Raw genomic sequence first — 45,615 nt, 5'->3', positions numbered from 1 at the left:
AATGCCTAACGGAATTAGTGATCAAGTCCTCCGGAATACGCAAATCGGTTACACGATGTCACCGGTTGAAAAAGATAAACCGGTGACAATTTGTTACCAATTAAAAATTACTTCATATACGTTCAACTGCAAAAAACCTTTGACAATAATACGGGGGCAGATCCTGAACGATCCCGTCATAATTTTACACAATCATAATTTCCCCAATCTAATACATGATTACTGATATAAGAAAAAGCTTGTATCAGTTATTTTGTACTCACTTTATAAAAAGTTAAATGCCTTAGAATATGAAGCCCAATGAACATGATACTTAATACAGGAATAGAACGAACGGTATTGGCCTGAATTTGATAGTGCCATTTATTGGATATTGCAACTTGACCAGCTAACCACGCAACTACTGTAGCAAGAAGAGCGATGAGGATTAAATCTTCTAAGCGCTCGATACTTTTTGTACCAGATTCAGGGAGACGAAATCCATAACGTTTATTTTTTATATCTTTAAAAGCGCCTTCGATTTGCATGCGTAATTTATATATTTTGATTATTTTTTTAGCGGTATTTAAGCCTTTTGAAAGAGACGTAATAATTATCCATGGCTCATGAGCTCCTTTAGCATATTTCTTACTATTGCCTGATTGACACTTTACTCCTTGAATCGTCTTTTTTATACGACCTTTACTATGTTCCTTATAGATATAAAGGTCTGCATTCAGTGGATTTGCTCTGGCAATGGTCGCTCGACTTAGGTATTTAGGTGTCGTTGTCGCTTTCGGATATAAGCGTTTCACATAGACCCAATCTTCATCACCTATTTTTATCAACGTCTGAAACCTTACTCTCCCAATAAAATCTCATCCTAATTTAGTAATAAGCCTAAACCATGTGTTTCTAAAACCTGCATCTGTAACAACAATAGGATGACAGTTCTCGGGTAGAATGGAGCGTAATTTTCTTAAAAAATGGGTATGAATAGTATTATTTGCCCATAATGCTTCTGAAGATGAACCTCCTCATAGATAGTCATTGAACGACCTACTCCGGTAACTGATGCTCGTAGAAAGTAATGCTTACAATCAGCTGATACTGGAGACCAATCAACAATTATTATTGGTTGTGTTTTAGTGCCTATCAAAGTAGTAGCCACATAGTTATAAAAACAGTCTCGTTCGTCATGCAATTTTCTATTGCCAACCAAGGTATCTACTTTCTTTATATTATGTTTTGCAGTCGTGTGATTCTTCAGGCCCCTGCCTAAAGCACTTATCCATAACTTTCCACAATCAATTAACGAACCGACCACTTCAAATAAACAACCAGTTCGCTTTTTATGAATATTTGGACATGACTTTTCTATATTCGTTTGCAATAATCTCACTGCATGCATGGTCTTTCCTATCTTAATTGTTTTTCGCAAAATGAATTAGATCACGAACTACCATGCATGTCTATTCTTCATATTTTACAACCTATTCTTTTATATATCTTTTTTTCGAAAATTTGACGGGATTCATCAGGGGCAGATCTTGCCTTTTGCTTGAAAAAAATTGGTAAATATTTGGGGCTCCACTATTCAAGAATTAACAGAATTATAAAACAATTCTACGTTCAAGAAGCAAAAGGCAAGATCTGACACCTTTATCTGATCATTTAAATCTTTAAAATAGGTAAATCTCAACTCCCGAGTTTCCAAAATATTCTTTAACGCACTAACATCTGTAAAATGATAAAGCACGTCTTTATAATCCATTTTATCTGGATAGACCATACAACTATTAACAAACTGATTTATTAGAGTATCTAACTGTTTCACTATTCATTCTCAAATGAAGGCTGATAAAATAAGATTAGTAGAAATATGAATTTAAATTAAATGGACTCCTCAAAGCATCAGGGTTTGAATTTTTTATAGAACCCAATACAAAACTCAAGCCTTTACCCCATATACATTCACCAAAATATCTTAATTTACTGATGATATCGGCTCTTGTTTTTCAATTGACAACTGTAAGCGAAAGAGTCACCCATTGGTCCAGGATGAGGGGATTGAAGAGCAAGGTAATTACTAAAAGAGAATATCCTAGGTCGGAATAGGCAATTTACCTTACTTAAGAGTTATATAGTTGGGATGCCAACTTGACTCAGATAGTCATAAACAGAATCATAAAATTCCGGCAATCTCGTTTCGTCACTCTGCTCACCCTTTGGCACAAAAATCACCATTCCCTGTCTGGCCCTGGTAAGCAAAACTCTGTAGGTATTTAGTAAATATCTTTTGCGTATTTTATCATTGATGTTTGACCATTTTGTCCCGCTAAATTTTTTATAACTCCAACCAGTAGGTGTTTTTCTTAAATTCGCATCCCAAGCAACACAGGTCCAATCGAGCTCTAGACCTTGAATATCGAATTCAGTAGCGACGTCCTCTAAAAAATTTGATGAACGTACATCATCATGAGGATTTAAAAACCATTGAATTGGATCTATCTCAGACTTAATATGAATTCCATAAGGTTTGAGTCTATATGCTCCTGACGAGGCAATAATGCCCATGCTTTCAGAGCCCCTTGCCTTACTTTTAAGCCAATGTTTTGCTCTATTGAGATCTCGTGTTAATACAATTGGATAGAGTGGATTTAAGTTATCCAAAATTCGTTTGGCATCTTCTAATTGGCAATCTAAAATTGCCTTCACGAACATTGAGAGTTTCTCTGACCGAAAAGACCTCATTGAAACTGCAAGATGAAGTTCATCCCTTATATTGATTTGACCTTCTCGAAAATCTGAGTAAATATTTTTTCCATTAGTATACTCACTATCTGTAAGTTTGTTGGAAACATACACATCCCAATGAGGATAATCTTTTTTTATCGCATGAAACCACTCAGAAAGTCCTGCTTCACCAGTGTTGATTTCTTGGCCACCACCAATTAAGCATATAATAATGGACCAATCTTGGTGGCGATCCATAACACTTATTAAGAACTCAGGCTCTGACATATCAAAATCTGATATACCTTTTTTTCTTTTCATGAAGAAAGTTGTTTGTTCCAAGGTCCAGGCCCGTTGAGCCTCATCAAATACAGCAACTCGCTCAACAGGAGGAAGGAAATGCTGAAGAGCATCATCTCTAAAATGATGAATATTCTGTATAAATGCCTTGGTTTTAGACAAGGCTTCCTTTTTAGATATTTTATTATTAGTTCTTTTCCCTTCTGCCACTTCATTGCGTGCAAGCGCCTCCTGAAGCACAGCGACCAACGGACCATTACCAGATAAAAACACCGCATGTTCACCTGCATCTATATTATGTCGTTCATTTGCAATGTTAAGGCCAGCAAGAGTCTTTCCAGCACCAGGAACCCCGGTAATAAAACAAATCGATTTACGATTATTTAACTTGGAACAATCAATTATCTCTGAAATTGCTTTAGAAGTGAGACTAAGATTAATTGCACCAGAATCAGAACGGGATATTTCCGCAACACTATGCCCTTTATAGAGCGCCTGTGCAGCTTCAATAATGGTTGGCGTTGGTTTATATATTGAATCCATCCATATTTCTGAAACGAGATTAGCAGCTGATATCGACCTCGTAACTTCATTTATGATTGCAAGAAGATTTTCTTTATTTGCCCTGAGCGGTGAATATACTTTGTCATCATAACTATCTATATTGTTGTAGAAATTCGGTGCTTCAGTAGCTACTAGAATTGGCACTATGTAGCGAGAATGGCTTTGTTCGTGAAAATTTTTCAAATCTAAAGCATAATCAAGTGCTTGGGTTAACGCACTGTTTGTGTAATGTTTATCACCTACTTTAAACTCTAAAACAAAGATAATTCCCTTGTGAAGTAGGATAACATCCACTCTTTTGCCCATCCTTGGAATAGAGAATTCAAATGCAATATAGGAACTCAATAAGGCTGATCCAATGGTTTTACAGATCTCGATCTGTTTTAACCAAGCGTTACGCTGTAATTCATCAAGAGAAAAGGAATGGAAGGTCGATAACTCGCCAAGAATGTAACTTGGGGAATCTTTGATAAATTGTTCGATGTCGGAAGCATAGTAAGCACGAGACATTGTATTAAGTTCGCAATCCCAATTATTTTTTATTTAAAAAGTCTATCACCTATGAATTATAGGTCATTTAACAATTAATATCTTATTTAATGATCAGCAAGCATAACCTTGATTTAGTGAATTGAAGTCAAGACTATGTTAATACCCCAACTGCCGGTCAATATGTATTTTCCGTTATTGCATGAATACCATAAATAATCCAAATTTGATTGAATATTTACAATAATCGTAAAATAAATTAATATATTGTTCTTATATTATTCACATATGAAGGTTATGAATTTATTATTAGTTTTACTTTTATGTATTATCAACTCTTCAGTTCTAGCTACGTCACAATCTGAACACGATAAAAAAATTATATATTGCCCAGAGCAAGTTGAATGTCAAAACGATAAATGCGTTGGAATCGGTAAGGACAAAGAGTATTTTAAACACCCTTACATCTCTAGCGAGTCTTTTCAGGAAGGAACTTATTATTTCACAGGGGCAAGTTATAATACTCAGATTGAACCCTATGGTCCATCTATATATACAAGATGTGGATATATTAAGAATTACGGACCATTCAAAAATGATATCTCTTTAGTATTGAAGAATGGCTCCAATTTTGAGCCATTAATTGAAAACTGGACTAAATGGCAATCCGGCCCAGGAAAAGTCAAAGCATGCGCTGCGGATTCATCAAATATTTGCCCATTGATTGAAAAAAGAGAAATTTTCTTAGACTCCAGGTTTCGCCAAAAAAACAATAAAGAAGAATATGAGCAATACCCTAGAAGAGTTCTTATTGAGCTAGCAACAGAGAGTGGCAACTCAATTAACTACTCCTATAGTGACGATAATCTAATCCCAATGAATTATGAAAAAACCATAGATGCCTGTGGTGTAAACAAGCAATGTAAGATTTATGCCAGAATTAGCGGGGTTGATCGTTTCGGACAAGTAGGAGCACTTATGTTTTTAGGAAGTATTACAATCACTACAGGCGAAATTATGAGGATAGTTTCAATAACTCCTTCAGATAATAATTCATCCTTGGTTATGGCGACTAACTCACCTATGAATAACACCATTATTTTTCAATCAAAAAATTAGTAGGCTTTTAGAGAGCGTTGTAAATTTCAAAATTTTGAATCGAACTTTGGAACATTTAGATTTAAACCCGATTTATTTCTCCATAAAAATTAACTCTTCATAAAAATAGCTTTGAATACCAAAGTACACCCAGAAGTACACCTAGCAGATTTTTTGATTTTAAAGGAGTTTAACTAGAAATATGCAACTTACTGATTTTAAAGGGGAATTCATGGTCGGGACGGAAGGATTTGAACCTTCGACCACTAGCACCCCATACTAGTGACAATCAATTTCATTTGATTTCAAATAAATTCAAATATAACCAAAGAACCCTTTCAAATAAAGGATTTGTTGCGTTTTCATATTTCAAATGATATAAATTGATTTCATACAAGCAAACAAAAAAGTGTAGCCAGAAGTGTAGCCAATTTCTGATGTCCTAATAAGAGCATAATTATGGAAAAGTTTACTCATAACAAAATTGCAAATTTAAGTGCTGAAAAAAATCGTTATCATATTACTGAGGGTAATGGCTTTTGTTTAAGAGTTTCTCCTAAAGGTACAAAAACATGGTTCTACCGTTATAAATTTGGCGGTAAAGAGAAATGGCTCACTATTGGTAATTTCCCAGTAATGGGTGTAGCCGAAGCCAGAAAAGCCTTTAATGATTTATGGGAGATAAGGCAATCTGACCAAGACCCAGAAGAAATTATCCAAAAAAAATTGCTCCAAAAAAATAATAATGTGAAAACTTTAGTTTCTGATTGGTACAACAATTATATTGTTAAACACCGTAAACAACCCCAACAGATTAAACAACAAATTGATGCTGATATTATTCCCCTATTAGGAACATTAGAAATTGAAAAAATAGAGCCTCGAGACATATCAAAGGCCTTGGATAATATAGTTCAAAGAGGCTCCCCTGTTCACGCCAATAAAGTGCTTAGTACCTTGAAACAAGCATTTAATTACGCGGTAAGCCGAGGAGAAATTACAATTAATCCTGCTATAAATATTCGAGCAAGAGATATAGGTGGATTAGAAAAACCTCGTGATCGCAATCTCGATCTTGATGAAATAAAAAAAATATGGCTATTTTTGGATGGCGATGAGCACTCTATGTCGATTCAGATTAAAAACGCCATTAAAATCATATTATTAACTGGCGCAAGGACTGGCGAGTTAAGACTAGCAAAATGGTCTGAATTTAATTTCGATAAATCTCTTTGGATTATTCCTCCCGAGAATAATAAAATCGGACTTAGTATGAAGATTCATCTGAGCGAGCTTACTAAAAAGCTTCTTTTGGAAATAAAAGAAATCACTTTATCGAATTTTGTTTTAGCTGGGATCGATGATGACGCCCCACTAGGCGATAAATCTATATCTAAAGCGATTCAACGCATTCAAAAACGAGTAGGAATCCCTCAATGGACTGCCCATGATCTTAGACGTACTTTTGCCACTCAGCTTGGAGAAACATTGCGAATCGACCCAGTAGTTATAGAAAAATGTCTTGGGCATAAAATGCCTAAAATCATGGCTACTTATAACAAAGATGAAATGCTGTATCAACGCAAAGAGGCTTTAGATAAATGGGGTAGCCTGATAGAAGAACTAACAATAACCAAACAATAACAAATTTGAATTTGTGCAACTATAGTGGTACAATTATAATGGATAGAGATATTGAATATATTGCCTATCAAGGTGAGAAGTTTACGATTGAATGGTACTTTGACGAAAAGAAGCATAGCCAATCTCAAGAATATTATTACTCTTTGAATAAAGATGAACGTATTCAACTGTTGAAGCTCTTAAAGAGAATGGGAGATGCCGGTATCATTCACGATAAAACTAAGTTTAGACATGAAGGAGACAAAATTTATGCCTTCAAACCTAAGCCAGACAGATTTTTATGCTTCTTTTTTGAAGACAAAAAAATAATTTTAACTAATGCCTTCAGGAAGAAACAGGATAAGTTGCCTTTAACTGAAAAGGAAAAAGCCTTAAAGGTTATGGAACAATATATTGGTAGAGTAAAAAAGGGTGATTATTATGACTAAGAAACATTTATCTACTTTTGAGCGGGAAATGCAAGACCCTCTTTTTCGTGAGCAATTTGAAAAAGAGTATGATGAGTTTTTATTATCTGAAATCATCAAAGCACTCATGAAGAATGGCAAAATGACCGTGAGAAAACTGGCCGAAAAGGTAGGACTATCTCCGACTGTAATTCAAAAAATTCGCTCAGGTGAGCAAGAGGATGTAAAGCTTAGTAACTTCCTTAACATTTCTCACACTTGCGGTTTTAAAGTAATTTTAGAGAAAGGAGATGATAAGTATTACTTGTAACTCTTTGGAAATTAATCATTGTCTAAAGCAGATCATTAACCACTTCAGACAATGACAATGGATTTATCTGACATGTTGATTAATCCAGTTATCAATCACGTCTTTATGCCAGGCTAAAGTTCTGCCATGTAATTTTACTGGCTTAGGAAACTTTCCTTCACTCCACCAACGGCGTAAAGTCAACCGGTCCTTTCCAATAATGACTTCTACGTCATTGATAAACAAAATCTGTTGTGTAAATAGATCATTAACTGGTTGCATCATTGATTCTCCAAATCCCACTGTTATTTAAGTTGTAAACGAGCTTTCCATTCACCCTTTTGTTCCATATCAATGACGGTGATAAATAACTTCAGCAAATTCAATTCAACCTTACTTTCTTTAGGTAAACGATTGTGCTGGTAGATTAACTGCAAATGAGCCATTTGCGAGTTTGATAAATTAGCGATTCGATGCAGAGAATAATTGGTTGAATCCAGCAGATACTGAATAATACCCTTATAGATGGTGATCTTTTGATCGTGAAACATGCAACATACTCCTGTAAAACATGTGTATTAAAGTCCAATTCGCACCAAATTAACATTTAACATCATTTGGCGAAACTTATATTAATACGATATTGATTTTATTATCAATACGTGTTTTAAAGAAATTTAAATTAAGATACGATATGATATTGAATGATATCGTTTTATATGATAATTTTTTTACGACGTTCGATTACAAGGAAAATTTTATGAGTAAGGGACCCTATCAATCGTTTGCCAATCGTTTGATTCATACCCTCAAAGACAAGGGACATACTGCGTCTCGCTCACCTAGTGGGATCTGTATCAAAACCTTAGCTGAATTTGCTGGGGCATCTGAACAAATTTGCCGTCGTTACATAAGAGGTGATGCTCTACCTGATTACGAGAAAATTAAACAACTAGCTCATCATCTTCACGTAAACCCAGGCTGGCTATTATTTGGTGAAGAAGGACACACACCTTCGAAGAAAGATGAAGTTGATGAAACATTACTTCATTACATCCTGAAGCAAAGCCATCATTTATACCCTGTCTCCCATGGGAATAATGACGATTATGCCGATTTTGTGTTAGGATTGATCAAAGAAGTGCGTGCAATTGACACTTCGGAAGTTAATTTACTAAAAATCATTGACTTGGCCATTGGCTCTATTTCTTCCTATGAAGAAAAAAGAAAAAAGCACAGCCATGCAGTTTAAGAAGTTTGTAGATATGGATGTAACAGATGTTGAAGTAAGGCTTCACCCTAAAGCCAAGGAATTTCTCTTTGAACATTTTGTCACTATGCGCAAAGTGTTCTCCGATGTACTTGGACAAGTAGAAACAGACTATGCTTCTATTGCCCTTATTAACCAAGCAGGACAGATCTTTTTCATGTCCTCGAATCCATCAATAGAGCAAAATTTAATTGAGAAAAGTCTCTGGCTATTTGATGGATGCTATCAACCAACTTTTTTCAATAAAGAGCAGCCAAAATTATGGAATGAACTCCCACATTTAGGCCATACAGAAGCAATTAAAAAATATAAGCAAATAGAACCTGGGCTTATCACAGGCATTTCCATTCCCACTGAATATGACTCTTATAGAGCAATCTTTTCATTTGGATTAAAAGAGTTAAATCCCTATATCCAGAATAAAAGCTCCATTCATTGCGAAAAACTGTTAGCCATGGGCAAGTTTGCGTTAAGGCGAATTCAAGAGTATTTAACTTTCCCTGACAAACAGCCCTGCATGCCGACTAAGCCCAAACTGACATTAATAATCAACAATCAGGTGACCTATGAACACACTCCTTGATAAAAACGACCCTATTTTAAGACAAACTGCTGAGCCAATTACTGAATCAGAATTTGGTAGCAATTGGCTAAAAGAGCTGATTAAGACTATGTTCGGCATTATGGCTGACAAAGGTGCCGTAGGCGTAGCTGCCCCCCAAATTGGCATCAGCAAACGAGTTATTGTATTTGGTACTGATTATACCAAACGGAGGAAACCAGAATACCCCATCCCCGATACTGCATTAATTAATCCTGCACTAAAAATCCTATCCCAAGAAATTCAAACTGGTTACGAGGGTTGCCTTAATTGCGGTGAATTAATGGGAGAGGTTCCAAGAGCCATGGAGATTGAATATTCAGGCTTTGACATAGATGGAAATAGAATTACCAAAAAAGCTTCCGGCTTAGAAGCTCGTATTCTTCAACATGAAATTGATCACCTGGATGGATTTTTATTTTTAGACCGAGTGGAAGATCAAGATTCTCTAACCACTCTATCGGCTATGCAAAATAAAGGATAATCGCATGAAGCACCAAACTCGAATCATTCTGGCTGGCACATTAGGCAATTTAATAGAATCTTTTGATATGGCCATTTGTGGTCTACTCTCAGTCTACATTGCCAAATACCTAATTGGTGATGCTTCAAAGGGTTTGTTTCTAGTATTTTTGACTTTCTTTGCTGGATACCTTGCCAGACCTATTGGGGCTATGGTGATGGGCTTACTGTCCGATATCTATGGCAGAAAAATTATTCTTGCAGGCTCGATCCTAACTATGGGCATATCAACAACCCTTATCGGTTTTATTCCTCCTCACAGTACCATAGGTACATTTTCTGTTATTACTTTATTAATGTTGAGAATTATTCAGAGCTTCTCCTCTGGCGCAGAATATCTAAATTCTTCTGCTTACCTAGTTGAAAATGCCGAAGCCTCAAAAAAGGGCTACTCGGGAAGCTGGGCATCCTTTGGCGCTATGTCAGGGATGCTGGTAGCGTCATTGGTGGCACTGATTGTTACCTACTTTACCAACCACTATCCTGAACACGATTGGCTGATTTGGCGAGTACCCTTCATCCTGGCTCTACTAGGTTCTTCCATTGGTTTATATATTCGATTGTGTATTCCTGAGAGTATGGAGTACATCATGTATTATGCTGATAGACCCAAGCCTAAATTTAAAAATTTACTTACTGAGTCTGTTAACTATATCAAGAATAATAAAATTCAATCACTATATGTATTCGTTCTAAGCTGTCTAGGCGTTACAACTACTTTTCAAATTTACATTTATGGACCCATGCAAGCTCATCTATATGGAAATTTTCAGGATTATCAAATTATTGTTTCTAACATAATCTCGTTAATAGTGTTACTAAGTGTATTTCCTTTAGTTGGAAAGCTGTCTGATAAAATTAATCGAGAAAAGATTGTAATTACTGCAAGTATAGGATTTTTAATCTTTTCTCAGCCTTTTCTCAATACATTATCACATGAGGACTTCTATCGATTAGTTTTCAACCAGGCCTTAATTGCTATCCCAGCTGGAACATATTATGCAACAGTACCAGTAATGCTAGCGGAAATGTTCCCTATCAAACTACGCTGTACAGTTTTATCGGTACTATATTCCACCGCAGCGAGCTTGTCAGCGGGTCTAGCTCCATTGCTCTCATTTGCACTGGTTAAAAAGACTAATAGTGCGTCTTCGCCATCAATTTTGGTTTTTGTGCTCATAGCAATTACATTTGTAATAATGATTTTTAAACTTCTTTCAATTAAAAAGAGTTATCAGCAAACCACATAAGAATACTGCCTTGGCTCATTATGAATGGACAGAATTAGATATAGAGACATCTTTAAAAAAAGTATCCTGCATAGAGCAATTTTTTTCATGGAAGAACTATTCTATAAACCATCTAGCATGCCTTTCTTTAATCAAGTCAAATGCATATAAAATGCAACACCATGTAAAAAAATTGCCAATAAAACAAAGAAAATAATTAATGCAATAAAAAAGGATAGCGTTTTCTTCTTTTTTCGAAAAAAAATCATTAAACTCAACAATAAACCAATCAACAAACAAAGAAGTACCAATCCCGTTAAATTCATTAACATTTCTTATCCTTAACGTGTTTGATTATTTATTCTGATGGCTGATGGTTATGGCCACCATCACCTCCAAAACCGCCATCATATCCTCTTTCTGGATGATTTTCTGTGGAAGTTGACTGAGTCGAAGCACAGGACATTAATCCCAGTCCTAAACAACAGATGCTCATTAAAAAAAATAATCTTAAATTGCTCATCGTTTTCTCCCTCTTAACTGCATTTTAATTTTTTTAATAATTCCATTAATTTCAAAGCATCATTTTGGGTAATCGGTTTCACGCCATACGTTTCAGAGCCTTGATTCATTTTATCCACGCAAAGATCCTTAGAAAGGATGACTATGGGCGTTGATTTATTAAGTTCTGAGTCACTTTGGATACGCAAAATAAGTTCACGATAATTAAACCCGTCAGCCAAATTTCTATCAATTAAAATAAAATCATAACGTTTCATTACTGCTAATTCCAATCCGGAATGAGCATCCCAGGCCATGTCGACACTGTGGTTTAATTGCTACAGTTGAGCACGAATACATATTCGCTCGCCAAGCGAATCATTCACAATCAATAATGATAAAGAATTATCCATGTTTAACCTTACCCTATGAGTCGATTCACTATCTCTTCTAATCACTAATCCTCCTGTATCTCAGAATGGCCTTTATGAGAATTCAACAATCGCAATCCATTCGCCACTACAATTAAACTAGCACCCATATCAGCAAAAACAGCCATCCAAAGGGTTGCCACTCCTGCAAGCGCTAAAATGAAAAATACGCCTTTAATGGCAATGGATAAGCTGATGTTTTGGCGAAGAATTCGGGCCGTATTGCGGCTTAACTCTATGTATAGAGGAAGCATGGCTAAATTATCATTCATTAATGCCACATCAGCTGTTTCTAAAGCCGTATCGGTTCCCTTACCCATGGCAAAACTAATACTTGCTTTCGCTAACGCAGGAGCATCATTAATACCGTCCCCGACCATCCCCACATTCGTATATTGTTCCAATAAATGATTAATAGCTTGTAATTTATCGGTGGGCAACACATTGGCTTTCACCTCATCAATACCCACTTGTTTGGCAATCGCTTGAGCGGTTACTGCATTATCACCAGTTAGCATTGCCGTTTTGATGCCTTGCTCATGGAGTTTTGAGATGGCCCATTGACTCGTCTTACGAAGCGTATCGGCTACTGCAAAAAGGGCAAGTACGGTCGTATTATTACTTAAAATAACCGTGGTTTTTCCCTCTTCTTCCAATTGTTTAAGAATTTGTTCTATCTCAGGCGAACAGACTCGATTGTCTTCAGCAAGTTGGTGGTTGCCCACAAAATACTGTTTTTGTTGCACTAAACCTTTTACACCCCGTCCAGGCAGTGCTGAGAATTGTTCAACCTCCAACAGTGTGGTATTGGGTTGTTCTTGTTGCCAATACGATATTAAAGCATGGGCCACAGGATGTTCTGAGTGACTATCAAGGCTTGCAGCCAATAAGAGTAACTCCTGCTTTGTTTTACTCTTGTCATAAATAATAAAATCAGTGACTACAGGTTTGCCTTCGGTTAAGGTGCCTGTTTTATCCAATGCAATTAATTTTAAGCGATACCCCGTTTCTAAATAGCTTCCTCCCTTAATCAAAAGCCCGTGTTTGGCAGCAGAAGCTAAGCCACTCACCACCGTTACAGGAGTTGAAATGACCAAAGCACAAGGGCATGCAATCACCAACAAAGTGAGCGCCTTATAGAGCCAATCATAAAAAGGATAACCAAATACCAAAGGAGGAATCAGCGCGATAAGAACCGCGATGAGGACCATAATCGGCGTATAATAGCGTGCAAATTGATCAACAAAACGTTGCGTTGGTGCGCGCTCTGCTTGCGCTTGTTCAATGGCCTTTCCGATTTTAGCAAGCAGTGTATCCCCAGATGCTTTAGTGACTTTCACCTCAAGCGCGCCATGCTCATTTAAAGTACCCGCAAACACAGCATCATCAATCTGTTTAGTCACTGGCATGGACTCACCCGTAATGGGGGCTTGATTCACGGTGCTCTGCCCTGAAACCACTACCCCATCCAGCGGAATACGCTCTCCAGGTTTGACTTTAAAAACAGCTCCTGGTTGCACTTTCTCTATAGGTAAAGAAAGCCATCGCCCATTGTCCTGTTTTACAAGCGCATCCTCTGGTGCAATTTGCATCAAACTGCGAATAGCAAGCCGTGCTTTGTCTAAAGAATAGCGCTCAATACGCTCCGCCAGCGCAAACAACACGGTCACCATGGCAGCCTCCGGCCAAGCACCAATGAACACCGCACCGACTATAGCAATCAACATCAAGCTGTTGATATTCATCGCCTTGGTACGTAGTGCCAACCACCCCTTTTTAAAAGTAGGAGGCCCACTTAATGCAATGGCCAGTAAGGCAGGAATAATAGCCCAGCTTGAGCGTTCCGAATCCAAATAATAGGAGGCCAATTCAGAAAAAAGTGCCAAAATGCCAGCTAATAAAATGATTTTCCAAGAAGCATCGACAACCGGCAGCTCTCCTTCTTTAGTTAAATGAGCACTACCTTTAGTACGTACACTCATCCCTAAGGATTCAATGTGCTGCTGCAACGAATCAATAGCAGAAAGCCGATGGTGTATAGTGACTTCTTCTGCTATAAAATTAAATTCCAAGTGTTCAATTTCAGGCATGTCTTTTAATTGCTTTCTGATAAGCTGCTCTTCTGCAGGACAATCAAGGCCTGCCACAAAAAAGGTGGTTGCTGTTAATGGCGTTGTCATAGTAATTTCCCACATTGTCCACAAAATTTAGCGCCCGCTGCAACTAGAGCACCACAGGCACATAGGGTATTTTGTATTCCTTGGCCGCACTGGCCGCAAAAACGAGCCCCTGGGGCATTATAGTTTTGGCATTGGGGACAACGAATTCTAGCCTCATTATTGGGCGAATTAGTAGTATCATGGTTCTTTTGGCCACGATGCGAGTTGCGGTAACCACCATGGTGACCATTGAGAACGCTTCCAAAAATTCGTTTTAAAAAGCTCATGTTAATTCTCCATCTCTTCCTCTTCAGTAAAATGTTTCATCATGTCTTCGAGAATACAACGCACGTGTGGGTCAAAAATACGGTGATAAATATGCTTGCCTTCTCGCTGAGCGACTAGAAGACGAGCAGAGCGCAAAAGGCTTAAATGATGACTGGTCAAGGGAACTGAAAGTTGTAATTGCTCAGCCAATTCAGACACTGATTTTGGCCCCTCAAGACAGGCTAAAAGAAGTTTTAGACGATTCGCCTCGCCCATTAGATGTAGGGTGTCACTTAAGGCAATGATTTGGTCTTCGGTTAGCATGATGAGTTCAATAGTTAAATAAGTGTTTAACTATAAATATAGATAAAGAATAGTATTTGTCAATGAACACACTTTTAAACATGAAACAAATTATGGTGTTGTTTCGCTTTTAAAAAAGAGAAAACTAAACATTTTGTTCTTTTATCTCTTTCCTCTGTTCACTCTTTTTTCGGCGTTCATGAAAGACATAATACAAACCTGGTAAAACCAACAACGTCAAAAAGGTGGAGGAAATAATTCCTCCAATAACCACTGTTGCAAGAGGTCTTTGAACTTCAGCTCCAGTGCCAGTCGCAAGTGCCATAGGCACAAAACCTAATGATGCAACTAAAGCAGTCATCAATACCGGTCTTAGTCGTGCCAATGATCCTTGCAACACGGCATCTTTTAAATAGAATTTCTTCTCGTCATGGAGCTTATTAATAAAAGTAATCATCACCAAGCCATTGAGTACGGCTACACCTGATAAGGCAATAAATCCAACCCCTGCAGAAATAGATAAGGGGATCCCACGCAACCACAAAGCAAAAACACCACCGGTTAAGGCAAGAGGAATTCCGCTAAACACCAATAGCGCATCCCTTACTCTGCCAAAACTCATAAAGAGTAATAAGAAGATGCCTAAAAGTGTGATTGGAACTACGAGTTGTAATCGCTGTGAGGCAGATTGAAGTTGCTCAAACTGACCACCCCAGGTGATCCAATACCCAGAGGGTATTTTAACGTTTTTATCAATACGAAGCTTAGCTTCATTAACAAAAGAACTTAAATCCCTATTTCTAACGTTTGAAGTGACCACCACACGACGCTTGCCAACCTCTCGACTGATTTGGTTTGGACTTTCACTGCGCACCATCGAGGCGACTTCACTCAGTGGGATAAAATGCTGCTCCCCATCTTTAGCAATAGGGAGCGGAATGAATATTTGGCGCAATACGTTCGGATCAGTTCGTAAAGATTCAGGCAAACGCACCACAATATCAAAACGCTTATCCCCCTCAAAGAGCTCTCCACCCTTCTTTCCTCCAGTAGCAATAACAATGGCATCTTGAACCGTACCAATTTGTAATCCATACCGTGCCAGGGAATCGCGATTAATGTCAACGGTTAAAAGCGGTAACCCACTCACCTGCTCTACTTTAACATCAGCTGATCCTGGTATTAGTTTTAACTGAGTACTAATCTCCTCTGCTGTTTTGAGCAAAGTATTCATGTCATCACCAAAAACTTTTACGGCGACATCACTACGAACTCCAGAAATGAGCTCATTAAAACGCATTTGAATGGGTTGGGTAAACTCATAATTATTGCCAGGAATTTGTTTTACAGCATCCTCTATTTCTTGAACTAGTTCTTGTTTGGTTTTTTTAGGATTTGGCCAGTCTTTGCGTGGTTTTAACATAATAAACGTATCAGCCACATTCGGCGGCATGGGATCAGTTGCCACTTCCGCAGTCCCTAATTTGGCAAAAACAATTTTTACTTCAGGAAACTCTCTGACGCGTTTTTCGACTAAATCCTGCATGGCAATTGCTTGTGTCAAGCTGGTTCCAGGAATTCGCATCGCATGCATGGCAATGTCGCCTTCATCAAGGCTTGGAATAAACTCCCCGCCTAAATGAAAGGCAAGCAATAAACTTAAGACAACTAAACCAATAGCCGCACTTATAACTATTTTTCGAGCATGAAAACAACGGCGTAATACTTTGCCATAGCCTAAGGAGAGGTAACGCACTAAAGCATTTTCTTTTTCTTGTAAGTGTCCACGTAAAAAAATAGCAATAGCAGCCGGCACAAAGGTTAATGCAAAAAGCATCGAGGCTAATAGCGCAAGAATCACTGTTTCTGCCATGGGTAAGAACATTTTCCCCTCAACACCAGTCAAGGTGAGAATCGGTAAATAAACCACCGTAATAATAAACACACCAAAAATACTGGGTCTAATCACTTCAGTGGTTGCATGAGAAATAACCTTTAACCGCTCCTCCAGATTTAAAACGCGCTTGAGCGCATGCTGTTTCTCGCCAAGATGCTTTATGCAATTTTCAACAATAATGACTGCCCCATCAACAATCAAACCAAAATCCAAGGCCCCTAAACTCATTAAATTGGCACTGATTTGATTCGTTACCATACCAGTAATGGTCAATAACATCGACAAGGGAATCACCATAGCAGTAATGAGCGCCGCTCGTATATTTCCCAAAAACAAGAATAAAATGATGCAGACTAAGAGTGCGCCTTCCAAGAGGTTCTTTGTCACCGTATGAATTGTGGCATTAACCAAAAGGGTTCGGTTGTACACGGTAACCGCCTCAACGCCTTCGGGAAGCGATTTGTTAATTTCTGTCATTTTGGCAGCAACGCGCTGAGAAACAGTTCGACTGTTTTCACCCATCAACATAAAAACAGTACCTAGAACTACTTCTTTACTGTTCTCGGTAGCAGCACCCGTGCGTAATTCTTTACCTAAAGCAACCTCGGCCACGTCACGAATACGAACCGGTGTTCCTTCAAAACTGGCAATGACAATGTTTTCAATATCAGGAATATTTTGCACCTGCCCAGGTACCCGGATTAAGTTTTGTTCCCCATTGGTCTCAATATAACCTGCACCAACATTGGCATTATTGCGTTTTAATGCCTCAACCACATTATCCAGGCTTAATCTGTAGCGTACTAACTTCATAGGGTCTGGTGTAATATGAAATTGTTTTTCATAACCCCCAATAGTATTGACCTCAGCAACGCCTTCTACATTACGTAATTGCGGTTTAATAATCCAATCTTGAATGGTACGAAGTTCGGTTGGATTATAACGTTGACTTTCAGGTACATTAGGTTTATTGGTGACCGTGTACATAAAAATTTCACCAAGGCCTGTTGAAATAGGCCCTAAGGTAGTTTCTGCTTCCGGAGGTAATTTATCTTTTACCTCTTGCAAACGCTCATTAATCAACTGACGGGCAAAATAAATATTGGTTCCATCTTTAAAAACTACAGTGACTTGCGATAACCCATAGCGCGATAAAGAGCGGGTATAATCCAAATTAGGCAAACCACTCATAGCCAACTCAATTGGAAAGGTAATCCGTTGCTCCACTTCATAAGGAGAGTACCCGGAAGCCTGCGTATTAATCTGTACCTGGACGTTGGTGATATCAGGTACTGCATCAATGGGAAGGCCTTGGAAATTATAAATACCTAAAATGGCAATGATGAGAGTAAATAAAAGCACAAACCAACGATGTTTTAAAGAAAAACGAATAATATGTTCCAGCATCTCTATTCCTTAGTGCTCATGGCTAGCACCTTCTTTGCCAAGCTCCGCTTTCATAAAAAAGCTGTTTTTACTCACATAACGCTGACCCGCATCAAGCCCCGAAACCACCTCGACCCATTGGTCATCCTTTTGTCCCAAAACAACAGGGGTTGCTTCAAAATAATCCCCTTGTTGGACAAAAACCACATCGGAATCATTCAGCCTCTGAATAGCAGAAATTAAGACTGCTACCGGGGCTGTTTTCTCTTTAATGACGATTGATCCATTTACATACATCCCCGGCAGCCAGATACGATTGGTATTGGATAGAACAGCACGTGCTAAAGTGGTTTGACTGTCTTCGATACCTAGAGGTGCAATATAAGAAATGGTGCTCATTGACGTTGGTTTTCCCTCATCACCAGTCACAATGACTTCCATGCCTTGTTTCACAAGCGGAGCGTCTTTGCGATATAAGGTAAAATCAGCCCAAACAGTAGCCAAATTAGCCACTTCATAAATCGGTTTGGTATTTTGTGCAAGCTCACCATTAGTTGCATACTTTTGCACAATGGTTCCAGTCATAGGGGATATAATGTTGTAATTTTGGAGGCTTTCATTACTTTCAATGGTGGCTAATATCTCCCCTTTAGTCACTTCTTCGCCAAGATTTTTAGTCATCGATTTTATGAGGCCTGAATAACGAGCATAAATGGGTGCTAAAGTATCGCGATTGGGTACAATTTTTCCAACCACTTTTAATTGGGTTTTTATCGTTTGGCTTTGGGCTGTTGCTACTTGAATATCAGCCGATTTAAGAATACCCGCCACAATTTTTACCCGCCCCTCATAAGTTGAGTAATGCCATTGATATTGTTTACCCTGAAACTCCAATTGAATGTTCACATCAAATGAATGAGGTTCTTGAATAACCTGATTGCTTTGCAAAAAATCTTCAATTCGGTTAAACGTAATCGTCTCTTTTTTCCCGTTAAATCGAGTCAATTGCACCGTTAATCGGGCTGTTTGTGGCGCAATAATCGCACCATTCTTATAAAGAAAAGCACGAAAATGAGGCGGCATTGCTCTTTCAAAAATTAAAAGCTCCAGGGCAATATCGCTGTCTTTTAATAATCGCCCGCCTTTAGGACCTTTGGCAATCATTTCTTGATGCCCCGCTTCTTCGGTAGCATGCGATTCCTCGCCTGCCCAAAGAGAAGAACAATTGAATCCCAATAAAAGAACAATCAATGGAATTATAGAAAAAGCTGATTTTAGTAATCTCATTTACTCTCCTTGGAAGGATGTAATCCCAATAGCCCTATGAGTTGAATTAACGATTTATGATAATCGGCATGGGCTTGTTGATAGTGCCGCTCTTCTTCATATAAAGCATTGAGTGCAGTGGATAGTTCAATATAGGTGTAGCGTCCCATTTGATAACCATCTTGGGCCAATTTGATGGATTTTCGTGCTAAAGGCAATAAGGAATCCGTGACTAAATTCGCCTCATAATTACTTTGTTGGGCTTGCAAAAAGGCATTATAGACATTTTGACGCACATCAAGACGAGCCCCTTGGAACTCATGAGCCGTCTGCGTGTATTGCGCCTCTGCGGTCATGATTTTCCCTTGATTGCGGTTATAAACAGGGGCTTCAGCAAAAGCAGACATCACCGCGGCATTACTGCCATCGTCCGAGAAATGGCGTCCACCCAATTGAATGTTTAAATCAGGCCAGACAGCCTTTTTAACTGCCGTGATGGTTGCACGCTTAGCCTGTAACTGCAGTTGCAGTTGCATCAATTGTGGGCTTTGCGGTAGTTTTTTTAATAAATCAGACCAATTCAATGAAAGACCAGGTAAACCTTTGTCGATTAAAGGTCGATCAACCCTTAGACCATCACCTAATAAACGCGCAAGTTTTGCGCGTTGAGATAAAGCATCTCGCTCTGCTTTTTTTTCCTGAATACGTGCTTCGCCTAATCGCACTTGTGCTAATCGCAAATCCAACTCCGCTCCAGCACCTGCTTTAACCCGACGCTCAATCGCCGATACTATATCTTGATTCAATCGAATAAGTTTTTTGGTCACTTGATGCCATTGTCCGGCATAAAGAGCATCAACGTAAGCAGCTCCAACCGTCATATAAAGTAGTGCTTTCTGAACATTAATCTGTGCTAGAGACGCCAAATAATCCGCATAGGTTGCTCTTTTGAGATACTTAAGGCGACCGCCTAAGGGGATAGGTTGGGTCACAGAAGCAGTGGTTTCTGCAGACTCATAACCTGAGTAACTGCCAGAACCACCAAAATTTTCACCCGTTAAAGTCAATTGCGGATTAGGATAAAGTCCACTTTGAATAAAAGCACCTCTCATGGCTTGTGCTTTATCTATTTCTGCTTGTAATTCAGGGTTATTACGAAAGGCTATATTGAGTGCTTGTTGAAATGTTAATGGAACAGCATGAGCTAATGCTTCATAAGCAATTAAGTTTAGTGTGATTATAAAAAAAATCCTTAAGAAAGAACACATTCCATACCCTTTATAATTCCTGTTTCAAACTAAAACCAATCTTTAAGTGTACTAGGACTTTAATCAAATATATAGATCGTGCTATTTTTGCCAAGTACCTCAGGGTTCCCCACCTATTTCGATAATGATTTTTCGCCGAAAAATACAATAATTTCTTGATGTTAATACCCACAAAAGCAAATAGCCAACAATACAATTTGAGGAAATATTACCGTTAGATATTAGTCCTTCATCGGTGTATTATGGCATGCAACAGGTTGCACAGCGTCTAGAAAAAGCGCTTGGCAATGAACAAATGAATGTTTGTTGAAGGCTGTCCATATGAATGGGAAAAATTACCACGGCCCGAAGCACACTAACGGTTGATTTTAATTAGGAATTAATTTAAGTATAGATTGGTATCGTAAAGAGGAAGAATGATCTGCCATTTGGCTAATCAATAGGATCACAAAAATGATTCTAAATCGACTGGAGTTCAGCTGAGAGATTTTTTGCACCTAGCAGTCATAATGGGAGACATTGCTGGTATTATTGAACATGTTTTTTTATGGAGTAATACGTGTGGAGTTCATCCAAAATTTTACGTAGTGTTTCAAAATGGGCTTGAGTCGATTTTTTGTCATTGGTAATGCTGCTTTTATCCATTTGAATTACCAGTTGTCTAATAGAAGCAATATTTTTTTGAAACATTTTTAATTATGTTGATGATAAATGATGACTTAAATTAGGTAAGGCATTCACCAATTTAAGGACAGCAAAAACATGATAACGCACTTCGTGCAACTGATTGTTCTCAAGCATTTTATAAAGGGCCAGGTTGTACTCATCAATTTCTTGAAAAATTTTAGGAACAGTCGCAGGAATAATCACTTGAGATACAGGATGCTCACTTGCTATTACCAGTGATATCGATGTTAAAAAAAGGAATAGGATTTGAGCACTTCTGGTGAATAACGAACTTAAGATAAAGCATTTCATGTCCATAGTTGTTTCCTTCCGCCTATCTCAATAAAAGTATAAAATACCATAACCTGAAAATTAACATCAACACGCGAATAGTAGCACAAGACTCAACGAGATATGATTGCCTCAATAATAGCAACGCGATTTGGTTTAGGTCCTCGCCAGGAATTATGTCATGAATTGGCAACATTCTCACCAAGGCCAGTTAATTTTTTAGAAATTACCCCTGAAAACTGGATGCGGATGAGAGGATGGCGCGCCAAACAATTGCACGAGCATTATCCCCTTATTGCTCATGGGTTAAATTTGTCCATTGGTGGGACTGGGGCCGCTCGATATGGAGTTTCTTGAGGCGTTGCGCCAGTTTTTTGTAACGCATCATATTGCTCATTACAGAGCACTTAAGCTACAGTCATGATGTACCGTATTAGCAATGAAACTATGTATCTCCTTCAATATATTCTTGCAATATATTTTTGAATCCAAATAAACAAGTGGATTGCTGCAAGAAAAAACATTAATCATTAAATAATGAATAAGTATGGTATATAAATCAGGAGAGTTTATTCAATTGATGTAGTATTTATTATCAATTCTCATATCAATAATTGTTATCAAGATCTAACTTAACCTTTTCTAGCCACTCTCCATGGGGATCTTCAGAAATACAAAGTAACCAAGATGCAGCTACACAAAGCTCTTTTGACAACAACTTAGCCTCTCTTGGACCAGGGCTCCTGGTACCCTGCTCCCAATTGCTAATCCGCGCAGCGCCTAATCCTGTCCTCTCGGCCAAAATCTTAATCGTCAATCCATTTGCCTTTCTAGCCTCTGTAATCCTACTGCCAATAATTTTTTTCATATTCATTTAGGTTCATTTGCTATCAAACGGAAATACCCCATTGACACTAAAAAGTGACTATTTACAATGGGTTATCAACAACACATTTCGTGTTATTGATTGATACTAATTGAAATCATTTGATAGTGCAAGCGCTGTTTTTGATGGTGCTTTTGAAGGATGAAATAGAAAAATGGGATTTTTGTTTGTTAATACTGATGAATTATCAGCACTGATGGGATTGCCTTATATTCAGCAATCAGCCTATTTGCTAGGAATTCGTCCGTATATGGATCGTAATACCTTTCTGGTAGGTGTTAAGCGTAAAATCAGCTATCAACAGCTTTCTGAAGCCCTCTATGTTGAACCACACCAAGGTTATGAACATTCAGGTAGTCCAAGCCGTCAACAATTGCGCCGTATTATTTATGCCCTCGAACGAGCTGGTCTTGTTGAGATTCAATCTATTGGTAAACAACTTATTTTAAAATGCCTGTTAGCCAATTCGGATTTATCTGTTCAAAATAAACCCGACACAAACCCGACATATCAACCCAACACAAACCCGAACAATAAAAATAATATTAAATCATCAGGTTACGATAAAAACCATCGAAAACCGAACACAGTGAAAAACACAAAACCCGACACACCTCATAACTCAGAAGATATGTATGTGTGTGTGCGCCAACAATTTCAAAAATTTTGGTCTCTTTATCCACAGAAGCAGGATGAAACCAGGGCGTTTCAGGAGTTTTTTAAATTACGTCCTGATGATCAATTGTTTTCTCAAATGCTTAACGCCCTTCAAGCCCAAACCCAAAACCGTCAAGAAATGGAACTCGCGGGTGAATGGGTTCCCAAATGGAAATTTCCCGCTAACTGGTTAGCCCAACACTGTTGGAACGATGAACTATTACCCCTAAGAACTCAGGAGCAACCGAATGCAAGCAATCAAACAAGTGTTCGTAGAAAATCAGCAGCAGATATCCTCGCTGAATCCTGCAAAGACGCAAGCTTCAGCTTCGACTTTGAAGACGACCCAGTCCCCGAAATCGCAAGCAATGTCATCCAATTCGGCGCAGCCACCAGTTAGCGATAAACGAATTGACACGCTCTTTGCACGCTTTAATGCAATCTATGGGTATTTATGGCTATCTGCCTATAACAATGCAAAAGTACTCGATATTGCCAGGCTTGAATGGTCTGAAAGCTTGCAAGAATTTGATAATCAAGTTCTGAAGCTCGCCTTGGAAAAAACTAAGAAAACCGAGCTTTACCCACCTGCATTACCCCACTTTTATGTAACTTGCCTGACAATCAAAAAGAGCATTGAAGCCCGTCAAGAAGCATTAACGAAGAAAACAGAAGCTCAGATACCCACCGATCCTAAAATCGTCCAATTCCACATCGACGAAATGAAGAAATATCTGTTTAAAAACCCAAAGGAGAAACCATCATGCTGACCTTGAACCGCCGTATCGGCGAAGAAATTTACATTGATAAGGGCAGAATCAAAGTGCATCTGCTCTCTGAAAAGGACGGGCTGATCAAACTAGGTATAGAAGCTCCAAGACATGTTGATGTTGAACGTAAAGAGGTCTTTATCCGAAAGGCGGTTGAACAACATGCCCTGGCTCAAGAATTACGGAATAAATCTACAGAACAATCAGGAGACAATCATGCTTAGAAAATCTCTGCTTTGTTGTTTTGTTTTATGTGGCCTCAATGCTCAAGCAGCTAATATTACGCAAATTGGTCGTTATGCCACTGTCAACAATCAACCTTTGGCTGCTCAGATTAATCCATTGAAAACCGTTCAACAAATTCATTTTCCTGCATCCATACAGACTATTGGGGAAGCGGTGAATTACTGGCTTCGTTATTCAGGGTATCACCTTGCACCCAAAGAAAAACAAAGCAAAAGCCTACAACAAGTATTTAAACAACCACTGCCGCAGGTTAGCAGAAATTTAGGCCCTTTAACGATTACAAATGGGCTGACGGTGTTGGTCGGTCAGCATCTATTCAATCTCAAGCAGGATGACCTGTTAAGAGAAGTCAATTTTAGTCTGATAGCAAGGAGAGCAGGATGAAAAAATATTTGGACGCCAAATGGCTTAGTCTTTTTTTGTTAAATGGATTGTTGGTTGTATTCGTTTGTGTAAAAAGCCAACCCTCTCTTGAGAACAATAAATTTAATACGCTGGATGAGCGATTAACCACCATACAAAAACAACTCAATCAACCTATTGAACAACCGGATTTCTCGCCTATCACCCAAAACCTAAAACAATTGGGAGCTTTCATTCAGCAACTACAAAACAAGGACGATCACCAAGTAGGTGAAATGTTTACGACTGAACAAATTGCTATTAAGAAAAAACTTGAAGGCATTACTGATTTGTTGCGTCATCTGGATGAGAAAAAACAACCTGTCAAAATGCTTCCTGAAAGCCAACTGCCCTTTAAGGTCTTGAGTATAGATAGTATCCAAGAAGTTTCTGTTGCCTCTGCTTCCTACCATTATAAAACCCAAGCATTGGAAAAAGGCGATTCCTTAGCCGGATGGACTGTCTTTGAAATCGATTTTGCCAAGCAAACCATAGCATTTGAGAATAATGACAAAGCGCATGTGCTGGTTCATCTAAGTCAACAAGAGGTGAGTCATGCTTAAGCTGTCCACACTGACAATTGGACTACTCTTGGGACAACAGGCAATTGCCGGTTTGTATATCCCAGGCATTGCCACCGCACCTATGCAAAGTGCTGATAATGCCTTGACGAAAGCGGGTCTTGCTGAATTTCATGATGAAGTCATCGAAGGCAAAGATTTTCAACTTAACGACTTACAAAAACAGGAGGCCAAAGCCTGGGGATTAAGTGAGACAGAAGAAAAACGCTATCTGCAATTAATGCAAAGTAGAAGCAGGATTTACTACAAAGACCTGCGTATGACACCTGTTGATATTCTTGGGCTTAATGCTAAGGATGATGTTGAACGTGCGCATTTCGCCGAACTTGCGGCCCTTCAAGAAGCCCAAAAGGTCGCACAAAACATAGCCTGGAATAATGCCTTTTACAAAGCCTATAACCAACTCTTTAAAGATGTGCCTGTAGTCGGTGATTTTGATCCATCTCCTTACTCTCCCTACGCACATCGACCCATTCAATTAAAAGAGGGTGAATCGCTCTATTTCTTTATAAGACCAGATGACGCTGTAACCACCATTTTGCTGCAACTGATTGATGCCATTAACCGCACGCAAAATACAAGATTGAACCTGCTCTTTCTGGATATGGACAATAGCGCCATCCAACTTTGGGCTAACAGACATCAAATCCCTATCCATTTGGTGACCAGTCAGCAAATCACGCTGAACCCAGGGAGCCAACAATACGAAGGTTTAAAACTAGACAAGAAACAAACACCTTTACTCTTACTAGCCAACGGCAAAACTTCACAAGTCGTCGATTTAGGGAGATTTTAATGATTAGGATTTTGCTATTGCTGTTAGTTGCTTTAAACGTTCATAGCATGAACGTGATTCCTTTAACTCTGTCACAAAGTGATGCGTCTTTGAGACTTAATCTGTCTAGCCCGATAGGTGTACCAGCAAAAAGCAAAGCCACTGTAGGCAAAGTAAGCCATAAAAAATTGGATACAAATTTATTAAACATGGCCTTATTTATCATAGGTGTGGATAAAGAATCCATCAAATGGTTAGAACAACATCAAGAGAAATTAAAATCCATGCAAGCTACAGGGTTCATCACCAATGTGAATGACTTTGAAATCATTGTAGCCTTGCAAGAAAAATTCAAATTGCCATTACTGCCTGTCAATGTTGATCCACTGCTGAATTATATCCATGAACAGCATTACCCCTTAATTATTGCTGAGGGGGCTGTATGGCAATAAAACAATATTCAAGACAAATGACCTTGCAATTAACATTGGTTCTCTTTCTGGGTTGGTTAGCGTTGATTATCTGGGCTGTAAGTCAATGGCTGCTTCATGGCTACCCATTTGCCTTTGATAAGGTCAATATCCTCGTAAATACTCAAAGAGAAGCCATCACCCCTGTCTATCAAGGTTCACTACTAGCAACCCTACCCTTAGATGCCAAGCCTAGCTGGACGTTAACTATTCCCTATTTAAACAAATTAGCCATTAACGACTTTGCAGCAGACTTACTCGAAAAATCGCAACAGTTTTTCCAACTGGTTTTATTAAGCAGTCAATGCCTGTTAATTAAACTCATCATTTTATTCGCTGCCATGCCTTTATTTGCCCTGACCATGGTTGCAGGTCTGGTTGATGGTCTTAACCAAAGAGCAATACGCACCGCTTGTTTAGGCCGTGAGTCATCTTATGTCTTCCACAGGCTGAATCACTATTTAAAAAAACTGCTGGTGATTTTACTCATGCTCTGGCTTGCCCTGCCTGTCAGCATCACTCCGGTTTATGTCTTTGTTCCTATCAGTTTATTGATGGGTTTAATGGTGGCCATGACGGCCAGTCGCTTTAAGAAGTATCTATAAGGAGAAACCATGAAACGATTACTTTGCCTGACCTTAATGATAATAAGCCTGCACAGCTGGGCGAATAACCCTGATTTAAATGAAACACTGGTGCGCATTATTAACCAGATTAACGCCATCATGCCCCTGCTTGATGAAGCACAAACACAGATAACACCCAATGCCCGTATCCAATTACAAATTGAAGGATTTGAAGATGTCCAAGGCCAACATCATGCAGGCTTAAGAGAAGATTTACTGAATATTCGCAATGGCCTGATTGATTACATCAATCAACCCATCATTGCACCACGCAAGATCAAGTCCTTGGAAATGGACTTTGTGAGGAAACCCTAATGAGTAAAGACGAAATAGCCAGGATGTTTGCCACTACCTTTAAACAAGCAAGCAACAACATATCGGCACAAGTCTTTTCCGGAAGTATCCGCTTTATTGCCATTGCCCTGGTGATATTGGCGGTGATGTGGTCTGTCAACCACATGATGGACGCAGAGGAAAAACAACAACATGGATACTTACTGCGTCTGGGTTCTCGGCTCATCAGATTAGTGATTGGTCTGATGATCTTCATTCTGGTTTTATTCGTTAAGGAGACAACATGAAAACAATGCTTCGCTCTATCTATCTTGGGGCAATCAATCTCTTATATACCCCTGTACTATTAGCAGATAACTGGTTTCCTAAAATTTCCGATGCGGACAACATCGGGGATGGCTCTAAAAGCATGATGACGGTGACAGGGAATTACGTCAAACAAGGTCTGGGTTTATTGCTCTTCATTACCGCAGTCGTAACCTTTATTAAATTCATTACCACGGTACAACATGGTATTGAAGAGTCCAAAAAGAACGAAGGCTCCATGGTGGCCTTCGGTACTTTTGCCGTAATGGGCATCACCTATTTAGCCATTAGCATTGCTTCCGGTTATGTGGGTTACACCATGATTACCAAGTTCAAAATATAGGAGGTGAAACCATGAGTCAGCCTTCTTCGCGCCATCTATCACACGACTTCCCAGCCTGGAAAGGCTTAAGTCTTCGTGAATTGTTTTGGATTGTGATCACCACAACCCCAGCAACTACCCTGTTATTCATTCTCTTAGGGATAACGATTGGGTTTCCGCTGGCCTCTGGCTGCATCGGTTTTGTGATTGGATTCATTCTGTCTATTACCGTGTGGCCTAAAGGAATTTCCCGCATCAAAGCAGGAAAACCTTATGGTTATGTGATGAAAAAAACGATTCAATGGATGGTGCGATTAAGGCTCAAACATTCACCTTGGATTCATTACCAGGGAACTTGGCAAAAGAATAAATCTGTTGGAGAGCCGCATGTTTAACTACTGGAAAAAAATCGACAGTCTACAACACCACAATCGTTTATTACTGGCTTTTGTCGGTGTGTTATTAATCATCGTCTTGGCATTAATTATTAATCTGATGACAATGCCCAAACACTATGAATTCTGGCTTAGTCCTAATATGGCTGCTAATGGCGGTTTGATGAAAGCAAGTGAGATACCGAACGAATACGTGCAAGGGTATGTGACCTCCTTAATGCCGACACTCTACAGCTGGTCTAATAAGGGCAAAGAAGAATTCAATCAAAACATCAAAGCCTTTCATTATTACTTCACGCCACGTCATGAGCAGTTACTTCGTGAAACCCTGGCAGCTTATAAAAACGCTCAGCTCTTTGACCGTACTCAAGTAGCTAGCCTCTATCGCTTTATGGAACCGCAAGACATTAAAAAAATTGGTCCCGATACCTGGGAAGTCAAACTGATACTACGCATAACGCAAAGGCTCAAAGATAACTCTGCCATGGTCATTGCTGACAAAGTGGTGGCTTATCACCTTCGCGTGGTCAAACTCAACCTGTCACGTCTCCATAACCCTTTCCAATTAGCCCTGGATGGCTATACCCGTCCTGAAGAACGTTTACAAGATTTACTGGTTGACACGGAGGAACACAATGAAACTCATTAAAATTAGCCTATTTGCCCTGGGCCTTGTTGTGATGCACTTAAGCCACGCCCTGCAAAGCGAACATCTGGTTTGGGAAAAAGTCCCTTTGACGATTGAGTTACCTATTAATAAAGAAAGGCTAGTTCAATTTCCCCAAGCTATTAAGGTTATTGATCAACAACTGAGTGCCAGCCTTGATATTCTGAAAGTCAAAGGCAGTTTGTATCTTAAAGCTAAGGAATCCTTCAAAGATTCTCGTTTAATTGTCCAATTATTGCCTGAAGGTGAAGTGGTTATTCTTAACCTTAATGCCAATGAAAAAGCAATCAACACCACGCCGATTGAAATTCTGATTGATGATCCCAAAACCAATCATAATGCAGGAGCCAGTCAGTATGAATACAACGCTATTCAATTAACCCGCTTTGCCATTCAAGCCTTGTATTCACCTGAGCGTGTCAGAGAAATTCCAGAAGGAATTTATCGCTCACCCATGCAAACTAATAAAACCATCCCTTTGTTTTACGGTGCAAGTATTGAAGCTCATCCCCTGGCTTCATGGCGTGGAGGCAATCTCTATGTCACCGCAGTCGATTTAAAAAACTTGCTCAATAAGCCTGTAAAGCTGCAATTCACCAAACTTATGGGGCATTGGCAAACCGCCAGCTTTTACCCTAGAAGCGAACTGCCACCAGGCAATCAACATGAAAGCACCACTGTCATTTTAGTCTCTGATCAACCTTTTGCAGCAGCACTCACTCAACATGCGAGGTATAGCCGATGAATAAAAACAATGGCATTAAAATTCTGGCAGGCTCAGTGGTCTTTGCGGTCATTATGATTCTGATCAATAGCCGACATAGCTCACCCGCAAGCGATAACACACCCAACCCTAATAATTTTGGTGAAGCTATAGCAAGCCAATTCAATGACAATATTCGTGATGTTTCCGCTCGGTTATTAGAAACAGAAAAGAAATTAGAGCAAATGCACAAAGAGAATAAATCGCTACAAAAACAATTAAAACAACCTAAACAAGAAGTGGGTTTTGCACTGCAAGATGAACTGAACGCATTAAAGGAAAAATTTGCATCACTCACTGAGCACCAAACCCAATCTTACCCCATGGAAGGCAATCAAGCCCCTGTATCCGGTCAAATTAAAGACTTGGATACCTTGCTGGATAAGGCTCCGTCAGAAAGCAAAATTTTCACCGAACATGACAACTCAACCAAGGAAGAAGCGCCTACTAAAACGCCCTTTTATACCATTCCAGCGGGCAGTGATTTCAGCAAAGTAACGCTCTTATCAGCTTTAATCGGCGAAGTACCTGTTGAGGGCAAACTCATGCAGCCTTTATTTCCCTTCACAGCAATGGTCAGTCGAGGGGATTTAATGACAGCTAATGGGATGCAACTGCCAGAAGAAATCACTGGTATGAAAATCAGCGGTTATTCGATTGGCGTTGGTTCCTTTCTCGATAACATCAGCTGTGTCCGCGCCTATATCACTTCAGCCTTATTTGTCTTTGAGGATGGGCATTTTGTGAGTATCGGCCAGGAACAAATGAAAAGCTCCGCAGAGCTGGTGAATAACGACAGCATTGGTTATCTAACCACGCAATTCGGCAACCCCTGCATCAAAGGACAGTACATCACCAATGCGCCCAGAGTATTAGCTGCCTTCATGGCAGCAGGCGGTATTCAAGGTGCAGGAAATGCTCTGTCTAAATGGCAAATGAGCTATCAAGCCGAGGGCGGTTCTGCCATTGCCACACCTACAGGCGACTTAGCACACTTTGCAGCAGGTGGAGCAATAAACGAAGGCAGCCAAAAGATTACTGACTGGCTTGAGAAAAGAATCCAGGGCAGCTTCGATATGGTCTTTGTTCCTGCCAGCATCCGCAGCCATTCAGGATTTGTCCCTAATCAACTTAGTTTACATTTCAGCCAAACCATAGCCATTGATAAAGAACACCAAGGGAGGGTATTAGATTATGGTTACCATCAACAAAAAAACTTTGATACTGCTTTGCGCTAGTCTGGTATTAAGCGCTTGTTCCACTGCTAGGATGTCGCAAAACGCCATTCCTGAGCAGGGCTTAACGGTCAGCCAGTTGTATCAGCAGAGCCTACAACAACCAATACAAAAGCCTGTTTACCAACAGGCACGTTTTGATGATTCGGGTGAAGAGTTTAAACAACTCCCTAACCACGAAGTGCCTATCCATGTTTTTGCTCATGTAGCGCAATTGGGTGATGAACAAATCATAAAGCCTGCCTACACGACACGCTTTTTCCTTTACAAGCAAAACCAGTATGCCTTGGCATCAGAACTGTACTAAGGAGACATGATGAAACGATTATCTAACTGGTTGCTTGGGGCAATGAATCCCCAAGCCATAAAGGAGCAAAGCGTTAAAAAGCGTTACGCCAATCCTTTACCCTCTTTTGCCGATAGACTGGCTATTGTTGATTTTAATGAACAAGAGCAGGTCTTTTTATTTGCTGATGGTAAAAGTTTAGGTTCGGGGTTTGAATTAGGCGACATTCAAGCAGAAGCCGCTTCCCCTGAATATTTACAAGCCGTATTTAATAAAATTCGGGATACCTTTGCATCGGTAGTTCCACTTCATGTCGTTGATCCTTGGGTCATGCAGATGTTTGTTCAAGACGAATATTGCCTTGATCCCGTTATCACTCATATTAAAACCCAAATCCCCCAACAATTTAGAGAAAGTCCATTAACGCAAGATTATTTAGAACGCCTGCACGATCTCTACAATAAGATGACCCGACCCGAAGGCTTATTTATTGATCCCAAAACAGGCGCGCCCTACCGTGGACGAAGACGAAGAATCAGAGTTTTGTTTTATAGACAATTACATCAAACCACCTTGCCACGAGAGCAAATTCTTCTCGAACATCAAGAAGTCATTAGTCAGATTGAAACCAAACTGCGTTCACCAGGTCTGGAAATTAAACGCCTCAAAGGCCAAGATTATTACCAGTGGTGGATACGTTGGTTTAATCCCAAATCAGCTGACGCGATATTAGAACAATACCCTTATCCTAATCCCATACCAGCAGGTTTTAATCTAGCGCAAAATATATTCTTTACGCCACCTCAAAGCGATGAACAAGGATTCATCTTTGAAGGAATGAAACAAAGAATTCTATATGTGGATGGATTAAAAGAAGCGCCTATCATTGGTTTAGTCTCACGAGAAAGACAACAAGCCAATCCCAAGCACCGATACGCACTTTTAGACACCCTGCCAGAAGGAAGCATCTACACAATCCAAGTCGTCTTTAGTCATGATGAAAATCTTGATTCGCATTTAACGCGATTGGAAAAAGGAATTGTAGGAACCAGTCTAAAACCGCAAGAAGTCAGAGATGATATTAGAGCAGCCCGTAATGAGTTAAGTAGTGGCAATCGGCTGTTTTGGGTTAATCAGGCCGTTTTTTATCAAGCCGAAGATGAGCAACAAGCTCAAATCATAGAAAAAAATCTGCACACAATTTTCAATGATGCAAAAATGCCCTTGATTCATTCTAGCTTTGATCTCCATCCTCTAAATTCCTGGCTCAATGCCTTGCCGTTTAATTTTGATCCTCACTATGCTCGTAAATACTTATGCTTTGACCGCCTTATGTATGCCACTGAACTAGCAGCCCTACTCCCGGTTTATGGCCGTAACCAAGGAGCAAGGCATTTACCTTGTTTCCCCTTTTTCAATCGTTTGGGTGAACCTGTTTTCTTTGACTTACTGCATCATGATTTTGTTAGCCAAAATTCTCATTGCGCTATTTTTGCAAACTCTGGTGGTGGCAAGTCGGTTTTAACGGGTTGGATGATTCAATCTTTATTAGCCATGAAAAATGCCCGAGTAGTGCTCTTTGAAATGGGAAACTCTTTTGACAGGATACTCATTCATGCCAAAGCACACGGTAAAAAGACCAAACAGTTATTACTGAGTAATAAGAAAGATGAAGCAGTTCCATTAAATCCATTTTGTGAAGCATATAAAGCTATTCCTGAAATCACGGATAATTTAAGTACTGAGCAGGCTACCTTAATTGCTCAAAAAATCATGGAATTAAAGAGTAACCTCCAAGAACCCGCTAATTCAGAGGACGTGGTCTGTGGTGATGGTCACCGTTCCTATCTGGCCGAGCTAGCCTTAGCTTTACGTACCATGATTACTGAGGCCAATGCTTTGGAAGAAGAACAATTTACCTTGGCTGATGAAACGCTATTAATCGAAGTGTTAAGTGATGCGATTTTAACGTCCTTTAACAGTGACATACCGCAAATGCTCACTGAGCATATCGTAAATGCTTTTAAACGACGACTGGATAGAGAAACGGTTGCTCGCAAAAAAGACCGCATCCTTGATATGCACGACCGATTGAACAGTTATGTCATTAACAGCGCCAAATCTCGCTTTTTTAATGTGCCGACAGAACCCTTAGGCGATTTTGATATTTTTCATATTGATATTTCAGCCATTAAGGATGATACCGGAAAACTAGCCTTGGTTATGGTGTCCTTGCTACCGAGAATATTAGCTATGGCAGAAGCCACTCAGAACGATAACAGACCAACCTTTCTCTTTATTGATGAATCCCATTTGCAATTTCAAATCCCCTCTGTTGTGACCGTATGTTTACTGGTTGCCAAAGTGGCAAGAAAGCTTGGGCTTTGGCTGGTTGCTATTACCCAAAACGTCACAGACATGGATTCAGAAAAGGCCACCAAAATTTTATCGTTGATTGAAACCTGGATTTTATTGGGGCTAGATGAAAAAGAAATCACTGACGTAAAACGCTTTAAATCCTTAACACCACAACAAGAAACCTTAATCAGAGATATTGATTCGCAAAAAGGCTTGTATGCAGAAGCGGTTTTATTAGGGTCACGTTATCAGGGATTGTTTCGTGTCATTCCACCTCGCTACCTGCTTGCCCTGTTAATGACTGAGAAATCAGAAAAAGCTCAACGCCACCTCCTGGAGAAAGAACATGATGTCCTTGAAGCTGCTGAAATCATGGCTAAAAAACTCGAACAACCTAAAACGGCTACTCACAATAGGACTTATTTTTATGACTAAATTGTCCTTTGCCTTAGAAAGCACAAGCCCGCCTCACCCTGTGAACACCTTCACCATAGCCACACGGGTCTTGCAAAAACTATTTCAAAACAGCCATTACAAAGTGATTGGATCTTGCACATGGACTGTAGGTCGTCTACCACCAAGGCTTGAAGTCACGCCTGCGATTGAGCAGTTCTTGCCTGATTTAATCATTACCGTCAGCAATAAACCAGAAGAAAATCCCTGGCTTGAAGCACGAACGCTTTATGAAAATAAAGCAGCAAGAACACTGTATGAACAAGCCTATAAAGCTGCGACTGGATCTGAATTAGGGTTTGGCAATGACAGCGGACAAACCACCGATCAGCATATCAATGATGAACGTACCCGAATCGTTGATGTTATTGGCAGCCCTGCTGCTTTCTATCGTATTCCCTACCTGTCACATAGATCTGAAACAGGTTTTGGCGTTCCTTATTATCTTGCCGAAGCCGATGCGCTCATGGACAGAACAGAAGCAGCTGAGTTGTTGTATATGGGAACTCATCCTCACCTATTAATTAACCATGACATTGGCACTTTCACCCAAAATTGGGGTTCTGAAATTCCAAGATTAATGCGAGTGACTCAGCCCTACAACTATAGAGCCTCAGTTGTTGCAGCCATGCACGCAGTGGATATCGTCACCAATAAAAATCCCCTGCATGTCACTAAATCAACCCGCAATTCTTGCGGGAAAAACTGTGTAGTGGCTAATGCCATTTATGACCCAAAAAACACAAAAGTCATCTGGCAGGAAATCTACCCCATTAACCGAAATATTCATCCAGGCGAGGCACAAGACTTTGGTACAGAGGATGAAAAAGCCGGAAATGGCAATTATGTCTTTGTCCTCTGGCGTAAATACCGCGGCTGTATTCAGCACAAAGGCAAACTCGTGAATTTTTTAACCTTTCCCAAAGTAGAACAACCTCAAAAACGATAGGAAGATGCCATGAAAAAATCGCTACTGCTTAGTTTACTAATCCCCTCACTAATCCATGCTGGCAGCTTTATGCCCAGCCAATCTGATTACTATTATGAATTAGGAGGAACATCCAATTTATTTATTCCACCAGTCAATAAAGATCAAACACTGGTTATTGGTGCAGATATCGATGGCCGTATGGGCTTTTCCTGTAGTGGTTTTAATCCTGTGGTATCCATTACCAATACTTTTCAGGATTTAAAGAAATCAGCCTTAAATATCCCTGGCGGTGTAATTGATAATTTGAAAGGCTCTGTCGCAGGATTTCCACTTTATAAGCTACAACAGTCCATGCCTGCTTTATACAATGTTCTACAAAATGCTGCATCTAGCGCGCAAAATGAATTTACTCTCAAAGTTAAAGATTGTCAGGAAGTCAAACAAGCACTGGAACAAAACCAATCTCCTATGGAAGGCATCTTATCAGTATCAGATAGTCAGGGATGGCTCGATGCTGCCAAACGGGCTAAGAAGGAAAACGTCGATGTAACCGAAACGTCAAAAAGTATTGCCCAAAAACGAGATGAATACGGTCTACCCTGGATAGGCAGCGATAAAGGTAATGCTGGCGGTAAATTCCAACGCCCCATTAAGGTGATTAATGATGTAGTCATTGCTGGGTACAACATTCTTTTGGAGAGAAAACCTTTAAATTCCTTGGAGAAGCCAAGTACCAAAATCCCTATGACACTAAGCTGGCCAACGCCCACTGATGCTGCCAATTGGGCAGTTAAGGTTCTGGGTGATATTCAAGTAAGCAGCAGTGAAAACAAACAAAATCACGATGCGAAAGCAGGAATAGGCTTATCAGCTTTATTGCAAAGCTGTGCGAACGCTAATACCTGTAGTCAGAACATTGCCAAAGCCTTATGGAATTTAGTCAATGGTACCTGGACACTGACCGAAGAAAATCTGCATAAAGTCAGTGCCTCCAATTTACTGATTACTGATGAAGTCATTATCACAATTCAACATTTACCTCGTGAAGAACAGATGTTCACTGTCTCGAAGTTAGCTGAGGAAATTGCTGTCCAAAACATGTTGGATAAAGCCTTAATGATGCGTCGTATATTACAAGCAGGGCTGCAAGTGCAAGAAGTTCAAAATCTAAAGCCTGCTATGAACATGGTCCTTTTTGCACTGAAAAAATTGGATGATGACATTCACTCATTGTCATTTGAAAACGATGTCCGCAAAAAAATGATGAACGAAACTTTGGGAACCATTATGGACATTCGCCATCAAGCACAAAGCCAAAATATCCCGGGCCAGGATCATGAACAGCCAGCTGTAAAAAATGGTGCAATCTACGTCAAAGAAAATAAGGGAGCTTAATTATGATTGTCTTTAACCCTTTATCTCTCTACACCACCTATCTAGGATGGCAACAGTATGAGGTTCTATTTAATGCCCTGTGGCAAACAGGGCTGTTATATCTTGGCTTTTTGGCCATTGGTTATCGCTTTCTTAAAAATGTGCTTAATCCAGCTGGGGCTTTCTATGCGGTTGAACATGCTTTAAATAATTTCCTGTATGAATTGGCAGTCACTTTCCTGATATGCAGCTTATTTGTCTATCCTTGCGTACCATTGGAAACCAAAGCACTACAATTTAAACCCTTGTGTGGACTAAAAAATCCGACGACTGCTGTCATTGGCGACAGCGGCACAACTTATGATGAAGCCTTTGCGGATCTTCTGACTAACCAGGTCAAAATACCTATAGGCTTTGCCATCATCCAGAATTTTATATCGAGCTTTACCTACAGCCTTATGAAAGTAACGGGTTGCACCGATAGTTTGCAATCCATTCAAGGCGATTTGGTATCAACCTATCTACCCCAGAGCGTTCGCAAACAAGCATTGGATTTTCATAGACAATGTTTTATTGAAGCAAGAACTCAATTCAATAGTGAAAAGCATGAAGCAAGTGAATTAGACCCTATGCTAAAACGCTATGGTGGTGAGGATGATTTAAACTGGATGGGTTCTAAAATCCTGCAAAAGATGTATTATAGCAAACTTCATGCACGCCAACCCGTGCCAGGATTTACCTTTCATCAAGCCCCTAATCGCAATCTTGAAAAAGCAGCTAATCGTGGCGATATTCCACCCGAACGATTGCCAGAAGATGGTTATCCCAGTTGTCAGCAATGGTGGAACAAAATCAAAACCGACTTGGTTGAGGTCTCTAATCAGGCCAGTGTTTTTAATAAACATCTAAACTACTACGCTATGCTGGATAGGGTTCGTCAATATAAAGTAAAACACCCCAAAGCCTGGAAGGCGGACATCAGCGCAGAAGATTTTATTGCCAAGATGCTCTTGCAAGAAAGCAGAGACATGCAGACCAGTTCAGTACAAAACCTCATGGACAACAACAATGGAAAAGTCGCATCTGCCATTACCCATAGCCTGGTCAATGTCGGACAATGGACAAAATCCTGGACATCAACCCCATTAAAAAGAGAAGCAATCATGCAAACCCTGCCCGTCATGCAAGCGTTTTTCATGTTCTTTTTAATCATTTTAACACCAATGGTATTGTCTCTAAGTTGTTATAGTCCAAGAGCATTAGGCAGCTTGTGCGCCTTGTTTGTTATGGCTATCTTTCTTCAATACCTCTGGCATTTGGTCGGATTTCTCGAACGCTCCGTACTTGATCCATTAGGTGAAAACGATGCAATTTCGGCTATGAAGAATATGGCTGTGATGTTTTACTTCGTTGCACCTGTTTTGTTACTTAGATTATCTAGTCATTTTGGTGGTGACGCTGGTGCAGGCCTTATGGATTTAGTCAGCGGTTCTGAACGTCATAGCGACAACGTAAGTCAGTCTGGTATGCAGGTAGCTAAAACAGGAATTAAAGTGATATCAGGAGGTCTTCGATGAAGGCCTTATTTAGACTCAATGGATTCATTGTATTCACGAATACTAATCAAACCCTTATCAAACTTTTCTTGAGCCTCATAAACAGTCAAGTAGCGTTTAGCAGGTTTATCCTCAGCCACACCAACAAGGGCATCAAGAACCACTGCCAACAAACGAAATACCTGTCTCATTTGGAGTTATCCCTATGATTAAACATTATATCCGTTCATCCATTATAGTACTGATTCAAACCATTTTACCAATCATTGGTTTATTAATGATTACTCCTTGGGTTATCAATACAAATCTTCTCACCCGCTGGCAACATACATTTGCCAATATTCAACCATTGTTTCTGGGCTTGCATGGACTAATTTATTTAGCCTTGATTTTGTTATGGCCAAAGCTAGTCACACGCATACAGCTAAATAATCAACTCACCTCCGAACAACTAAATACAGCCCTCAAAGCCCGCTGGTATCTACTGGCTATTTTCTTATTTATTGATGCCCTGATGATATGGAGAATGTTATGAGCGATTATCCTATTAATAATCTATTACGAGAACCAACCGAAGCCTGGTCAGCGATTACCTGTTTGTCTTTGGCTCTACTCGCTTATAGCCAACCACATCTGTTCTTGCTTACTCAAACCATGAGCCTGTATGCAGTGATTACACTATCAATCCCTGGAGTTTATAGAGCGTGGCAATCAATAAAGGTTAAGCGATATCACCGCAGACTTTTAGCCATGCCAACCTATGCACTATCTACCACAGAAATCCCCTTATCCAAAAACTGGTTATTCCTGGGCAAAGGCTTTCGCTGGCGACCAAGTCATACTCAAAAATTACATCAAATTAAGCAAGTCAAAAATGAAAAATTCATGCAACAAGGGTATTGCTATCAGCTGGCCAGACAATTTTGCCAAAACCATGAGCACACCCGATTAGCAAAATGGCTTAACAACAATTCCAAGTTAAATCCATTTAGACCCGATCCTCCTGTTGGAGGAAGCCCTTTCCTGCATGGGGTTGGAGAAGAAGATAAACCCGTTTACATTCCGCAAGATGTACGTGTAGGTCATACTTTCGTTGTAGGCACTACCAGAGTCGGCAAAACACGCTTAGCCAGTATTCTGATTAATCAAGATATCAGAAATGGCGATGCCGTCATCGTAGTAGATCCTAAAGGCGACCAGGACTTGGTTAGAGACATGATGGCTGCCTGTGGGGCATCAGGCAGGACAGAAGATTTCAAAATCGTTCACTTGGGCTTTCCAGACCAATCGGCAAGATACAACCCACTCAAGAACTACGACCAAGTCAGTGAAGTTGCAACCCGAATTACTGATGCAATATCCGCAGAGGGTGAAGGAAAACAGTTTGCTGCCTTTGCATGGAAGTACGTAAACATTGTGGCTATATGCCTTGAAGAAATGAAACAACCAATTACCTACCAATCCATAGCCTTCTATATCAGTCGATTAGATCAGCTATTGATGACCTATGCTGACTCCATCCTACCCAATCACTATCCCAACTATCATCAAGAGATTGAAGATATTATCGAGGAACACGACGGCAAAATTGGTAAAAACAATAAAACCAAATCCCCTATGGAGCGCCACCAGGCAGTCATTCAATACGTCAAAGACCACATCAACAAAACCATCAAAAGCAACAATGCCGAAGCGCTTCACGACCAAATTCTGATAGACCTTTATGATGCAGCCATCATGGATAAACACTATTACGATAAAATCACAGCCAGTGTCGGACCTGTGTTATCTGAAATCAATAAAAGTAATGCTTCTAAAATCCTGTCATCAAAAGTTGAGCCGGGAGATATTGAACTGATGGATGTGATTAAAAATAAGAAGGTACTTTATATTGGATTGGACAGTCTTACGAATCCTAATATCGCCCAAGCAGTAGGTAAAGCATTCTTGTCAGATCTGGTTTCTACAGCTGGTAAAATTTATAAAAAACCCAATGCTCGCTATATCTTGAATCTACATTGTGACGAGTTGTCCGAAATTATTCAGGATTCATTTGTGAAGATTCTCAATAAAGCGGGCGGTGCAGGTTTTCAGGTTACTGCTTATGCTCAAACTACTCAGGATATGGAAGTTGCGCTTGGATCCAGGGCTAAGGCTGAAGTCTCTGAGGGAAATTTTAATACCTTAATAATGCTTAGGGTTAAAAATGAGGAAACTGCTAATCTGCTTGTTAAAGTACTCCCGCAAGTTGGAGTTATTGGTCATACCCAAGTTTCTATGGTTAATGATACACCTCATGGTGAAGATGGGGTTTATTTTAATACAACTAATGAGGACAGAGTACAAACTTCTTCAGTGCCTATGATTGGAGTGGAGGATATTATTTCTTTGCCAAAGGGGCAGGCTTTTGTTTTAGTAAATGGTGGAGAACTTTATAAAGTAAGAGTTCCTTTACCTTTAAGTCACAAAGATAAGTCATCTGACATCTATTCAATGAAATTGAAAATCAATCGACTACCAGAAAATTAATCATATGCCAATGGATAGTTTCTCCAGTTTTATTTGCTCAATTTGAGATGAATGGACTCGTAATTCAAGTGATATATCCAGTCTTGTGGATCTAATATTTCATTGTATTTTTTACTGGGATTCCAAACGGAGCAAAAAGTGTTTTCCCATTGATTTGTACCTGTGCAAACAGTTTAATAAATCCGGGTTTATTTGGTTCGATATGAAATTGTAATTCAGGTCCACCTCGCTCAGCGTTATTGGTTGGTTCTTTGCCCATTGGATGGACATGGGTTACTGTTTTAAAGTCCTCATTAAAGCCTACAATGTGTGCATAAGCACCCATAATTGGCTCTAACGTATGGACTGGGTTTCCCTTAGCATCAACAATATCTATTTTGCCCATAGCTGGTTGCCCCACTTGTAAAGGTGTTTTATCAAAAGTTAATTTGAACTGATAACCATCGACAGTGCTTTCAAATAAAGTCTGGCGATCTAGATGATTTCCTAATCCCTCAATATTTTTAGGTGATGGAAAATCGACAATAATGTATTCCTGAGTTTTTGTATTCGCAGGCAATAGATCGGCCCATGCACGATAAGTAGCATTTTTGAGGTTAGGCTGCCATTCAAATTGGTAAACACCGGGTGTCATTGTTTCAACTGGATGAACATGACTGTAGTCCATGAGATTGTCATCGATAATCAGCAAGTGAATTTTCTGAGTATGCGCCTCAATGAGATTGTCTAAGGTGATTGGTTTGTTGCTTTTAGTATCGCTTAGCTTAATCAATACTAATTTTTTATTTTCTTTATCCATGATTTCTTGAATTGATAATTGCATGGTAGGACGAGTCTCTGATTTTGAAGACTGTAACGTGACATGGGTCATTGTGTGATGGTGGGAATTCTCAGCAAAAACAATAGGATGATATAAATTGATTAATGAGAAGCTCATTAAGGTGATGGTCAATTTTTTCATAAAACTTGGGTCTCCAAAACAATCATGGATGTATTAGTATCATTGTTTATAATGATTTTGTTTGTTATTGATTCAAATCAGTAAGTACAATGATATCATGGTTTGATTCATAGGCCATCAACAGCCCCCATCTGCTTTGATTTATTGTGTGAAACCATCTATATTGTAGTCATATTTCCTTTTAAAATCATCGGGGAAGACCATCATGAAGCAACGTCATTGGATAATTTTAGCTAGTTGTTTAGCACTTGCTGCGTGCATGAATAATAGTACCTCTACTAAAAACACAGAGAGTTTAGATAGTCATGTGGCTCAAGGCCATGTTGGGCATGGTGGCGGTGGTGGCCGCTAACCTATAGCCTTTGGATTGTAATACAACGGAAAGCCATCAGTGATGCTGTAATTAATATGAGGTTACTTTAGGAAGAGTTAAGGTCATTTGAACATACTGGCTGAGCCGATTCAAAGGATGAATTACAATGGCAGAACAATGGCATGAAAAAACGCTTCAGGATATCGCATCCCAGCTTAAAATAGACCTGACTTTAGGTTTAAGCGAAGCAGATGCCGCACAACGATTAGAAGAAGTAGGGCCAAATCTGCTGAGTCAAAAGAAAAAAACATCAGCACTCATTATCTTCTTTCAGCAATTCAGTAGTGTGGTTACCTGGGTGCTTTTGGGTGCGGTCATTGTTTCTTTTTTACTTAGTGAAAAAGCCGATGCCATTGCTATTTTGGCCATTGTTATTTTAAATGCCATCATTGGCTTTGTTCTAGAATACCGAGCTGATCGCGCTATGGCAGCGCTCCAGGAAATGGCCGCACCTAAAGCGACCGTTTTGCGCGATGGCCATGCGAAAATGATTGCTGCTTCGGATATCGTCCCGGGTGATATTCTCCTTTTTGAAAGTGGTGATTTAATCGCCGCTGATGCCCGTCTTTTTGAGTTGTCAGCACTCAAGGTCAATGAAGCACCGCTCACGGGTGAATCCATGCCAGTAGGTAAAAAACTGGACCTTTGTACGAAAGACACCTCTCTAGCCGACCGTAAAAACATGGTATTTATGGGAACGGCCATTGTCAACGGAACAGGACGTGCTCTTGTCGTAGCAACCGGCATGCAAACTGAAATGGGTCGTATTGCCCAGCTGCTTGGTGAAGCATCTCGTGATAAAACCCCTTTGCAAAAAAAACTCAATCAAGTGGGATCTCGTTTATTATGGGTTTGTTTTTTCATTGTTATGGCTATTTTTGGCTTAGGGCTCCTACGTAATATTCCTATCTTCAATCTGTTTATGAGTTCAGTTAGTCTTGCTGTTGCTGCGATTCCTGAAGGTTTACCTGCTGTGGTCACAGTGGCTTTAGCATTGGGTGTACAACGTATGGCCCGGCGTGCTGTGTTGGTAAGACGATTATCGGCAGTAGAAACACTTGGCTATTTACAAGTCATTTGCACTGATAAAACAGGAACTTTAACTGTGGGTGAGATGACAGCACGTAAATTTGTGACAGCAAGCGATGTATATAGTATTTATGGAGAGGGCTATAATCTCACAGGAAAATTTTCACTTCAAGGCCAGGAGATTAATGTTTCAGAAGACAAGTTATTGCAGGCTTCATTACAGGCTATGGTAGCCTGCAATAATGCTGAATTTAGACAACAAAATGGGCAAATGACAGTAGCAGGGGATCCGACTGAGGTAGCTCTTTTGGTTGCAGCAGCTAAAGGAGGTTTTTGGCGAAGTGAACTGCAAATTTCTAATCCTCGCATTAAGGAGCTGCCTTTTAGTTCCGAACGCAAACGAATGGCAGTGGTTTGTCAATATGACAATGATGAGCTCATGGTTTACGTAAAAGGGGCTCCAGAAATTGTTTTAGAACGCTGCACTCATATTTTAACAAAAACTGGTATTAAAAAATTAACGCTGAATGATAAAGCGCGTATGAGACAATCCTGTGAATTCATGGCTAGTGAAGCATTAAGGATTTTGGCATTCGCACAACGCCCATTGGATACTTCATGGCTGGATAAAGAAGTTGATGAGATTGAAAGCAATTTCGTTTTTTTAGGTTTGGTTGGTCTGCAAGATCCACCGCATGCCAGTGCAAGAGAATCTGTTTCCCGCTGTAAAAAGGCGGGTATCAAACTGGTGATGATTACAGGAGACCATCCTGTTACAGCGAGAGCCATTGCTCAAGAACTTGGGATATTAAGCGAAGGTGATCAACTCCTTACTGGCAATGAACTTGAAAACATGTCAGAGGAAGAATTTAACTATTGCGTCAAAGACATTGCGGTCTATGCTCGTGTGACTGCGGAGCATAAATTAAAAATCGTACGTGCTTGGAAAAAACAAAACAGAGTAGTTGCGATGACAGGTGATGGTGTGAATGATGCGCCTGCTCTAAAAGAAGCCTCTATTGGTATTGCGATGGGAAAAACAGGGGCTTCTGTTACGAAGGAAGCTTCTGACATTATTGTCATGGATAATAACTTCACATCAATTGTAGCTGGGATTGAAGAAGGTCGAACGATTTACGATAATATTATCAAAACACTTATTTATTTGTTAGCAGGTAACAGTGCTGAATTGCTGGTTGTTTTTGTAGCACTTTTAATCGGATGGCCCTTGCCTTTACTCCCTATTCAATTACTGTGGATTAACTTAGTGACTGACGGTTTGCCAGCCATTGGTTTAGCAACTGATAGGTCAGAGCCAGGAATTTTGAATCGCCCACCCAGAACCATTCAAAAATCCATGATGGATAGTGCGTTTCTCAAACGAGTGAGTTTTATTGGTTGTGTAACAGCTTTAGTAACTTTAACTGTTTTTGCTTATGAGTATTTAGCTTATAAGGATTTAACTCAAGCGCAAGATGCTGCGTTTTCCATATTAGTGACAGCAAGACTTTTGATAGCATTTGGAGCTCGTAGTGATACTAAGACTATCTTTCAGCTCGGCTTTTTCTCTAATCTGCATTTATTTATAATTATTAGCATTAGTTTTTCACTACAGGTCTTGATTCATCATATTCCCGTACTGCGAGATTTGTTTGGCATTGGGCAAATCTCATTTACCCAATGTATTTCCTGGATCTTGATAGGCACGTTGCCTTTGTTAGTAATTGAAGCCCAAAAATGGCTAAGGAAAGCACCTGGTGAGACATTTTAGTATTAGAAAAATTATTTGGATTGTTCTCCTGAGTTTCTGCTTTACGGAGTCATTCATTTATGCAAAGCCCAATCCTGGTTTATCGCAGTTAATTCAGGAAGCTAAGCAAAACAATCCCCAAATTCGGGCGGTACGCGACCGCTTGCTTGCTGCAATTCACGTGATTCCTCAAGCGAAAGCCCTTCCTGACCCGAAATTGAACGCGGGTTATATCAATATGTCCGAGAACATTCCCATGGATGTCGATCCAAGACGTGAACAAATGTTGGGTGGCCAACAGGAAATTCCCTTTCCTGGCAAGCTTGTTGTGCGAGGAAGAATAGCAACGCTTGAGGCCAAACGGGCAGAAGCGGAGTATCAAGCCACTTGTTTTGCTGTCATTGCTGAACTAAAACAACTCTATTATGACCTTTATTTTGTCAATAAATCTATTGAAATCGTACAAAGAAACCAAGAACTTCTCCATGAAATGGAAAAAAGTGCCGAAGCTAATTACAGTGTCGGAAAAACACCTCAACAAGATATTTATCGCGCTCAAACCGAAATTTCTCGCCTTTTGATGCGTTTGGTCATCTTAAAGCAACAACGCCAATCCCTGCAAGCCGATATCAACCGTCTTTTGAATCGTTCCTTAGAAAGGGTGATTAGTACTCCAACAACACTCCCTATCACACCAATGGGCCATAATTTGGAGTATTTTTATTCGCTGGTGAAACAGCGAGCACCTCAATTAATCATGCAGCAGCGTAACGTGCAAAAAGGACGACAAGCCATCAAGTTAAGTAAAATGGATTATTTCCCAGATGTTGAAATCGAGGGGGGACGGCTTCATGATACGGGAATGCATACCAAAGGCTATCAAGTGTTGTTAAAAGCAACCGTTCCCCTTTATTTCATGCAAAAGCAAAATAATGCGGTACGGGAATCACTTGCCCGTTACAACGCCGATATGGAAGACTTGCAGACGACTTATCGCACACTCTCTTTCCAGGTGAAAAATGCCTATTTGTTGGCAGAGCGCTCGGCAAAGCTCATT

The 45,615-nt window shown here is 39.8% G+C and carries 51 protein-coding genes and 1 pseudogene; 34 read left to right on the top strand and 18 right to left on the bottom strand.

Annotation, left to right across the window (positions count from 1 at the left end; translation table 11 throughout):
* Positions 1-248 precede the first annotated feature (248 nt).
* The 3 genes from CC34_RS1000000117535 to CC34_RS0111220 all read right to left on the bottom strand — a co-directional run bounded on the left by CC34_RS1000000117535 (position 249) and on the right by CC34_RS0111220 (position 4,089).
* Positions 249-827 (bottom strand): transposase, encoded by a 579-nt coding sequence (locus CC34_RS1000000117535; protein ID WP_262055442.1) that lies wholly within the window; start codon positions 825-827, stop codon positions 249-251.
* Between the two features lie 131 nt (positions 828-958).
* A complete protein-coding gene (locus CC34_RS1000000117530) occupies positions 959-1,390 on the bottom strand; it encodes a hypothetical protein (RefSeq protein WP_231957885.1) in 432 nt (143 codons plus the stop codon).
* Positions 1,391-2,118: 728 nt separating this feature from the next.
* Positions 2,119-4,089: a DUF2075 domain-containing protein gene (locus tag CC34_RS0111220; protein WP_028379488.1), complete on the bottom strand. Its 1,971-nt coding sequence runs from the start codon at positions 4,087-4,089 to the stop codon at positions 2,119-2,121.
* A gap of 276 nt (positions 4,090-4,365) precedes the next feature.
* Between CC34_RS0111220 and CC34_RS0111215 the strand changes: the two genes are divergently transcribed.
* From CC34_RS0111215 to CC34_RS0111200, 4 genes and pseudogenes are all read left to right on the top strand, one after another.
* Complete coding sequence (locus CC34_RS0111215) at positions 4,366-5,187, top strand: hypothetical protein (protein WP_027266334.1); 822 nt, start codon at positions 4,366-4,368, stop codon at positions 5,185-5,187.
* Positions 5,188-5,625: 438 nt separating this feature from the next.
* Positions 5,626-6,835: pseudogene (locus CC34_RS0111210) on the top strand (tyrosine-type recombinase/integrase).
* A 13-nt stretch (positions 6,836-6,848) separates the two neighbouring features.
* Complete coding sequence (locus tag CC34_RS0111205; protein WP_027228169.1) at positions 6,849-7,238, top strand: type II toxin-antitoxin system RelE/ParE family toxin; 390 nt, start codon at positions 6,849-6,851, stop codon at positions 7,236-7,238.
* Positions 7,231-7,527, top strand: a complete 297-nt coding sequence (locus CC34_RS0111200; RefSeq protein WP_028378392.1) for an Lrp/AsnC family transcriptional regulator — start codon at positions 7,231-7,233, stop codon at positions 7,525-7,527. The genes CC34_RS0111205 and CC34_RS0111200 overlap by 8 nt, the downstream gene beginning before the upstream one ends.
* A gap of 63 nt (positions 7,528-7,590) precedes the next feature.
* Here CC34_RS0111200 and CC34_RS0111195 read toward each other — a convergent pair whose 3' ends face one another.
* Positions 7,591-7,788 (bottom strand): helix-turn-helix transcriptional regulator, encoded by a 198-nt coding sequence (locus CC34_RS0111195; protein ID WP_028379486.1) that lies wholly within the window; start codon positions 7,786-7,788, stop codon positions 7,591-7,593.
* Between the two features lie 23 nt (positions 7,789-7,811).
* Positions 7,812-8,057: a hypothetical protein gene (locus CC34_RS0111190; RefSeq protein ID WP_027228172.1), complete on the bottom strand. Its 246-nt coding sequence runs from the start codon at positions 8,055-8,057 to the stop codon at positions 7,812-7,814.
* 209 nt (positions 8,058-8,266) lie between these two features.
* Between CC34_RS0111190 and CC34_RS0111185 the strand changes: the two genes are divergently transcribed.
* Genes CC34_RS0111185 through CC34_RS0111170 form a run of 4 tightly spaced genes read left to right on the top strand, consistent with a single transcriptional unit; the run spans position 8,267 to position 11,149 of the window.
* Positions 8,267-8,758 carry a helix-turn-helix domain-containing protein gene (locus CC34_RS0111185; RefSeq protein ID WP_027228173.1) on the top strand — a complete coding sequence of 164 codons (492 nt, stop codon included), beginning with the start codon at positions 8,267-8,269 and terminating at the stop codon, positions 8,756-8,758.
* Positions 8,748-9,359, top strand: coding sequence for a hypothetical protein (locus tag CC34_RS0111180; protein WP_028378388.1), 612 nt, complete (start codon positions 8,748-8,750; stop codon positions 9,357-9,359). The genes CC34_RS0111185 and CC34_RS0111180 overlap by 11 nt, the downstream gene beginning before the upstream one ends.
* Positions 9,343-9,861, top strand: a complete 519-nt coding sequence (gene def / locus CC34_RS0111175) for a peptide deformylase (protein ID WP_028378387.1) — start codon at positions 9,343-9,345, stop codon at positions 9,859-9,861. Before CC34_RS0111180 ends, def begins: the two co-directional genes overlap by 17 nt.
* A gap of 4 nt (positions 9,862-9,865) precedes the next feature.
* Complete coding sequence (locus CC34_RS0111170) at positions 9,866-11,149, top strand: MFS transporter (protein WP_028379485.1); 1,284 nt, start codon at positions 9,866-9,868, stop codon at positions 11,147-11,149.
* 131 nt (positions 11,150-11,280) lie between these two features.
* Here CC34_RS0111170 and CC34_RS0111165 read toward each other — a convergent pair whose 3' ends face one another.
* The 10 genes from CC34_RS0111165 to CC34_RS1000000117125 all read right to left on the bottom strand — a co-directional run bounded on the left by CC34_RS0111165 (position 11,281) and on the right by CC34_RS1000000117125 (position 21,590).
* On the bottom strand, positions 11,281-11,460 hold the full coding sequence (locus tag CC34_RS0111165; protein WP_027228177.1) for a hypothetical protein: 180 nt from the start codon (positions 11,458-11,460) through the stop codon (positions 11,281-11,283).
* Between the two features lie 26 nt (positions 11,461-11,486).
* Positions 11,487-11,651 carry a hypothetical protein gene (locus CC34_RS1000000117525; protein ID WP_162839340.1) on the bottom strand — a complete coding sequence of 55 codons (165 nt, stop codon included), beginning with the start codon at positions 11,649-11,651 and terminating at the stop codon, positions 11,487-11,489.
* Positions 11,652-11,664: 13 nt separating this feature from the next.
* Entirely contained in the window at positions 11,665-11,946 is a 282-nt protein-coding gene (locus CC34_RS01000000116520) for a response regulator (RefSeq protein WP_231957884.1), read from the bottom strand.
* Between the two features lie 140 nt (positions 11,947-12,086).
* Positions 12,087-14,240, bottom strand: coding sequence for a heavy metal translocating P-type ATPase (locus CC34_RS0111150; RefSeq protein WP_028379484.1), 2,154 nt, complete (start codon positions 14,238-14,240; stop codon positions 12,087-12,089).
* The gene (locus CC34_RS0111145; RefSeq protein WP_027228180.1) at positions 14,237-14,506 is read right to left on the bottom strand and encodes a zinc ribbon domain-containing protein; all 270 of its coding nucleotides are present in this window, start codon (positions 14,504-14,506) and stop codon (positions 14,237-14,239) included. Before CC34_RS0111145 ends, CC34_RS0111150 begins: the two co-directional genes overlap by 4 nt.
* Before the next feature lies 1 nt (position 14,507).
* Complete coding sequence (locus CC34_RS0111140; protein ID WP_027228181.1) at positions 14,508-14,810, bottom strand: ArsR/SmtB family transcription factor; 303 nt, start codon at positions 14,808-14,810, stop codon at positions 14,508-14,510.
* 124 nt (positions 14,811-14,934) lie between these two features.
* Positions 14,935-18,093, bottom strand: coding sequence for an efflux RND transporter permease subunit (locus CC34_RS0111135; RefSeq protein WP_028378384.1), 3,159 nt, complete (start codon positions 18,091-18,093; stop codon positions 14,935-14,937).
* A 9-nt stretch (positions 18,094-18,102) separates the two neighbouring features.
* Entirely contained in the window at positions 18,103-19,359 is a 1,257-nt protein-coding gene (locus CC34_RS0111130; protein WP_027228183.1) for an efflux RND transporter periplasmic adaptor subunit, read from the bottom strand.
* Entirely contained in the window at positions 19,356-20,606 is a 1,251-nt protein-coding gene (locus CC34_RS0111125) for a TolC family protein (protein ID WP_028378383.1), read from the bottom strand. Before CC34_RS0111125 ends, CC34_RS0111130 begins: the two co-directional genes overlap by 4 nt.
* 696 nt (positions 20,607-21,302) lie before the next feature.
* Positions 21,303-21,590, bottom strand: a complete 288-nt coding sequence (locus CC34_RS1000000117125; RefSeq protein ID WP_080274203.1) for a hypothetical protein — start codon at positions 21,588-21,590, stop codon at positions 21,303-21,305.
* Positions 21,591-21,686: 96 nt separating this feature from the next.
* Here CC34_RS1000000117125 and CC34_RS0111115 point away from each other — a divergent pair, with 96 nt between their 5' ends.
* Positions 21,687-21,920 carry a multinuclear nonheme iron-dependent oxidase gene (locus CC34_RS0111115; RefSeq protein ID WP_027228186.1) on the top strand — a complete coding sequence of 78 codons (234 nt, stop codon included), beginning with the start codon at positions 21,687-21,689 and terminating at the stop codon, positions 21,918-21,920.
* Between the two features lie 250 nt (positions 21,921-22,170).
* Here CC34_RS0111115 and CC34_RS0111110 read toward each other — a convergent pair whose 3' ends face one another.
* Positions 22,171-22,437: a helix-turn-helix domain-containing protein gene (locus CC34_RS0111110; RefSeq protein ID WP_027228187.1), complete on the bottom strand. Its 267-nt coding sequence runs from the start codon at positions 22,435-22,437 to the stop codon at positions 22,171-22,173.
* Positions 22,438-22,603: 166 nt separating this feature from the next.
* Between CC34_RS0111110 and CC34_RS0111105 the strand changes: the two genes are divergently transcribed.
* From CC34_RS0111105 to CC34_RS0111010, 20 genes are read left to right on the top strand one after another with little or no spacing between them, the layout of a single operon-like run.
* Positions 22,604-23,506 (top strand): hypothetical protein, encoded by a 903-nt coding sequence (locus CC34_RS0111105; protein WP_027228188.1) that lies wholly within the window; start codon positions 22,604-22,606, stop codon positions 23,504-23,506.
* The gene (locus CC34_RS0111100) at positions 23,475-23,876 is read left to right on the top strand and encodes a hypothetical protein (protein WP_050598225.1); all 402 of its coding nucleotides are present in this window, start codon (positions 23,475-23,477) and stop codon (positions 23,874-23,876) included. The genes CC34_RS0111105 and CC34_RS0111100 overlap by 32 nt, the downstream gene beginning before the upstream one ends.
* Positions 23,870-24,100, top strand: a complete 231-nt coding sequence (locus tag CC34_RS0111095) for a carbon storage regulator (RefSeq protein WP_028379483.1) — start codon at positions 23,870-23,872, stop codon at positions 24,098-24,100. Before CC34_RS0111100 ends, CC34_RS0111095 begins: the two co-directional genes overlap by 7 nt.
* Positions 24,093-24,506 carry a PFGI-1 class ICE element type IV pilus protein PilL2 gene (gene pilL2 / locus CC34_RS0111090; protein ID WP_028378380.1) on the top strand — a complete coding sequence of 138 codons (414 nt, stop codon included), beginning with the start codon at positions 24,093-24,095 and terminating at the stop codon, positions 24,504-24,506. Before CC34_RS0111095 ends, pilL2 begins: the two co-directional genes overlap by 8 nt.
* Positions 24,503-25,087 (top strand): hypothetical protein, encoded by a 585-nt coding sequence (locus tag CC34_RS0111085; protein WP_028378379.1) that lies wholly within the window; start codon positions 24,503-24,505, stop codon positions 25,085-25,087. The genes pilL2 and CC34_RS0111085 overlap by 4 nt, the downstream gene beginning before the upstream one ends.
* Positions 25,080-25,901 (top strand): TIGR03759 family integrating conjugative element protein, encoded by an 822-nt coding sequence (locus CC34_RS0111080; RefSeq protein ID WP_028378378.1) that lies wholly within the window; start codon positions 25,080-25,082, stop codon positions 25,899-25,901. The genes CC34_RS0111085 and CC34_RS0111080 overlap by 8 nt, the downstream gene beginning before the upstream one ends.
* Positions 25,901-26,332 carry an integrating conjugative element protein gene (locus CC34_RS0111075; RefSeq protein WP_028379482.1) on the top strand — a complete coding sequence of 144 codons (432 nt, stop codon included), beginning with the start codon at positions 25,901-25,903 and terminating at the stop codon, positions 26,330-26,332. The genes CC34_RS0111080 and CC34_RS0111075 overlap by 1 nt, the downstream gene beginning before the upstream one ends.
* Positions 26,323-26,955 carry a TIGR03747 family integrating conjugative element membrane protein gene (locus CC34_RS0111070; protein WP_028378376.1) on the top strand — a complete coding sequence of 211 codons (633 nt, stop codon included), beginning with the start codon at positions 26,323-26,325 and terminating at the stop codon, positions 26,953-26,955. The genes CC34_RS0111075 and CC34_RS0111070 overlap by 10 nt, the downstream gene beginning before the upstream one ends.
* Before the next feature lie 9 nt (positions 26,956-26,964).
* A complete protein-coding gene (locus CC34_RS0111065; RefSeq protein WP_027228196.1) occupies positions 26,965-27,291 on the top strand; it encodes an RAQPRD family integrative conjugative element protein in 327 nt (108 codons plus the stop codon).
* Positions 27,291-27,557: a hypothetical protein gene (locus CC34_RS0111060; protein WP_010652870.1), complete on the top strand. Its 267-nt coding sequence runs from the start codon at positions 27,291-27,293 to the stop codon at positions 27,555-27,557. The genes CC34_RS0111065 and CC34_RS0111060 overlap by 1 nt, the downstream gene beginning before the upstream one ends.
* A complete protein-coding gene (locus CC34_RS0111055) occupies positions 27,554-27,919 on the top strand; it encodes a hypothetical protein (protein ID WP_027228197.1) in 366 nt (121 codons plus the stop codon). The genes CC34_RS0111060 and CC34_RS0111055 overlap by 4 nt, the downstream gene beginning before the upstream one ends.
* A gap of 11 nt (positions 27,920-27,930) precedes the next feature.
* Complete coding sequence (locus tag CC34_RS0111050; protein WP_028378375.1) at positions 27,931-28,293, top strand: TIGR03750 family conjugal transfer protein; 363 nt, start codon at positions 27,931-27,933, stop codon at positions 28,291-28,293.
* Positions 28,286-28,942: a DUF2895 family protein gene (locus tag CC34_RS0111045; RefSeq protein ID WP_028378374.1), complete on the top strand. Its 657-nt coding sequence runs from the start codon at positions 28,286-28,288 to the stop codon at positions 28,940-28,942. The genes CC34_RS0111050 and CC34_RS0111045 overlap by 8 nt, the downstream gene beginning before the upstream one ends.
* On the top strand, positions 28,929-29,705 hold the full coding sequence (locus CC34_RS0111040; RefSeq protein WP_027228200.1) for a TIGR03749 family integrating conjugative element protein: 777 nt from the start codon (positions 28,929-28,931) through the stop codon (positions 29,703-29,705). Before CC34_RS0111045 ends, CC34_RS0111040 begins: the two co-directional genes overlap by 14 nt.
* Positions 29,702-30,961 carry a TIGR03752 family integrating conjugative element protein gene (locus tag CC34_RS0111035; protein WP_027228201.1) on the top strand — a complete coding sequence of 420 codons (1,260 nt, stop codon included), beginning with the start codon at positions 29,702-29,704 and terminating at the stop codon, positions 30,959-30,961. The genes CC34_RS0111040 and CC34_RS0111035 overlap by 4 nt, the downstream gene beginning before the upstream one ends.
* On the top strand, positions 30,918-31,265 hold the full coding sequence (locus CC34_RS0111030; RefSeq protein WP_028378373.1) for a TIGR03751 family conjugal transfer lipoprotein: 348 nt from the start codon (positions 30,918-30,920) through the stop codon (positions 31,263-31,265). The genes CC34_RS0111035 and CC34_RS0111030 overlap by 44 nt, the downstream gene beginning before the upstream one ends.
* A 9-nt stretch (positions 31,266-31,274) precedes the next feature.
* The gene (locus tag CC34_RS0111025) at positions 31,275-34,037 is read left to right on the top strand and encodes a conjugative transfer ATPase (protein ID WP_028378372.1); all 2,763 of its coding nucleotides are present in this window, start codon (positions 31,275-31,277) and stop codon (positions 34,035-34,037) included.
* Positions 34,030-35,004 carry a TIGR03756 family integrating conjugative element protein gene (locus CC34_RS0111020; protein WP_028378371.1) on the top strand — a complete coding sequence of 325 codons (975 nt, stop codon included), beginning with the start codon at positions 34,030-34,032 and terminating at the stop codon, positions 35,002-35,004. Before CC34_RS0111025 ends, CC34_RS0111020 begins: the two co-directional genes overlap by 8 nt.
* A gap of 9 nt (positions 35,005-35,013) precedes the next feature.
* Positions 35,014-36,381 (top strand): integrating conjugative element protein, encoded by a 1,368-nt coding sequence (locus CC34_RS0111015; protein ID WP_028378370.1) that lies wholly within the window; start codon positions 35,014-35,016, stop codon positions 36,379-36,381.
* A gap of 2 nt (positions 36,382-36,383) precedes the next feature.
* Positions 36,384-37,937, top strand: a complete 1,554-nt coding sequence (locus CC34_RS0111010) for a conjugal transfer protein TraG N-terminal domain-containing protein (RefSeq protein ID WP_028378369.1) — start codon at positions 36,384-36,386, stop codon at positions 37,935-37,937.
* Between the two features lie 5 nt (positions 37,938-37,942).
* Here CC34_RS0111010 and CC34_RS1000000117120 read toward each other — a convergent pair whose 3' ends face one another.
* Positions 37,943-38,107, bottom strand: a complete 165-nt coding sequence (locus CC34_RS1000000117120; RefSeq protein ID WP_080274201.1) for a hypothetical protein — start codon at positions 38,105-38,107, stop codon at positions 37,943-37,945.
* 14 nt (positions 38,108-38,121) lie between these two features.
* Here CC34_RS1000000117120 and CC34_RS0111000 point away from each other — a divergent pair, with 14 nt between their 5' ends.
* Positions 38,122-38,451 carry a hypothetical protein gene (locus CC34_RS0111000; protein ID WP_028378368.1) on the top strand — a complete coding sequence of 110 codons (330 nt, stop codon included), beginning with the start codon at positions 38,122-38,124 and terminating at the stop codon, positions 38,449-38,451.
* Positions 38,448-40,445 (top strand): type IV conjugative transfer system coupling protein TraD, encoded by a 1,998-nt coding sequence (gene traD, locus CC34_RS0110995; RefSeq protein WP_028378367.1) that lies wholly within the window; start codon positions 38,448-38,450, stop codon positions 40,443-40,445. Before CC34_RS0111000 ends, traD begins: the two co-directional genes overlap by 4 nt.
* Before the next feature lie 91 nt (positions 40,446-40,536).
* Here traD and CC34_RS0110990 read toward each other — a convergent pair whose 3' ends face one another.
* On the bottom strand, positions 40,537-41,406 hold the full coding sequence (locus tag CC34_RS0110990; RefSeq protein ID WP_028379481.1) for a DUF8832 domain-containing protein: 870 nt from the start codon (positions 41,404-41,406) through the stop codon (positions 40,537-40,539).
* Positions 41,407-41,611: 205 nt separating this feature from the next.
* On the opposite strand from CC34_RS0110990, the gene CC34_RS1000000117520 reads away from it, so the two are divergent.
* The 3 genes from CC34_RS1000000117520 to CC34_RS01000000116510 all read left to right on the top strand — a co-directional run.
* Positions 41,612-41,758 (top strand): hypothetical protein, encoded by a 147-nt coding sequence (locus tag CC34_RS1000000117520; protein WP_165481882.1) that lies wholly within the window; start codon positions 41,612-41,614, stop codon positions 41,756-41,758.
* Between the two features lie 127 nt (positions 41,759-41,885).
* A complete protein-coding gene (locus tag CC34_RS0110980; RefSeq protein ID WP_028378365.1) occupies positions 41,886-44,579 on the top strand; it encodes a cation-translocating P-type ATPase in 2,694 nt (897 codons plus the stop codon).
* Positions 44,566-45,615: TolC family protein (locus CC34_RS01000000116510; RefSeq protein ID WP_231957883.1), on the top strand; the 1,050-nt coding region annotated here is incomplete at its 3' end. The genes CC34_RS0110980 and CC34_RS01000000116510, both read left to right, overlap by 14 nt.

The organism is Legionella pneumophila subsp. fraseri, from assembly GCF_000586315.1.
Lineage (GTDB): Bacteria > Pseudomonadota > Gammaproteobacteria > Legionellales > Legionellaceae > Legionella > Legionella pneumophila_B.
The sequence above is the reverse complement of the archived record's forward strand: the minus strand, read 5'-3'. Positions and strand labels throughout refer to the sequence as shown.

Excerpts from the sequence above, each read along its gene's own strand:
- CC34_RS0111130 (WP_027228183.1), bottom strand. The coding sequence starts at position 19,359 with ATGAGATTACTAAAATCAGCTTTTTCTATAATTCCATTGATTGTTCTT.
- CC34_RS0111220 (WP_028379488.1), bottom strand. The coding sequence starts at position 4,089 with ATGTCTCGTGCTTACTATGCTTCCGACATCGAACAATTTATCAAAGAT.
- traD (WP_028378367.1), top strand. The coding sequence starts at position 38,448 with ATGAGCGATTATCCTATTAATAATCTATTACGAGAACCAACCGAAGCC.
- CC34_RS0111125 (WP_028378383.1), bottom strand. The coding sequence starts at position 20,606 with ATGTGTTCTTTCTTAAGGATTTTTTTTATAATCACACTAAACTTAATT.
- CC34_RS0111195 (WP_028379486.1), bottom strand. The coding sequence starts at position 7,788 with ATGCAACCAGTTAATGATCTATTTACACAACAGATTTTGTTTATCAAT.
- CC34_RS0111190 (WP_027228172.1), bottom strand. The coding sequence starts at position 8,057 with ATGTTTCACGATCAAAAGATCACCATCTATAAGGGTATTATTCAGTAT.
- CC34_RS0111165 (WP_027228177.1), bottom strand. The coding sequence starts at position 11,460 with ATGTTAATGAATTTAACGGGATTGGTACTTCTTTGTTTGTTGATTGGT.
- CC34_RS01000000116520 (WP_231957884.1), bottom strand. The coding sequence starts at position 11,946 with ATGGCCTGGGATGCTCATTCCGGATTGGAATTAGCAGTAATGAAACGT.
- CC34_RS0111010 (WP_028378369.1), top strand. The coding sequence starts at position 36,384 with ATGATTGTCTTTAACCCTTTATCTCTCTACACCACCTATCTAGGATGG.
- CC34_RS0111150 (WP_028379484.1), bottom strand. The coding sequence starts at position 14,240 with ATGACAACGCCATTAACAGCAACCACCTTTTTTGTGGCAGGCCTTGAT.
- CC34_RS0111000 (WP_028378368.1), top strand. The coding sequence starts at position 38,122 with ATGATTAAACATTATATCCGTTCATCCATTATAGTACTGATTCAAACC.
- CC34_RS0111095 (WP_028379483.1), top strand. The coding sequence starts at position 23,870 with ATGCTGACCTTGAACCGCCGTATCGGCGAAGAAATTTACATTGATAAG.
- CC34_RS0111105 (WP_027228188.1), top strand. The coding sequence starts at position 22,604 with ATGGGATTTTTGTTTGTTAATACTGATGAATTATCAGCACTGATGGGA.
- pilL2 (WP_028378380.1), top strand. The coding sequence starts at position 24,093 with ATGCTTAGAAAATCTCTGCTTTGTTGTTTTGTTTTATGTGGCCTCAAT.
- CC34_RS0111040 (WP_027228200.1), top strand. The coding sequence starts at position 28,929 with ATGAAACTCATTAAAATTAGCCTATTTGCCCTGGGCCTTGTTGTGATG.
- CC34_RS0111045 (WP_028378374.1), top strand. The coding sequence starts at position 28,286 with ATGTTTAACTACTGGAAAAAAATCGACAGTCTACAACACCACAATCGT.
- CC34_RS0110980 (WP_028378365.1), top strand. The coding sequence starts at position 41,886 with ATGGCAGAACAATGGCATGAAAAAACGCTTCAGGATATCGCATCCCAG.
- CC34_RS0111035 (WP_027228201.1), top strand. The coding sequence starts at position 29,702 with ATGAATAAAAACAATGGCATTAAAATTCTGGCAGGCTCAGTGGTCTTT.
- CC34_RS0111020 (WP_028378371.1), top strand. The coding sequence starts at position 34,030 with ATGACTAAATTGTCCTTTGCCTTAGAAAGCACAAGCCCGCCTCACCCT.
- CC34_RS0111140 (WP_027228181.1), bottom strand. The coding sequence starts at position 14,810 with ATGCTAACCGAAGACCAAATCATTGCCTTAAGTGACACCCTACATCTA.
- CC34_RS1000000117520 (WP_165481882.1), top strand. The coding sequence starts at position 41,612 with ATGAAGCAACGTCATTGGATAATTTTAGCTAGTTGTTTAGCACTTGCT.
- CC34_RS1000000117530 (WP_231957885.1), bottom strand. The coding sequence starts at position 1,390 with ATGCATGCAGTGAGATTATTGCAAACGAATATAGAAAAGTCATGTCCA.
- CC34_RS0111205 (WP_027228169.1), top strand. The coding sequence starts at position 6,849 with ATGGATAGAGATATTGAATATATTGCCTATCAAGGTGAGAAGTTTACG.
- CC34_RS1000000117125 (WP_080274203.1), bottom strand. The coding sequence starts at position 21,590 with ATGGACATGAAATGCTTTATCTTAAGTTCGTTATTCACCAGAAGTGCT.
- CC34_RS0111100 (WP_050598225.1), top strand. The coding sequence starts at position 23,475 with ATGTCATCCAATTCGGCGCAGCCACCAGTTAGCGATAAACGAATTGAC.
- CC34_RS0111170 (WP_028379485.1), top strand. The coding sequence starts at position 9,866 with ATGAAGCACCAAACTCGAATCATTCTGGCTGGCACATTAGGCAATTTA.
- CC34_RS0111110 (WP_027228187.1), bottom strand. The coding sequence starts at position 22,437 with ATGAATATGAAAAAAATTATTGGCAGTAGGATTACAGAGGCTAGAAAG.
- CC34_RS0111145 (WP_027228180.1), bottom strand. The coding sequence starts at position 14,506 with ATGAGCTTTTTAAAACGAATTTTTGGAAGCGTTCTCAATGGTCACCAT.
- CC34_RS0111185 (WP_027228173.1), top strand. The coding sequence starts at position 8,267 with ATGAGTAAGGGACCCTATCAATCGTTTGCCAATCGTTTGATTCATACC.
- CC34_RS0111180 (WP_028378388.1), top strand. The coding sequence starts at position 8,748 with ATGCAGTTTAAGAAGTTTGTAGATATGGATGTAACAGATGTTGAAGTA.
- CC34_RS0111075 (WP_028379482.1), top strand. The coding sequence starts at position 25,901 with ATGATTAGGATTTTGCTATTGCTGTTAGTTGCTTTAAACGTTCATAGC.
- CC34_RS0111015 (WP_028378370.1), top strand. The coding sequence starts at position 35,014 with ATGAAAAAATCGCTACTGCTTAGTTTACTAATCCCCTCACTAATCCAT.
- CC34_RS0111065 (WP_027228196.1), top strand. The coding sequence starts at position 26,965 with ATGAAACGATTACTTTGCCTGACCTTAATGATAATAAGCCTGCACAGC.
- CC34_RS0111085 (WP_028378379.1), top strand. The coding sequence starts at position 24,503 with ATGAAAAAATATTTGGACGCCAAATGGCTTAGTCTTTTTTTGTTAAAT.
- CC34_RS0111080 (WP_028378378.1), top strand. The coding sequence starts at position 25,080 with ATGCTTAAGCTGTCCACACTGACAATTGGACTACTCTTGGGACAACAG.
- CC34_RS0111030 (WP_028378373.1), top strand. The coding sequence starts at position 30,918 with ATGGTTACCATCAACAAAAAAACTTTGATACTGCTTTGCGCTAGTCTG.
- CC34_RS0111135 (WP_028378384.1), bottom strand. The coding sequence starts at position 18,093 with ATGCTGGAACATATTATTCGTTTTTCTTTAAAACATCGTTGGTTTGTG.
- def (WP_028378387.1), top strand. The coding sequence starts at position 9,343 with ATGAACACACTCCTTGATAAAAACGACCCTATTTTAAGACAAACTGCT.
- CC34_RS0111200 (WP_028378392.1), top strand. The coding sequence starts at position 7,231 with ATGACTAAGAAACATTTATCTACTTTTGAGCGGGAAATGCAAGACCCT.
- CC34_RS0111070 (WP_028378376.1), top strand. The coding sequence starts at position 26,323 with ATGGCAATAAAACAATATTCAAGACAAATGACCTTGCAATTAACATTG.
- CC34_RS0111115 (WP_027228186.1), top strand. The coding sequence starts at position 21,687 with ATGATTGCCTCAATAATAGCAACGCGATTTGGTTTAGGTCCTCGCCAG.
- CC34_RS0110990 (WP_028379481.1), bottom strand. The coding sequence starts at position 41,406 with ATGAAAAAATTGACCATCACCTTAATGAGCTTCTCATTAATCAATTTA.
- CC34_RS0111050 (WP_028378375.1), top strand. The coding sequence starts at position 27,931 with ATGAGTCAGCCTTCTTCGCGCCATCTATCACACGACTTCCCAGCCTGG.
- CC34_RS0111060 (WP_010652870.1), top strand. The coding sequence starts at position 27,291 with ATGAGTAAAGACGAAATAGCCAGGATGTTTGCCACTACCTTTAAACAA.
- CC34_RS0111215 (WP_027266334.1), top strand. The coding sequence starts at position 4,366 with ATGAATTTATTATTAGTTTTACTTTTATGTATTATCAACTCTTCAGTT.
- CC34_RS0111055 (WP_027228197.1), top strand. The coding sequence starts at position 27,554 with ATGAAAACAATGCTTCGCTCTATCTATCTTGGGGCAATCAATCTCTTA.
- CC34_RS0111025 (WP_028378372.1), top strand. The coding sequence starts at position 31,275 with ATGAAACGATTATCTAACTGGTTGCTTGGGGCAATGAATCCCCAAGCC.
- CC34_RS1000000117525 (WP_162839340.1), bottom strand. The coding sequence starts at position 11,651 with ATGAGCAATTTAAGATTATTTTTTTTAATGAGCATCTGTTGTTTAGGA.
- CC34_RS1000000117120 (WP_080274201.1), bottom strand. The coding sequence starts at position 38,107 with ATGAGACAGGTATTTCGTTTGTTGGCAGTGGTTCTTGATGCCCTTGTT.